Annotated in this window: 57 protein-coding genes (1 of these 57 running past the window's edge); 22 read left to right on the top strand and 35 right to left on the bottom strand. The window is 75.3% G+C overall.

The window, feature by feature from the left end:
* On the bottom strand, positions 1 to 809 hold the 5' portion of the coding sequence (locus tag ACZ6S5_RS24300; protein WP_466003962.1) for a tyrosine-protein kinase domain-containing protein. Its footprint begins 649 nt before the window's first position; only the first 809 of its 1,458 coding nucleotides appear in the window; it begins with the start codon at positions 807 to 809; the stop codon falls past the left edge of the window.
* A gap of 426 nt (positions 810 to 1,235) precedes the next feature.
* Between ACZ6S5_RS24300 and nhaA the strand changes: the two genes are divergently transcribed.
* Positions 1,236 to 2,546 (top strand): Na+/H+ antiporter NhaA, encoded by a 1,311-nt coding sequence (nhaA, locus tag ACZ6S5_RS24295; RefSeq protein ID WP_466003960.1) that lies wholly within the window; start codon positions 1,236 to 1,238, stop codon positions 2,544 to 2,546.
* A 34-nt stretch (positions 2,547 to 2,580) separates the two neighbouring features.
* Here the strand turns inward: nhaA and ACZ6S5_RS24290 are convergent, their stop codons facing one another.
* From ACZ6S5_RS24290 to ACZ6S5_RS24255, 8 genes are all read right to left on the bottom strand, one after another.
* Entirely contained in the window at positions 2,581 to 2,784 is a 204-nt protein-coding gene (locus ACZ6S5_RS24290) for a hypothetical protein (protein ID WP_466003958.1), read from the bottom strand.
* Between the two features lie 156 nt (positions 2,785 to 2,940).
* A complete protein-coding gene (locus ACZ6S5_RS24285) occupies positions 2,941 to 3,528 on the bottom strand; it encodes a TMEM165/GDT1 family protein (protein WP_466003956.1) in 588 nt (195 codons plus the stop codon).
* Positions 3,529 to 3,768: 240 nt separating this feature from the next.
* Positions 3,769 to 4,734: an L-histidine N(alpha)-methyltransferase gene (gene egtD / locus ACZ6S5_RS24280; protein ID WP_466003955.1), complete on the bottom strand. Its 966-nt coding sequence runs from the start codon at positions 4,732 to 4,734 to the stop codon at positions 3,769 to 3,771.
* Between the two features lie 31 nt (positions 4,735 to 4,765).
* On the bottom strand, positions 4,766 to 5,512 hold the full coding sequence (egtC, locus tag ACZ6S5_RS24275; protein WP_466003953.1) for an ergothioneine biosynthesis protein EgtC: 747 nt from the start codon (positions 5,510 to 5,512) through the stop codon (positions 4,766 to 4,768).
* Between the two features lie 16 nt (positions 5,513 to 5,528).
* A complete protein-coding gene (gene egtB, locus ACZ6S5_RS24270; protein WP_466003972.1) occupies positions 5,529 to 6,818 on the bottom strand; it encodes an ergothioneine biosynthesis protein EgtB in 1,290 nt (429 codons plus the stop codon).
* A 44-nt stretch (positions 6,819 to 6,862) separates the two neighbouring features.
* The gene (egtA, locus tag ACZ6S5_RS24265) at positions 6,863 to 8,098 is read right to left on the bottom strand and encodes an ergothioneine biosynthesis glutamate--cysteine ligase EgtA (RefSeq protein ID WP_466003951.1); all 1,236 of its coding nucleotides are present in this window, start codon (positions 8,096 to 8,098) and stop codon (positions 6,863 to 6,865) included.
* 167 nt (positions 8,099 to 8,265) lie between these two features.
* Positions 8,266 to 9,006 (bottom strand): hypothetical protein, encoded by a 741-nt coding sequence (locus tag ACZ6S5_RS24260; protein WP_466003950.1) that lies wholly within the window; start codon positions 9,004 to 9,006, stop codon positions 8,266 to 8,268.
* Positions 9,007 to 9,022: 16 nt separating this feature from the next.
* On the bottom strand, positions 9,023 to 9,664 hold the full coding sequence (locus tag ACZ6S5_RS24255; RefSeq protein ID WP_466003949.1) for an RNA polymerase sigma factor: 642 nt from the start codon (positions 9,662 to 9,664) through the stop codon (positions 9,023 to 9,025).
* Positions 9,665 to 10,213: 549 nt separating this feature from the next.
* Here ACZ6S5_RS24255 and ACZ6S5_RS24250 point away from each other — a divergent pair.
* The gene (locus tag ACZ6S5_RS24250) at positions 10,214 to 11,593 is read left to right on the top strand and encodes a serine/threonine-protein kinase (protein ID WP_466003948.1); all 1,380 of its coding nucleotides are present in this window, start codon (positions 10,214 to 10,216) and stop codon (positions 11,591 to 11,593) included.
* Positions 11,594 to 11,694: 101 nt separating this feature from the next.
* Here ACZ6S5_RS24250 and ACZ6S5_RS24245 read toward each other — a convergent pair whose 3' ends face one another.
* From ACZ6S5_RS24245 to ACZ6S5_RS24225, 5 genes are all read right to left on the bottom strand, one after another.
* A complete protein-coding gene (locus tag ACZ6S5_RS24245) occupies positions 11,695 to 14,178 on the bottom strand; it encodes an ABC transporter permease (RefSeq protein ID WP_466003946.1) in 2,484 nt (827 codons plus the stop codon).
* Between the two features lie 5 nt (positions 14,179 to 14,183).
* Entirely contained in the window at positions 14,184 to 14,942 is a 759-nt protein-coding gene (locus ACZ6S5_RS24240; RefSeq protein ID WP_466003944.1) for an ABC transporter ATP-binding protein, read from the bottom strand.
* A gap of 147 nt (positions 14,943 to 15,089) precedes the next feature.
* Positions 15,090 to 15,752, bottom strand: coding sequence for a response regulator (locus ACZ6S5_RS24235; protein ID WP_466003942.1), 663 nt, complete (start codon positions 15,750 to 15,752; stop codon positions 15,090 to 15,092).
* Entirely contained in the window at positions 15,749 to 16,969 is a 1,221-nt protein-coding gene (locus tag ACZ6S5_RS24230) for a sensor histidine kinase (protein ID WP_466003940.1), read from the bottom strand. Before ACZ6S5_RS24230 ends, ACZ6S5_RS24235 begins: the two co-directional genes overlap by 4 nt.
* A gap of 31 nt (positions 16,970 to 17,000) precedes the next feature.
* Positions 17,001 to 17,240: a GntR family transcriptional regulator gene (locus tag ACZ6S5_RS24225; RefSeq protein ID WP_466003939.1), complete on the bottom strand. Its 240-nt coding sequence runs from the start codon at positions 17,238 to 17,240 to the stop codon at positions 17,001 to 17,003.
* A gap of 298 nt (positions 17,241 to 17,538) precedes the next feature.
* On the opposite strand from ACZ6S5_RS24225, the gene ACZ6S5_RS24220 reads away from it, so the two are divergent.
* From ACZ6S5_RS24220 to ACZ6S5_RS24210, 3 genes are read left to right on the top strand one after another with little or no spacing between them, the layout of a single operon-like run.
* Complete coding sequence (locus ACZ6S5_RS24220; RefSeq protein WP_466003937.1) at positions 17,539 to 17,793, top strand: hypothetical protein; 255 nt, start codon at positions 17,539 to 17,541, stop codon at positions 17,791 to 17,793.
* Positions 17,790 to 18,053, top strand: coding sequence for a DivIVA domain-containing protein (locus tag ACZ6S5_RS24215; protein WP_466003936.1), 264 nt, complete (start codon positions 17,790 to 17,792; stop codon positions 18,051 to 18,053). The genes ACZ6S5_RS24220 and ACZ6S5_RS24215 overlap by 4 nt, the downstream gene beginning before the upstream one ends.
* Positions 18,041 to 18,334, top strand: a complete 294-nt coding sequence (locus ACZ6S5_RS24210) for a hypothetical protein (protein WP_466003934.1) — start codon at positions 18,041 to 18,043, stop codon at positions 18,332 to 18,334. Before ACZ6S5_RS24215 ends, ACZ6S5_RS24210 begins: the two co-directional genes overlap by 13 nt.
* 141 nt (positions 18,335 to 18,475) lie before the next feature.
* On the opposite strand, the gene ACZ6S5_RS24205 is transcribed toward ACZ6S5_RS24210, so the two are convergent.
* Both ACZ6S5_RS24205 and ACZ6S5_RS24200 read right to left on the bottom strand, forming a co-directional pair.
* Entirely contained in the window at positions 18,476 to 19,084 is a 609-nt protein-coding gene (locus ACZ6S5_RS24205) for a hypothetical protein (RefSeq protein ID WP_466003933.1), read from the bottom strand.
* Positions 19,085 to 19,153: 69 nt separating this feature from the next.
* Positions 19,154 to 19,834 carry a DUF305 domain-containing protein gene (locus ACZ6S5_RS24200; protein ID WP_466003931.1) on the bottom strand — a complete coding sequence of 227 codons (681 nt, stop codon included), beginning with the start codon at positions 19,832 to 19,834 and terminating at the stop codon, positions 19,154 to 19,156.
* Between the two features lie 138 nt (positions 19,835 to 19,972).
* Between ACZ6S5_RS24200 and ACZ6S5_RS24195 the strand changes: the two genes are divergently transcribed.
* Positions 19,973 to 21,427, top strand: coding sequence for an LVIVD repeat-containing protein (locus tag ACZ6S5_RS24195; RefSeq protein WP_466003930.1), 1,455 nt, complete (start codon positions 19,973 to 19,975; stop codon positions 21,425 to 21,427).
* A gap of 56 nt (positions 21,428 to 21,483) precedes the next feature.
* Here ACZ6S5_RS24195 and ACZ6S5_RS24190 read toward each other — a convergent pair whose 3' ends face one another.
* From ACZ6S5_RS24190 to ACZ6S5_RS24145, 10 genes are all read right to left on the bottom strand, one after another.
* Positions 21,484 to 22,479, bottom strand: coding sequence for a carcinine hydrolase/isopenicillin-N N-acyltransferase family protein (locus tag ACZ6S5_RS24190; protein WP_466003928.1), 996 nt, complete (start codon positions 22,477 to 22,479; stop codon positions 21,484 to 21,486).
* 40 nt (positions 22,480 to 22,519) lie between these two features.
* On the bottom strand, positions 22,520 to 23,452 hold the full coding sequence (locus ACZ6S5_RS24185) for a PfkB family carbohydrate kinase (protein ID WP_466003927.1): 933 nt from the start codon (positions 23,450 to 23,452) through the stop codon (positions 22,520 to 22,522).
* Positions 23,453 to 23,494: 42 nt separating this feature from the next.
* The gene (locus ACZ6S5_RS24180; protein ID WP_466003926.1) at positions 23,495 to 23,968 is read right to left on the bottom strand and encodes a DUF1203 domain-containing protein; all 474 of its coding nucleotides are present in this window, start codon (positions 23,966 to 23,968) and stop codon (positions 23,495 to 23,497) included.
* Between the two features lie 168 nt (positions 23,969 to 24,136).
* Entirely contained in the window at positions 24,137 to 24,955 is an 819-nt protein-coding gene (locus tag ACZ6S5_RS24175; RefSeq protein ID WP_466003925.1) for a MerR family transcriptional regulator, read from the bottom strand.
* A 51-nt stretch (positions 24,956 to 25,006) separates the two neighbouring features.
* The gene (locus ACZ6S5_RS24170; RefSeq protein WP_466003924.1) at positions 25,007 to 26,608 is read right to left on the bottom strand and encodes an asparagine synthetase B family protein; all 1,602 of its coding nucleotides are present in this window, start codon (positions 26,606 to 26,608) and stop codon (positions 25,007 to 25,009) included.
* 4 nt (positions 26,609 to 26,612) lie between these two features.
* Positions 26,613 to 27,578: a hypothetical protein gene (locus ACZ6S5_RS24165; protein WP_466003922.1), complete on the bottom strand. Its 966-nt coding sequence runs from the start codon at positions 27,576 to 27,578 to the stop codon at positions 26,613 to 26,615.
* 100 nt (positions 27,579 to 27,678) lie between these two features.
* A complete protein-coding gene (locus tag ACZ6S5_RS24160) occupies positions 27,679 to 28,476 on the bottom strand; it encodes an isocitrate lyase/PEP mutase family protein (protein WP_466003920.1) in 798 nt (265 codons plus the stop codon).
* Entirely contained in the window at positions 28,473 to 29,588 is a 1,116-nt protein-coding gene (locus tag ACZ6S5_RS24155) for a cytochrome P450 (RefSeq protein WP_466003918.1), read from the bottom strand. The genes ACZ6S5_RS24160 and ACZ6S5_RS24155 overlap by 4 nt, the downstream gene beginning before the upstream one ends.
* 195 nt (positions 29,589 to 29,783) lie before the next feature.
* Positions 29,784 to 30,527 (bottom strand): ArsR/SmtB family transcription factor, encoded by a 744-nt coding sequence (locus tag ACZ6S5_RS24150; RefSeq protein ID WP_466003916.1) that lies wholly within the window; start codon positions 30,525 to 30,527, stop codon positions 29,784 to 29,786.
* Positions 30,528 to 30,649: 122 nt separating this feature from the next.
* Positions 30,650 to 31,183 (bottom strand): 2'-5' RNA ligase family protein, encoded by a 534-nt coding sequence (locus ACZ6S5_RS24145; RefSeq protein ID WP_466003915.1) that lies wholly within the window; start codon positions 31,181 to 31,183, stop codon positions 30,650 to 30,652.
* Between the two features lie 57 nt (positions 31,184 to 31,240).
* Between ACZ6S5_RS24145 and ACZ6S5_RS24140 the strand changes: the two genes are divergently transcribed.
* Complete coding sequence (locus ACZ6S5_RS24140) at positions 31,241 to 31,669, top strand: nucleoside deaminase (protein ID WP_466003913.1); 429 nt, start codon at positions 31,241 to 31,243, stop codon at positions 31,667 to 31,669.
* 36 nt (positions 31,670 to 31,705) lie between these two features.
* Here ACZ6S5_RS24140 and ACZ6S5_RS24135 read toward each other — a convergent pair whose 3' ends face one another.
* Positions 31,706 to 32,311, bottom strand: coding sequence for a response regulator (locus tag ACZ6S5_RS24135; protein WP_466003911.1), 606 nt, complete (start codon positions 32,309 to 32,311; stop codon positions 31,706 to 31,708).
* On the bottom strand, positions 32,308 to 33,450 hold the full coding sequence (locus ACZ6S5_RS24130) for a sensor histidine kinase (protein ID WP_466003910.1): 1,143 nt from the start codon (positions 33,448 to 33,450) through the stop codon (positions 32,308 to 32,310). The genes ACZ6S5_RS24135 and ACZ6S5_RS24130 overlap by 4 nt, the downstream gene beginning before the upstream one ends.
* A gap of 134 nt (positions 33,451 to 33,584) precedes the next feature.
* On the opposite strand from ACZ6S5_RS24130, the gene ACZ6S5_RS24125 reads away from it, so the two are divergent.
* Together ACZ6S5_RS24125 and ACZ6S5_RS24120 are read left to right on the top strand one after the other, a co-directional pair.
* On the top strand, positions 33,585 to 34,418 hold the full coding sequence (locus ACZ6S5_RS24125) for a hypothetical protein (RefSeq protein ID WP_466003908.1): 834 nt from the start codon (positions 33,585 to 33,587) through the stop codon (positions 34,416 to 34,418).
* 249 nt (positions 34,419 to 34,667) lie between these two features.
* Positions 34,668 to 36,461, top strand: a complete 1,794-nt coding sequence (locus tag ACZ6S5_RS24120; RefSeq protein ID WP_466003907.1) for a DEAD/DEAH box helicase — start codon at positions 34,668 to 34,670, stop codon at positions 36,459 to 36,461.
* 54 nt (positions 36,462 to 36,515) lie between these two features.
* Here ACZ6S5_RS24120 and lon read toward each other — a convergent pair whose 3' ends face one another.
* Entirely contained in the window at positions 36,516 to 38,852 is a 2,337-nt protein-coding gene (gene lon / locus ACZ6S5_RS24115) for an endopeptidase La (RefSeq protein ID WP_466003905.1), read from the bottom strand.
* Between the two features lie 247 nt (positions 38,853 to 39,099).
* Here lon and ACZ6S5_RS24110 point away from each other — a divergent pair, with 247 nt between their 5' ends.
* Entirely contained in the window at positions 39,100 to 39,447 is a 348-nt protein-coding gene (locus tag ACZ6S5_RS24110) for a histone-like nucleoid-structuring protein Lsr2 (RefSeq protein WP_466003903.1), read from the top strand.
* Between the two features lie 173 nt (positions 39,448 to 39,620).
* Here ACZ6S5_RS24110 and ACZ6S5_RS24105 read toward each other — a convergent pair whose 3' ends face one another.
* On the bottom strand, positions 39,621 to 40,895 hold the full coding sequence (locus ACZ6S5_RS24105; protein WP_466003901.1) for a hypothetical protein: 1,275 nt from the start codon (positions 40,893 to 40,895) through the stop codon (positions 39,621 to 39,623).
* Between the two features lie 273 nt (positions 40,896 to 41,168).
* The gene (locus tag ACZ6S5_RS24100; protein ID WP_466003900.1) at positions 41,169 to 42,035 is read right to left on the bottom strand and encodes a hypothetical protein; all 867 of its coding nucleotides are present in this window, start codon (positions 42,033 to 42,035) and stop codon (positions 41,169 to 41,171) included.
* Positions 42,036 to 42,245: 210 nt separating this feature from the next.
* Here ACZ6S5_RS24100 and ACZ6S5_RS24095 point away from each other — a divergent pair, with 210 nt between their 5' ends.
* From ACZ6S5_RS24095 to ACZ6S5_RS24065, 7 genes are all read left to right on the top strand, one after another.
* Positions 42,246 to 43,331 carry a DICT sensory domain-containing protein gene (locus tag ACZ6S5_RS24095; RefSeq protein ID WP_466003898.1) on the top strand — a complete coding sequence of 362 codons (1,086 nt, stop codon included), beginning with the start codon at positions 42,246 to 42,248 and terminating at the stop codon, positions 43,329 to 43,331.
* A gap of 87 nt (positions 43,332 to 43,418) precedes the next feature.
* Positions 43,419 to 43,607: a hypothetical protein gene (locus ACZ6S5_RS24090; RefSeq protein WP_466003896.1), complete on the top strand. Its 189-nt coding sequence runs from the start codon at positions 43,419 to 43,421 to the stop codon at positions 43,605 to 43,607.
* Positions 43,608 to 43,621: 14 nt separating this feature from the next.
* The gene (locus tag ACZ6S5_RS24085; RefSeq protein ID WP_466003895.1) at positions 43,622 to 44,074 is read left to right on the top strand and encodes an Asp23/Gls24 family envelope stress response protein; all 453 of its coding nucleotides are present in this window, start codon (positions 43,622 to 43,624) and stop codon (positions 44,072 to 44,074) included.
* 1 nt (position 44,075) lies between these two features.
* On the top strand, positions 44,076 to 44,594 hold the full coding sequence (locus ACZ6S5_RS24080; protein WP_466003894.1) for a hypothetical protein: 519 nt from the start codon (positions 44,076 to 44,078) through the stop codon (positions 44,592 to 44,594).
* Positions 44,591 to 45,142, top strand: a complete 552-nt coding sequence (locus tag ACZ6S5_RS24075; protein ID WP_466003892.1) for a hypothetical protein — start codon at positions 44,591 to 44,593, stop codon at positions 45,140 to 45,142. Before ACZ6S5_RS24080 ends, ACZ6S5_RS24075 begins: the two co-directional genes overlap by 4 nt.
* A gap of 59 nt (positions 45,143 to 45,201) precedes the next feature.
* Positions 45,202 to 45,918, top strand: coding sequence for a helical backbone metal receptor (locus ACZ6S5_RS24070; protein ID WP_466003890.1), 717 nt, complete (start codon positions 45,202 to 45,204; stop codon positions 45,916 to 45,918).
* Positions 45,919 to 46,022: 104 nt separating this feature from the next.
* On the top strand, positions 46,023 to 46,499 hold the full coding sequence (locus ACZ6S5_RS24065) for a universal stress protein (protein ID WP_466003889.1): 477 nt from the start codon (positions 46,023 to 46,025) through the stop codon (positions 46,497 to 46,499).
* Between the two features lie 139 nt (positions 46,500 to 46,638).
* On the opposite strand, the gene ACZ6S5_RS24060 is transcribed toward ACZ6S5_RS24065, so the two are convergent.
* Positions 46,639 to 47,337, bottom strand: a complete 699-nt coding sequence (locus tag ACZ6S5_RS24060; protein ID WP_466003888.1) for a CBS domain-containing protein — start codon at positions 47,335 to 47,337, stop codon at positions 46,639 to 46,641.
* 226 nt (positions 47,338 to 47,563) lie between these two features.
* On the opposite strand from ACZ6S5_RS24060, the gene ACZ6S5_RS24055 reads away from it, so the two are divergent.
* Complete coding sequence (locus ACZ6S5_RS24055) at positions 47,564 to 48,130, top strand: DoxX family membrane protein (RefSeq protein WP_466003886.1); 567 nt, start codon at positions 47,564 to 47,566, stop codon at positions 48,128 to 48,130.
* 174 nt (positions 48,131 to 48,304) lie between these two features.
* The gene (locus ACZ6S5_RS24050; RefSeq protein WP_393177578.1) at positions 48,305 to 48,673 is read left to right on the top strand and encodes an FKBP-type peptidyl-prolyl cis-trans isomerase; all 369 of its coding nucleotides are present in this window, start codon (positions 48,305 to 48,307) and stop codon (positions 48,671 to 48,673) included.
* Between the two features lie 62 nt (positions 48,674 to 48,735).
* Here the strand turns inward: ACZ6S5_RS24050 and ACZ6S5_RS24045 are convergent, their stop codons facing one another.
* From ACZ6S5_RS24045 to ACZ6S5_RS24035, 3 genes are all read right to left on the bottom strand, one after another.
* Positions 48,736 to 49,110 (bottom strand): STAS domain-containing protein, encoded by a 375-nt coding sequence (locus tag ACZ6S5_RS24045; RefSeq protein WP_466003884.1) that lies wholly within the window; start codon positions 49,108 to 49,110, stop codon positions 48,736 to 48,738.
* A 99-nt stretch (positions 49,111 to 49,209) separates the two neighbouring features.
* On the bottom strand, positions 49,210 to 49,866 hold the full coding sequence (locus ACZ6S5_RS24040) for a response regulator (protein WP_466003883.1): 657 nt from the start codon (positions 49,864 to 49,866) through the stop codon (positions 49,210 to 49,212).
* Positions 49,863 to 51,017 carry a sensor histidine kinase gene (locus tag ACZ6S5_RS24035; protein WP_466003881.1) on the bottom strand — a complete coding sequence of 385 codons (1,155 nt, stop codon included), beginning with the start codon at positions 51,015 to 51,017 and terminating at the stop codon, positions 49,863 to 49,865. The genes ACZ6S5_RS24040 and ACZ6S5_RS24035 overlap by 4 nt, the downstream gene beginning before the upstream one ends.
* Positions 51,018 to 51,134: 117 nt before the next feature.
* Between ACZ6S5_RS24035 and ACZ6S5_RS24030 the strand changes: the two genes are divergently transcribed.
* The 3 genes from ACZ6S5_RS24030 (at position 51,135) to ACZ6S5_RS24020 (ending at position 54,145) form a co-directional block, all read left to right on the top strand.
* Positions 51,135 to 52,034 (top strand): ABC transporter ATP-binding protein, encoded by a 900-nt coding sequence (locus ACZ6S5_RS24030; RefSeq protein WP_466003880.1) that lies wholly within the window; start codon positions 51,135 to 51,137, stop codon positions 52,032 to 52,034.
* On the top strand, positions 52,031 to 53,047 hold the full coding sequence (locus ACZ6S5_RS24025) for an ABC transporter permease subunit (RefSeq protein ID WP_466003878.1): 1,017 nt from the start codon (positions 52,031 to 52,033) through the stop codon (positions 53,045 to 53,047). Before ACZ6S5_RS24030 ends, ACZ6S5_RS24025 begins: the two co-directional genes overlap by 4 nt.
* A gap of 78 nt (positions 53,048 to 53,125) precedes the next feature.
* Complete coding sequence (locus ACZ6S5_RS24020; protein ID WP_466003877.1) at positions 53,126 to 54,145, top strand: SMP-30/gluconolactonase/LRE family protein; 1,020 nt, start codon at positions 53,126 to 53,128, stop codon at positions 54,143 to 54,145.
* Positions 54,146 to 54,259 lie beyond the last annotated feature (114 nt).

Here is a 54,259-nt window from a genome sequence, read left to right as displayed (position 1 = left end):
TGCAGGGCACTGGTGACCGCGATGACGCGGGCCGGCTCGTGCACGTCGACGAAGCGCAGGTTGGTCCGTAGCTTGCGGACCGCCTCGGCCCGGGGCGAGTTCGCCGCGTCGCCGACGATCAGCGGGGCGTTCTTGGCGCCGGACTCGAACGGGATCTCGCCCAGCAGCGGGCTGCCGGTGACCCGCTGGAGCGCGGCCGCGTCCCGCATCCGCACGTCGGCCATCCCGCGCAGCACGGCCAGCGCCGCCCCGACCAGCAGGCCGAGCAGGCCGCCGAGAACCATGTTGCGCACCGGCTGCGGGGAGACCGGGCTGGAGGTGACCCGGGGGCCGCTCACCACCTCGAGCTTGATCGGTGGCGACTGGCCGCCCGTCGGCGTTTCCACCTTCTGCACCAGCTCGACGAACTTGGCCGAGAGCGTCTCGGTGGTCCTCAGCGCGCGGGCTTGGTCGGTGTCGGTGAAAGTCGCCTTGAGCAGCACGGTGCCGTTCTCGGAGCTGGTGCTGATCCGTCGCCGCACCTGGTCGGCGGTCAGCCCCTGCGGGCTCTCCGCCACCACGCTCTGCGCCAGCCGGTCGCTGGTGAGCAGGTCGGCGTAGGACTTCACTCGTTGCTGCAGGAACAGACCGCCCTGGTAGGCGTCGGTGACGCCCTGGCTCGGGGTGGTGACGAAGAAGGTGACGGAGGCCTCGTAGCGGGGCGTAGCGCGGACCGTCACCGCGGCTGCCGCGCCGAGGGCCGCCATCAGCGTCAGCAGCACGATCCACCAGCGACGCCGGACGAGATGCAGGTAGCCGTGAGCGTCCATCACGTTCCCCCTCGCGACACGCCGGTCAGCCCATTAAACTGCACGAAAGCCCCCTAAAATGCAAAAGCTCGTGTAAGGACCTGAATCACTCATCCATGACTTTAGGTGACCTGAAGAATGTAGACGATGAGACCCGGATCCAAGCCGTAAATCCTCCCATTACCGCAACGAACCGGAGGCCAACCAGGCAATCGCGAACCCGCCGCGGACGACGACGCGCGACGCGTCCCCGGGTCCCCCACCGGGCGCCACCTTCCCTGTTAACGCTGGACACGGCCACGTGGTGCGGCGGCTTCGCGGCTGCCGCGTGGTCCCCACCGCCTCACGTCGCGGTCACGCGCCCGCCTGGATAGGGTCGGAGGAGGTGTGCCGGGAAGTCTGGTCGGCGATCCTTTCGCCGACCCCTGATCCCGAGGTGGACACCGCATGACCGACCGCACCCCGCGCACCCGCCGGCCCTACCGTTTCCTGTCCCGACGGTCGTGGCCGGAGGCGCGCTTCCTGGCCGACGTGCTGCGCACGGAGACGGTCGGCGGGGGTCTGCTGCTGCTCGGCGCGGTGGTGGCGTTGCTCTGGGCCAACTCCCCCTGGCGGTCCGCCTACCGCGAGCTCGGCGACTGGGTGCCGTGGCCCGGCGGCCACGCGCTGCACCTGGACATCAGCCTCGCCGCCTGGGCGGCCGACGGCCTACTGGCGATCTTCTTCTTCGTGGTGGGCCTGGAACTCAAGCGGGAGTTCGTCGCCGGGGACCTGCGGGATCCGCGACGAGCCGCGCTGCCGGTGGTGGCCGCGATGGGCGGCATGCTGCTGCCCGCCCTCTGCTACGTCGCGGTGGTGCTCTCCGCCGGCGGGGAAGGGCTGCGCGGCTGGGCGATCCCCACCGCCACGGACATCGCCTTCGCCCTCGCCGTGCTCGCCGTGGTCAGCTCCCACCTGCCGCAGGGCATGCGCGCGTTCCTGCTCACCCTCGCGGTGGTGGACGACCTCTTCGCGATCATCATCATCGCGGTCTTCTACACCGCCGACTTCCACCCGCTGCCGCTGCTCACGGCGCTCCTGCCGATCGCCGCGTTCGCGCTGCTGGTGCAGCGGCGGCGGACCTGGTGGTGGGCGTTGCTCCCGCTCGCCGGGCTGGCCTGGGCGCTGGTGCACGCCTCCGGGGTGCACGCCACAGTCGCCGGGGTGCTGCTCGGCTTCACCGTGCCGGTGCTGTCGTCCCGCACCGGCCGACCGGGGCTGGCGGAGCGGCTGGAGCACCGGTGGCGGCCCGTCTCCGCCGGCCTGGCGGTGCCGGTCTTCGCGTTCTTCGCCGCCGGCGTGTCGCTGGTCGACGTGGACCTGGGCGGCGTGCTCACCGATCCGGTGGTGATCGGAGTGGCCGCCGGGCTGGTGCTCGGCAAGACCATCGGGGTGTTCGGGTCGACGTTCCTGCTCGCCCGGTTCACCCGGGCCGAGCTGGACGAAGAGATCACCTGGGCCGACCTGTTCGGGCTGGCGCTGCTGGCCGGAATCGGGTTCACCGTGTCGCTGCTGATCGGTGAGCTGGCCTTCGGGCCCGGCAGCGCCGAGGACGAGCGGGTGAAGGCGGCCGTCCTGCTCGGCTCGCTGATCGCCGCCGCCCTGGCGTCGACGGTGCTGCTCCGGCGCAACCGGGTCTACCGGCGGATCTCGGCCCGGGAGAGCCGGGACAGCGACGGCGACGGCGTGCCGGACGTCTACCAGGAGGAGACCGCGTAAGCGGCACCACCCGCCCGGCACCCCGCGCCGCGGGTCAGCGCCGGCGTCGCGCGCGCTCCTCCTCGGTCCCGTCGGTCTCCTCCTCCACCGCGTCGGCGTACGGGTCGAGAAGGTCGTCGCCCGGGACCGCGACCGCCTCGGCCCGGTCCTGCTCGTCGGAGCGCCCGCCGGGCGGCGGCTCGGGGGCGGTGCCCTCCCCGGCGAAACCGTACTCGTTGGGCTCGTCGTGCCTGCTCATGCGCGGGACCTCCCGGTCGTCCTGGTTGGCTCTCGGCGCTCGCGCCGGAACGCGGGCACGGGTGTTCATACCCAGCGACGCCGGCCACGATCATCGGGAGCCGGGATTCCGCCGTCACGACCGGCGCGCGGTCGCGACGGCGGCACCCCCGCTGCCTCAGGCCAGCTCGTTGACCGCCTCGAGGATCAGCCAGAGACCGGAGATGGCGAAGAGGATCGCGGCGCCGTACCGGATGGCCTTCTCCGGCAGGTGCCGGCCGAGCATCCGGCCGACCATGATGGCGAGCGCGTCGGCGGCCACCATGCCGAGGGTGGAGCCCAGCCAGGTGCCGAACCAGCCGTACTTGGTGGCCAGGGTGATGGTGGCGAGCATGGTCTTGTCGCCCAGCTCGGCGAGAAAGAAGGCGACGCCGACCGCGACCACGGCCGACTTGCTGGTCTTCTCGGCCTTGCGCCGCTCCTCCTCGGTGAGCTTGTCCCCGCGCAGCGTCCAGGCGCCGAAGCCGAGGAACGCCACGCCGGCGATGAGCGAGATCCAGCCGGTGGGCAGCGCCGCGTGCAGGCCGTACCCGATCGCCACCGAGGCCAGGTGCACGACCGCGGTCGCGACGGTGATGCCGATGAGCACCGGCAGGGGCCTGAATCGCGTGGCGAACGTGAGCGCCATGAGCTGGGACTTGTCGCCCAGCTCGGCGACGAAGATGACGCCGAAGCTGATCACCAGCGCGACGAGGAAACCGTCCATGTGAACCTTCCCGATCAAGCCGGGAGGAGGTACGGGGGCGCCCTCGACCCGGCTGCGACAGCCAGAGTCGAAGGTCTCGCCCGCCCCGGGGACCGGGGCCGCGTGGCCGGACGCGGAACACGTCAGTATGTCGACCACGACATTGGGGGCTACTCCCCTTCGCACCGCCCAGCCTAGCCGACCACGACCGGCCCCGCCGCCGCGGGTGGACAGCCTCACCCGCGGCGGACCGCCCGAGGCTCAGTCGGCCCGGGCGAGGCTGACCCCGAACAGCCCGTCCGGGTCGGTCCAGAACGCCTGCCGGCTGAACCCGGCACCGGCCAGCTCCGCCGCGATCCCCTCCGGGCGGAACTTCGCCGAGACCTCCGTCCGCAGCTCCTCGCCGGCGGCGAAGTCGACGTCCAGGTCGAGCACGCGCACCCGGGTCGGGTGCTCGGCCCGCAGCCGCATCTCGATCCACTCGTGCTCGGGGTCCCAGGCCGCCACGTGGGTGAACGCCTCCGGGTCGAAGTTCGCCCCCAGTTCCCGGTTGATCACCCGGAGCACGTTGCGGTTGAAGTCGGCCGTCACCCCGGCGGCGTCATCGTATGCGGGCACGATCACCTTCGGATCCTTGACCAGGTCGGTGCCGATCAGCAGCCAGTCCCCCGCCTCCAGGGCGGCGCGCATCGCGGTGAGGAACTCGGCCCGTTCCACCGGGAGCAGGTTGCCGATGGTGCCGCCGAGGAACACCACCAACCGCCGGCCGCCGGTGGGCAGCCGGTCGAGCTGCCGGGTGAAGTCGCCGACGATGCCACGGACCCGCAGCCCGGGGTACTCGGCGGCGATCTGCTCGGTGGACTGGCGCAGGGCGCTGACCGAGACGTCCAGCGGCACGAAGGTGCCCAGGTCGCCGTGGCGGGTGAAGGCGTCCAGCAGCAACCGGGTCTTCTCCGACGAGCCCGAGCCCAGCTCGATCAACGTCTTCGCGCCGGTCAGCTCGGCGACGTCGTCGGCGTGCGCGGCCAGCGCCGCCCGCTCGGCGCGGGTCGGGTAGTACTCCGGCAGCCGGGTGATCTCCTCGAAGAGTTCGCTGCCCCGGGCGTCGTAGAACCACTTCGGCGGCAGCCACTTCGGCGTCGCGGTCAGTCCGATCCGTACGTCCTCGCGCAGGCCGCGCTCGAGGTCCTGCTCCTCCAGGTAGATCTCCAGAGGCTCCGCGCTCATGTCGTGTCCCTTCCTGTCCTACCTGCGGGTTTCAGACGGCCGTCAGCTCCCGGGTGTCCCACCCGGTGGCGGTGGCCACCACCAGTCGCCCGTCCGGCACGGCCTGCCAGCCGGGGTCGTCGTCGAGGGGCTCGGAGGTCAGCAGCACCGAGTCGGGGGTACGGCGTGCGGACAGGGCATGGCCGGCGACGCTGGCGACCACCGTGGCGCCGTCGGTGAGCAGCAGGTTCAGCCGCGAACCGGGGGCGACCGCGGTGACGGCGGCGACGGTCTCCGCGATCGCGGCGGCGGGCTCCGCCCCGGCCCGGAGCCGGTGCCGCACGAGCGCCCAGAGCAGCGCGGCGTCGGTCGGCGCGTCCAGCGTGAGCAGGTCGCGTACCGGCAGCTCGGCGGCGAGCGGCACCACCGCGTCCGGCCAGCCCCGGACCACGCCGTTGTGGCTGAACAGCCAGCGCCCCTCGGCGAACGGGGCGGCGGCGGTCTCCTGCACCGGCATGCCGGCCGTGGCGGAACGGACCGCCGCGAGCACCGCGCCGGCCACGGTGACCGCCGCCAGCTCCGGCAGCGTGGTGTCGCTCCACATCGGGTGCGCGCGCCGGTAGCGCACCGGATCCCCCGCGCCCGGGTACCAGCCGACGCCGAAACCGTCGGCGTTGATGGTGCCGCCGCCGCGCATGTCGCGCGGCGCCCAGGACTGCCGCAGCAGGCCGTACGGCGGGTCGTACAGCAGGCTGCGCAGGCTGACCGGCGGCCCCAGGTACGCCAGGTGTCGACACATCAGACGGTGCGCCCCGTCACGCGTGCGCCTCCTCGGGCCGGGCGTCGCGGGCGCAGCGGAAGCCGCTGAAGATCTGCCGCCGGATCGGGTAGTCCCAGTTGCGGAAGGTGCCCCGGCAGGCGGACCGGTCGGTGCCGAACGAGCCGCCGCGCAGCACCCGGTGGTCGTCGCCGAAGAAGACCTCCGAGTATTCCCGGTAGGGGAAGGCGACGAAGCCGGGGTGGCCGCGGAAGGTGGTCGAGGTCCATTCCCAGACGTCCCCGATGAGCTGGTGCACGCCGAGCGGCGAGGCACCGGCCGGGTACGCGCCCACCGGCGCCGGCCACAGGTGCCGCTGGTCCAGGTTGGCGTGCGCGACGGCCGGGTCCTCGTCACCCCACGGATAGCGGCGGGAGCGGCCGGTCGCCGGGTCCCAGCGGGCCGCCTTCTCCCACTCCGCCTCGGTGGGCAGCCGCTTGCCCGCCCACGCCGCGTACGCCTCCGCCTCGTACCAGCAGACGTGCACCACCGGCTCGTCGTCGCGGACCGGGGACCAGCGGCCGAAGCGGCGGTACGCCCAGCCGTCGCCGTCCCGGCGCCAGTGCATCGGCGCGGTCAGCTCCGCCTCGACCCGGTGCCGCCAGCCCGCCTCGCTCCACCAGCGCGGCTCGTCGTACCCGCCGTCGGCGATGAAGGCGCGGTACTGCCCGTTGCTGACCGGCGCCGCGTCGATGACGTACGCCGGCAGGTCGACGGTGTGCGCCGGCCGCTCGTTGTCCAGGGCCCAGGGGTCGGTGGAGGTGCCCATGGTGAACGGCCCGGCCGGCACCAGCACCTCGCCGCCGACCCGTGCCCGCGGCTCGGGCGGCGGCGGCGCGTCCAGCACCGGCGCCCCGGCGCGCAGCTGGTGGGTGGCGAGCATGGTCTCGTCGTGCTGCTGCTCGTGCTGCACGATCATGCCGAAGGCGAAGCCGTCCTCGACGAGCCTCCGGTCGTCGAACCGGATGCCGTCGAGCAGGTCGTAGACCTTGTCCCGCACGGTCCGCACGTAGGCGCGGGCCTCGGCCGGAGGCAGCAGGGGCAGCGCTGGGCGGTCCCGGCGGGGCTGCTTGAACGCGTCGTACAGGTCGTCGATGTCGCGACGGACCGGCTCGCGGCCGCCGACGTCGCGGACCAGCCAGAGCTCCTCCTGGTTGCCCACGTGCGCCAGGTCCCAGACCAGGGGGGACATCAGGACGGAGTGCTGCCGCATCAGGTCGTCGTCGTCCACCGCGTCGGTCAGCAGCGCGGTCCGGGCCCGGGTGCGGTCCAACTCCGCGGCGATCATGCCGCGCAGGCGCTCGCTCCCGGTCCCCGGCCGCTCGGTCGTCGTCACCGGTGTCTCCTCTCCGCGGCGGCGCGGCGCCGCCGGATTCCTCGGCTCGTCTCGTCGTGCAGCCCCGCGGGCAGGTTCAGCCGGGGCAGGGCCGCCAGGGCCAGGTCGAACAGGGACACCGCGGCGGCGGCCAGCGCCGGGTCGCCCAGACCGTGGCGCGCCGCGGGGTACCACTGGTCGGCGACCGGCGTGGCGGCCGCCAGGGCCGCGCGGGTGGTGGCCGGGTCGGCGAAGAGCGCGGCCAGCACCGCGAGCGGCAGCGTCCACTCCCGGCCGGGCTGGGTGTCCAGATAGCGGATCTCCAGGTAGCCGCGCGGGCGGACCGGCGGGAAGAGCGTGCTGACGTGGTACTCCAGGTCCTCGGTGGTCGGTGGGCGGGGCAGCGCGCCGGCCAGCCAGTCGGCGAAGGTGACGCCGGGCGGCGGGGTCCAGTCGGGACCGTCGCCGCGCACGCAGAGCAGCGGCGCGGCGAGCGCGTACCGGGTCCAGGCGGTGACCGGGTCGTGGTCCGCGCGATCGGGTGACCAGACCGGCCGGGTCCGCGCCGGGTCGATGGCCAGCCAGGCCGCCATCCGGGCGGAGGCCCATCCGGTCCGCCGGCCGGCGTGCCGGTCGGCGGTGGCGAACGCGGCCAGCAGCGGCGGCCCGACGGCGTGCGCGGTCGCCCACCGCTCGGCCAGCCGCTCGGGCTCGCCCGCGTCCAGGCACACTTGGAGACCCGCGGTGCTGTACATCATGGCGCGACCGGCCGGCCCGCGCCGGTCGAAGACGCAGCGCATGGCCTGGTAGCGCGGGGTCTCGACGACCGGGCGCGGAGCCCGCCAGGGGTCCATTCCGGTGCTGCCCAGCACGAGGCCGGCGGCGTCCAGTACGGCGCTCAGCTCGGCGATGTCGGCGGTGGTGGCCTGGATCAGCGCGGCGATCGACGGTCGCGGCGCGGAGGAGATTTCCACCTGCCCGCCCGGCTCCACGGTCACGGCGCCGCCGTGCCGGAGCCCTTCGGCGGGGCTCGTCGGGTCGATGGTGACGGGGCTGTGTCGCCCCAGGGCCCGGCGCAGTCGCTCGCGGTCGACCGGGCGGGTCGGGTCCGCGGCGTCGTGCACCGTCCATTCCAGCTCGACGCCGGTCAGGGCGGGCGGGCCGGTCTTGAAGCAGATCCTGGCGATGTGCCCGGCGGCCGCGGCCTCGTCCCGCAGGGCGGTGGTCCGGTCCAGCTCGGGTGACATCACCAAGAGACGGCTCCTCTCCCCGGGGTGGCGACGGCTCTGTCGCCCCGGACGCCGGCACCGTCGCCGGCGGGCGTCCGCAGTCCCACCATCTTCTGTCTAGCAGACGGAATCCGCGCGCCCAGGGAGATGAATTTTTGTCCGAAATCTGGTTGCGGCCGCTTGGCGGCGACTCAGCCGGCGGTGCTCGGCCGGCCAGTGGGACGGGCCGGGGAGGGCGGGATCCCGGCGTCCGGCGACCGGGTGGCCCGGACGCTGGGCGAGGTCTTCGGGCCCTGGTCCGGGACGAGCCCGGCGCAGTATCGGTCGACCTGCCCGGCCCCGCCCGCCGCCGCGACAAGGTCGGCGAAGGCCGGCGACTCCAGCGCCCTGGTCCGCTGGTCGGCCGGCTTCGCCAGGTACGCCCGGCACAGGCCGGTGAGCTGCTCGATGGTGGGCGGGCGGCCCGGTCCAGCGGTGCGCCCGGGGGTCGGCGAGGCGGCGGGACCGGAGCTGCCGGGGCCTGGGTACTGCGACGGCGAACCGGTGTCGCCCGCGCCGGTGCTGCCCGCCGTGCTCGGGGCGGGCGGCGGCGCCGGCTGGTCCGGCCGGTCGAGGCTCACCGCGGCGAACGCGACTCCGGCGGTGGCGGTGGCGGCGAGGCCGGCCGCCCAGGCCACCGCGCCGACGCGGAACCGGCGTCGGCGGGGCGCGGGGACCGACGCCGGCACGGGGTTCGTCCGGGCGACCCGGAACGCCGCGAGGGCCCGTTCCTCGCCGGCCAGCTCACCCGGGTCGGCCGGGGCGGCGGCAGCGGCGAGCAGGTGTGCCAGCGGGTCGGCCCCCGGCTGCGGGGGACGTCCGGCGCGGGCCGCGTCGAGCAGCCGCTCGGACTCCGCCCGATCGGCGGGTCCGTCAGACCGGCGAAAAGTCATCCAGGGTCCCCTCACGTCATCCGTCCGCCGGTTCGGCCGTCGGCGCGTTCGGCGCCTGCCGTCCCCGGCCGGTACGCGGGCGGGGCGGGGCACCTCCCCCGGCCACGCCCGGTGACTGTCCAAGGTCGGAGCGTTCCAGCAGCGCGGCGAGGCGGCGCAGGCCGCGGTGCGCGGCGGTGCGGACGGCGCCCGCCCGCCGGCCGAGCACGCGTCCGGCGGTCTCGGCGTCCAGGCCGATCACGGCGCGCAGCAGCACCGCCTCGGCCTCCCGGGGCGGCAGGGTGGCGATCAGCGCCAGCGCGGACTCGGTGCCGATCGTCTCGCCGGCCCGCTCGGCGGTGTCGGCGTCGCCGGCCAGCTCGCTGAGTGCCTGCACCGGCACCGGCAGGGACGGCCGCCGGCGCTGCCGGCGGAGATGGTCCATGGCCCGGTTGCGGGCGATGGTGACGGTCCAGGCGCGGAACTCCCCGCCGGTGAAGCTGGGCAGGTCGCGGGAGATCTGCAGCCAGGCCTCCGAGGCGACGTCCTCGGCGTCCGCGCCCACCAGCGCGGTGAGGTAGCGCAGCAGACCCGGTTGGAGGCTGCGATAGAGGAACCGAAAGGCCGCCTCGTCGCCCGCCTGCGCCGCGGCCACCGCCTCGCTCAGCTCACCGGTCATGAACCTGCCGTTCCCGCCGTGCCAACTCTCCGGACCGGCGCCCGCCGGTCGCGTCACCGACGTCCCGCAGGTCCGGTGTCCGGACCTCCACCCGCACCATCAGCCCCCCGCTGACCTGATCGGCGACCGCCGCCGAGGCGGGCGCGCGTGGACATGTGCCGCTTTGGTACGGCCGTCGGCGGACATACCGTACCGGCGTCATGGGGCGGCCCAGAGCCGGGCCAACGCTAGGAGCGGACAGACGGGCCGACAAGCCACCATCCGTCGGGAAAAGAGTGAGAAATGTCTACGGGCCCCGACGGCGGGTCGGTGTAACAAGGACCACTCCGTGCACGCTGCCAGGTGTCAGTTGCCTCACGACAACTGTCCGCAAGTCGGAGATACGAAGCCACGAACGCATTTCCTGTCCGAATGTACCCGTCTCGTCACCCTCGGCCACTAGCCGTCCAGCCGGCTGGCCGTTCGGCGGATCGGCACCGGGCCGCCCGCCGGCCGCGACGGTAGAGATCGCGGGAAATACTCCGCGCCCCCTCTGGGTACGGTATTGAGGTGTTGTCTTCGGAGGTCGTGCTCAGCGGTCGGTACCGCCTGGATGACCGTGTCGCCACCGGCGGCATGGGGGACGTCTGGCGTGCCACGGACCTGGTGCTGGGCCGTCAGGTCGCGGCGAAGGTCCTGCTTCCCGCGCTGGTGTCCGACCCCGACTTCATCGCCCGCTTCCGCGCCGAGGCGCGGATCATGGCGTCGCTGCGCAACCCGGGCATCGTGCAGGTCTTCGACTGCGGCGAGGACGAGCTGCCCGACGGCAGCCGGGCCGACTACCTGGTCATGGAGTTCGTCGAGGGCGAGCCGCTGTCCCGGCGGATCGAGGCGGCCGGCCACCTCGAGGTCGCCGAGACCATGTCGATCGTGGCGCAGGTGGCGCAGGCTCTGCACGCGGCGCACAACCGGGGCATCGTGCACCGGGACGTCAAGCCGAGCAACCTGCTGGTGCAGGACGACGGCACCGTTGTCCTGGTCGACTTCGGGGTGGCCCGCTCGACCAACGTGACCAGCATCACCAGCACGAACGCGGTGCCCGGCACCGCCCTCTACATGGCCCCCGAGCAGGCCGCCGGCCGGCCGGTCTCCGGCGCCACCGACATCTACGCGCTCGGCGCGGTCGCCTACTGCTGCCTCACCGGCACCCCGCCGTTCACCGGCGACAGCCCACTCCAGGTGGCCGTCCGGCACCTGGACGACGAGCCGCCGGAGCTGCCGGCGGAGATCCCGCCGTCGGTCCGCGACCTGGTCGCCCGGGCACTGGCCAAGGACCCGGTCGACCGCTTCCCCTCGGGCGCGGCGATGGCCGAGGCGGCCCGGGCGGCGATCGGCGAGTCGCCGACCGCGATGGTGCCGGTGGCGCTGCGCGGCGCGGCCGGCCCGGCCAACACCCGGGACGACCTGACCGCAGCGGTCCCGCCGGCCGCCGCGGCGCGGGCCGGGCGGCGCGGCCGGCGCGGGACGCTCCTCGGTGCGCTGGCCGCGGTCCTGGTGGCGCTGGCCGCCCTCGGCGCGGCGCTGGGCGCCGCGAAGAACGCGGGCGAACCCCCGGCCACCACCATCCAGCCGACGTCTCCCGCCGTCGCCCCCAGCATCGGGGAGGTGTCGTCCACGACCGAGGCGCCGCCGACCGACTCGCGCGGCCGACCCAACCGGCCGCCCGCGTCGACGAAGCCGTCCGCGTCGGCCTCGGCGACGCCCAGCGCCTCGCAGAGCCCCTCGGCCGAGCCGAGCCAGTCGGAGCTGCCGTCGCCCGCGCCCAGCGCGCCGGCCACGGCCCCGACCACCACGGCCCCGCCCACGGAAACGACGCCGCCGACCGCCACCACGACGACCACCGACCCGGCCGGCGGCGGTGGCGGCCAGCCGCCGGCCGGCACGGGCTGAGTCCCCTCCGGGCAGCCCGCAACCGCCGCCAGGGCCCGGCCGTCGAGCGACTCTGACCGGACGCCCCGGCCCCACCCGGTCGTGGGGCCGGAGCGCCGGCGTCACTCGGCGCCGAGCGACTCGACGATCGGCCGGGCCAGGGCCCGGCGGGCGGGCAGCACGGAGGCGGCCAGCGCCGCCAGCACGGCCACCCCGAGGATCAGGGCAATCCGGTTCCACGGCAGCACCAACACGTACGCCCCGCCGACCCGGGCCACCACGGCCATGGCGCTGGCGCTGACCGCGATGCCGAGCGCGACCCCGAGCACCGCGCCGACCAGCGCGACGAGCACCGCCTCGACGGCCAGGGCGGCCCGCAGGCCACCCCGGGTCAGTCCCACCGCCCGCAGCACGGCGTTCTCCCGGGTGCGCTCCACCACCGACAGGGTGAGGGTGTTGGCCACCCCGACCAGGGCGATGACCACCGCCAGGCCGAGCAGCGCGGTGACGAAGCCGAGCACCATGTCCACGGTGCCGGTCAGCATCCGCTTGTACGCCGCCTGGTCCATCAGGTTGACCGTCGGGTAGTCGGCGAGCACCCGGGTGATGGCCGCCTTGGCGGCGGCGGGCGCCACTCCCGGCGCGGGGTCCACCTCGGCGAGGTAACCGCGGGTGCCCGGGAAGAGCGCCCCGAAGTCGGCGTCGACCATGTCCACCACGTACCCGGCCGGGACCTGACTGCCGGCCAGCGGCGCGTCCTCGGCCCGCACCACGGCGGCGATCCGGAACGGCCGGCCGGCGAGCGTGACCGTCTGCCCGGCGTGCCAACCGCGGGCCTGGGCCAGCGGGCGGTGCACCAGCACCTCGCCCGGGCCGAGCCGGCCCGGATCGCCCGCGTCGACGCCGGTCAGCGTCCGCCGGGCCAGGGCCGGGTGCGCGGCGCGTACCTGCACGCCGTCGACCACCCGGTGGCGCTGCTCGTGCACCACGCCGAGTTCTGGGCGGGCGGCCAGCGCGCCGGTCAGCGAGGCGGGCAGGTCCCCGCCGATGCCGGTCACCACGAAGTCCACCCCCACCTCGGCGTCGACCGCCTGCTCGATGCCCCGCTTGGCACTGGCCGCGCCCACCACGAACGCGGACACCAGCCCGATCCCGATCACCAGGGCGGTGGCGGTCGCGGCGATCCGGCGCGGGTTGCGTACCGCGTTCGCGACCGCCAGCCCGGCGGTCACGCCCAGCAGCGGGCGGGCCGGCCGGCCGAGCAGCCGCACCAGCGCCGGCATCAGCAGCGGTCCGAACAGGACGATGCCGAAGAAGGCCAGGATCCCGCCGAGCGCGACCAGCGACACCTGTCCGGCCACTCCCGCGCCGACCAGCGCGGCCGTTCCCGCCGCGAGGACCAGCCCGCCGGCGGCGAGCCGCAGCCGACCGGCCCGCCGCGCCGGGTGCACGGCGGCGTCGGTCAGCGCCGCCACCGGCGCGACCCGGGTGCCCTGCCAGCAGGGCAGCGCCGCGGCGCCGACCGTCATCAGGGTGCCGAGCAGCAGGCAGAGCAGGACGGTCCGCACGCCGATCGCGGGCGTGCCGCCCGCCGGCCCGCCCCGGGCGGCCAGCAGGGCGGACAGGCCGACGGCCAGCCCCACTCCGGCCAGTACACCGGCCGCCGAGGCGGTCAGGCCGGTCACCGCCGCCTCCAGCAGCGTGGCCCGGAACACCTGACCACGGGTCGCGCCGACCAGCCGCAGCAGGGCGGTGCGCCGGGTGCGCTGGGCCAGCACGATGGCGAAGGTGTTGGCGATGACGAACCCGGAGACCACCACGGCCACCACCGCGAAGGCCAGCAGGAAGTTGGTGAACTGCCGCAGGTCGCGGACGGCGTCCTTGACCGCTTCGTCGAGGATCTGCCGCCGGTCCTTGACGGTGACGCCGGTGCCGAGCGCGGCGCGGACCCGCTCGACCAACGCGGCCCGGTCCACCCCGGGCGCGGCGGCGACGAGGATCCGGTCGTAGCCGCGCTGGCCGGTGACGGTCAGCGCGTCGGGCCCGGCCAGCCCGATGTACGGGCCGCCGACGTCGCGCGACGTGCCCGCCACGTCGACGGTGCCGACCAGGGTGTACGGCCGCGCCGCGCCGGTGGCGCCACCGACCCGGACCGGGGACCCCAGGTGGAACCGCTGGGCGGCGACGGTGGCCTCGTCGAGGACCACCTCCCCCGGCCCGGCCGGCAGCCGCCCGGCCACCACCCGGTACGACTGCACGCCCGGGTCGCCGGGGATCGCGGCGAGTACGGCGTACCCGAGCACCGGCCGGCCGTCCGCCCCGGTCACCCCGCCCGAGCCGACCAGCTCGCCGCCGGCGGCGGCCACCCCGTCGACGGCCCGTACCCGGTCCAGCAGGGCCGGTGGCAGCGGCTTGTCGTCACCGCCGTAGACGGCGAGGTCGGTGTGCCGGTCGAAGACACCGGCCTTGGCGTACGCGCCGGCGCGCATGCCGTCGGCGAACATCAGGGTCCCCGCCACGAAGGCCACCCCGAGGACGATCGCCAGCGTGGACGGGAGCAGGCGCAGCCCGTCGGCGCGCAGCTGGCGCAGGGTCAGGCGGAACATGCCGGTCACCGCCCCACCGGCTGCGGCTCGAGGCGGGCGAGCGCGTCGAGGACCTGGGCGGCGCTCGGCGCGTGCAGCTCGTCGACCAGCCGGCCGTCGGCGAGGAAGACCACCCGGTCGGCGTGGCCGGCGGCCACCGGGTCGTGGGTCACCATGACCACGGTCTGGCCGAGCGTGTCGACCGCATCGCGCAGCAGCCGCAGCACCTCCGCCCCGGACCGGCTGTCCAGGTTGCCGGTCGGCTCGTCGGCGAAGATCACCCAGGGTCGGGTGATCAGCGCCCGGGCCACCGCGACCCGTTGCTGCTGGCCGCCGGAGAGCTCGGCGGGCCGGTGCCGGAGCCGGTCGGTCAGGCCGACCGCGGCGACCACCTGCCGCAGCCAGTCCGGGTCGGGTCGCCGGCCGGCGATGGCCAGCGGCAGCACGATGTTCTCCTCGGCGGTGAGGGTGGGCAGCAGGTTGAACTTCTGGAAGACGAAGCCGATCCGGTCCCGGCGCAGCCGGGTCAGCCGGCGGTCGTCGAGCCGGGCGAGGTCGGCGTCACCGATCCGCACCGACCCGGAGGAGGGCCGGTCGAGTCCGGCGAGGCAGTGCAGCAGGGTCGACTTGCCCGAGCCGGACGGACCCATGACGGCGGTGAACCGGCCGGCGGCCAGGTCCAGGTCGACGCCGTCGAGGGCGACCACCCGGTGGTGGCCGGAGTCGTACTCCTTGCGCAGGTGGCGGGTGGTGACGGCGACGCCGGCGGTCGGGGTTGCGGACACGGGGTCCTCCTGTCGGACACGGTCGAGATTCGTCTCCGACGCTATGTGCGACAGCCCCTTGGCGATCTCCACCTGCGCGCTCGACCGCGGTACGCCCCGGGTCGCCCCCGACCGGGTGGACCCGTACGACCCAGGTCGTACGCGGGCTCACCCGCCCGGGGTGACCAGCCCGCTCTCGTAGGCCAGCACCACGGCCTGGACCCGGTCGCGGAGCTGCAACTTGGCCAGGATCCGGCCGACGTGGGTCTTCACCGTGGCCTCCGCGACGTGCACCCGGGCGGCGATCTCGGCGTTGGACAGCCCCTGCGCGACCAGCAGCAGCACCTCCCGCTCCCGCTCGGTGAGCTGGGCGAGCCGCGGGTCCTCGGCGGGGCCGGGGCCGAGCTGACCGGCGAACCGGTCGAGCAGCCGCCGGGTGATCGACGGGGCCACCACCGAGTCGCCCTCGGCGACCACCCGGATCGCGGCGAGCAGTTCCTCCGGCGGCACGTTCTTCAGCAGGAAGCCGCTTGCCCCGGCGCGCAGCGCGGCGAACGCGTCCGCCTCGGTGTCGAAGGTGGTGAGCACCAGCACCCGGGGCCGGCCGGGCGGGCGGGCGCAGATCCGGCGGGTCGCCTCCACCCCGTCCATCGTGGGCATCCGCAGGTCCATCACCACCACGTCGGCCTCGACCCGGTCCAGCACGCGCAGCGCGTCGGCGCCGTCGATCGCCTCGCCGACCACCGCCAGGTCGGGCTGGGAGTCGAGCACCATGCGGAAGCCGGCGCGGACCAGCGCCTGGTCGTCGACGATCACCACGCGGACGGTCATGCTCGCTCCTCGCTCTCCGGCACAGCGGGTGCCGACGGTAGCGGCAGGCGTGCCTCCACCCGCCATCCCCCGCCCAGGGTGGGACCGGCGGCGAGGCTGCCCTCGTACACCCCGACCCGCTCGCGCATGCCGACCAGGCCGTGCCCGCCGGACGGCGCCGGGCGGACCACCGGCCGGCCGCGCCCGTCGTCGGCGGCCCGCACCACGACGGCGGCCGGGGACCAGTCGAGGCTCAGCTCGACGGACGCGCCCACCCCGGCGTGCTTGAGCGCGTTGGTCAGCGACTCCTGCACCACCCGGTAGACGGTCAGCTCCAGACCCGGTGGCAGCGGCCTCGGCTCGCCGGTGGCCGCGCAGGTGACCGCCAGGCCGGCGGCGCGGAAGCGGTCCAACAGGTCGGGCAGTTCGACCAGCGCCGGCCGGCGGTGTGCCGGCTCGGCCGTCGCGCCCGGCGCGGCCACCGGCTCCGGCCGGCTCGGTTCCCGGAGTACGCCGACCAGCCGACGCATCTCCTCCAGCGCCTGCCGCCCGGTGTCCGCCACCACCTTGGCCGCCTCCCGGGCGGTGTCCGGATCGCGGTCGACGGTGAACCGGACCCCGTCGGCCTGCACGATCATCACGGCCATGCTGTGCGCGACCACGTCGTGCAGCTCGCGGGCGATCCGGGTGCGCTCCTCGGCCACCGCGGCCCGGGCCTCGGCCTCCCGCTCCCGTTCCAGCGTGGCGGCCCGCTCCTCCAGGCTCAGCACGTACAGCCGGCGGGTACGCACGTTCAGCCCGACCAGCCAGACCGCCGCAGTGACCGTTCCGAACCAGAGCGCGCTCGCCCACCAGGCGGCCGGCCCGCGCACCTGGAGGGCGGCCAGCACCACCCCGACGGCCGCGACGATCCCGGCGGCGATCCCGTCCGGGAGCCGGTCGGCGTACTTGACCACGCTGTAGAGGGCGATCAGCACGGCGACGTCGTAGCCGAGCGGCCCCCAGTGGGCGAGCACCTGCGTCAGGGCGAGCACGCCGACCACGGCCGCCACCGCCGACGGGTGGGTCCGCCGGAACAGCAGGGCCACCGCCATCGCGAACCCGACCAGGGTGGCCGGCCAGCCGCCGGGCTGCGCCACGACCCCGAGGACGGCGAAGAGCGCCACGAACCCGGAGACGGCGACGTCGAAGGCGACGCTGCGCACCGGACGGCCGAAGATCACGCGATCCACGGTCACCCAGCGTACGGGCAGTTCGACGCGTCGATGCCTACCGAGCTTGGTCGGCGACGAAGACGCCGAGGCCCTGGTGACCGTAGAGCTCGCCGGTCTCGATGAGAATCGTGATCGCCTGCCGGACGGTGGACTGGCTGCCCACCTCGTACAGATCGGCGAGCGCCTTGGTGGAGGGCAGCTTGTGGCCGGGTGGCCATTCGCCGGACGCGATCCGTCCCCTGATGTCGGCGATGATCCGCCGATAGTGCGGCTCGAACTTCCGTGGTGCGGGCATGCGAAGTACTCCCAGCTAGGCGCACCCATCTGATCACGCCACCGGGAGGACTTCAAGAGCAACGTTGACTTTACCAGTATTACCGGTAAAGTTTGCCGCGAGGAGAGCCCAGCTAGGCACTGCGCACCTTCTCTCGGAGCGGCCGGCGGTCCCGACCGCCCGCTGCTCCGACCTCAGTCAGTTCAGATTCAGCACGGACAGGCCCGGGGCGGGTGCCGGGCTCCGGTCGGCTCGGGCGCGCGGTCGCGCCGGTCGACCCCGCCCGCCTCGGTGCCGCTCCCACCGACCAGGGAGGGTCATGGACTCGATCGACGCCGTCCTCGGCGAGCTTCCCCAGCCACCACGCGTGACCGCCGAGGACGTCGGCTTCGCGGTGACCGCGATCGTCGTGCACGCCGCCGAGCAGTGGCCGGACGGCCCTCGCTGCCGCAACGACCGTGCTCCGCACCCCTGCCGGTTGCACCGCTGGGGCCGGCGGGTCCTCGACCGGCGCGGCCTCACCGACCGGCAGGTCGCCGTCCTGGTCGCGGAACGGACGGCGCCCCGCGAATGATCTACGTCGCCGGCGAGCGCCTGCACGCCCACCACCTTCGCACCGCCGTCTTCGACCACCGCCGGCGCGGCTACGACCCCGGGCAGGTCGATGCGCTGCTCCGACGCGCGGCCGACGAACTCGACCGGCTGCGCCGCGAGCTGACCACCACCACGACCGAGGCGGAACGCATCCGGCAGGCGCTACGCCAGTGGCAGTCCCGGCACACCCGGTGCCACGACGGTCCTCCGCCGGCCCAGAACAACCGGTGGCAGCCGTGAGCGCGCCCCGGTGGATCATCCACCTGCCCACCACCCTGACCCGGCTCGACGACGCCGCCGCCCTGGCCGTGGCGTTACGGGACTCGCTGCGGCACGTCCCCGCGATCGACTTCGGTGAGACCACACTCAGCGAGGAGGACCGCCAGTTCGTGCGTACCCGGGTCTGGTGCGACGCCCGACTGCCCGATCACGCCCGCTGTCCCCTGCCGGCCGACCACGACGGCCCCTGCGGCCCGGCGTCGGGCAGCCGAGCCCACTCGAACAATCCGGTCGAGACATGACGCCGCTGCTGGACTTCTTGCCCTACCCATCCGCGCCGCCACACCCTCGTCCGCGACGTGGGCGCGTGCCGACGATCAGGCGTGAGAACGTACGTGGCCCGTGCGGCCATCCGGTCTTATGGACTTGGCAGACGCATGCCCTCAGGCCACAGTGGTGGTCTGGTCGGGGGCCGGCGGCAGCGGGAAATCGATCTTTACGGGCGTTCCGCCTGGAGGCGAAAAGCGAAGCGTCAGGAGACGCGCCTCGCGGGGCGGGGCCGGCAGGAACGACCAGTGGGCTTCCCATTCGGTCCCGCTTCCGCCGGCTCGTCCCGAGGCGAGGCGGTAGGGGGTACCGATGTCGTCGGACACCTGAGGCGCCAGCCGGGTGAGCGACTCCGCGGGCCACGGGGGCGGCGGCGACTCGCGATCGGCCCGCTGCTCCCACTCTTCGTACCGAGCCGTGTAGTCGGCCAGCGCGGCCTGACGCGCTGGGCCTTGCTCGGCGTCGAGCGTCACCTCGATGTGGTTGGCCACCGCGACCTGCACAAGCTGTGCGCGTGTCCCGGCGACCTCACCCACCACCACCGGGGGGTGAAGCGGCAACCGAATTCGTGGGACCTGGCGCACGGTCAGCAGGTAGACGTGATCAGGATCGTGGTAGTCCAGGTGGAAGACCCCGTCGCCAAGCCGTTCGGCGTGCCTCGAAGGCGGTTGCTCCAGCGAGTGCCGCACCAGCAGCGAGTTGATCACGTCCTCGAGGTCCGTCATGCTCGACACCTAACCACCGCGCCAGAAGGGCGAGACGTCACCGCGCCGGGCGTCTGTCGGCTCGGCCGGTCAGGACGCGATCAGCTCGCGCATGCGGGTGATCTCGACGGACTGCTCGGTGGCGACCGAGTTGGCGAACTCCTGCATGCTCTGGTCCACCCCCACCTTGAGCAGGTCGGTGGCCATCGCCACGGCGCCGTCGTGGTGCTCGGTCATCATCCGTACGAAGAGGCGGTCGAACTCGGCGCCGTGGGCGGCGGCGAGCTGCCGCATCGCCTCCGGGGACTGCATCCCGCGCATGGCGCCGTGGTCGTGGCCGGGGACCTCGGCGGGCAACCCCCGGGCGGTGAGCCACGCCCGCAGTACGCCGATCTCGGGTTGCTGAGCGGCCCGGATCCGGTCGGCGACCGCGCGCACCCGAGGGTCGGCGGCCCGGTCCGGGGCGAGCGCGGCCATCTCCAGCGCCTGCTGGTGGTGCGGGATCATCATCCGGACGAACCAGACGTCGGGGCTGTTGTACCGGGGCGGCGCGGCGTCCCGCACCTCCTGTGCCGGGCGGGTCACCGCCGGCTCTCCCGGTCGACCGGGCACGATGACCGGCGGCCCGTCCGCCGTGGGCGACGGACTCGACGCGGCGGCCGGGACGGCCGGCGGGCGGTCGGGACGGGGCCACAGCGTCACGCCCAGCGCGACGAGCACCAGGGCCACGACTGTTACGGCGATCAGTGTCCGTCCACGTCGGCCGGTCATGCGGCACCCCCTCCGATCGAGGTGACAGCGATCCTAACCAGGAACAAAGGACACTCGATGTGACCCGGATCACATTGATACTCGTCGGTCACCGGTAAGGTGTCGACAATCGTCATCCCCTTTCGAAGGGTGTCGCCGATGATCAGAATCCGCGTGTCCAGGTCCCGTCGCCTCCAGATCGGCGCCCTCGCCGCCACCGGTCTCCTCCTCGCCAGCGTCGCCGCGCCAGTCAGCGCGCAGGCAACCCCACGGCTCGCCGCCGAACCGGCCACCGTGGACAGCACCACCGCCGGGCTCGGCGTCGATGAGATCTCCAGCAGTCCCAACCTCCGTCAGATCGCCAACCTGCCGAAGCAGGGGCCGTTCGACACCGAGAACGCCCTGAACAGCGACCTCGCATTCCAGGGGCCGTTCGCCTACGCCGGCAACTACAACGGCTTCACCATCTACAACATCGCCAACCCGGCCGCGCCGAAGGTCATGTCGCAGGTGCTCTGCCCGGGTTCCCAGAACGACATCACCGTCTACGGTGACCTGCTCTTCCTCTCCACCGACTCCTCGCGCACCGACGACTCCTGCAGCAGCGTCGCGCAGTCGGCGACCGTCAAGGCGTCCTGGGAGGGCATCAAGGTCTTCGACATCAGCGACAAGGCCAACCCGCGCTACATCAAGGCCGTCGAGACGGACTGCGGCTCGCACACGCACACCCTGGTGCCGGCCAAGGACGGCCTCTCCGTCTACCTGTACGTCTCCTCGTACAGCCCGTCGGCGGCCTTCCCGGACTGCCAGCCGCCGCACGACTCGATCTCCATCGTCAAGGTGCCGCTGGAGACGCCCACCGACGCGGCGGTGGTGGCCACGCCGAACCTCTTCCCAGACGGTGGGTACGCCGGCCGCCCGGGTGGCTCGGCGACCACCGGCTGCCACGACATCACCGCCTACCCGCAGAAGGACCTGGCCGCCGGCGCCTGCATGGGCGACGGCATCCTGATGGACATCTCCGACCGGGAGGCGCCCCGGGTGATCAACCAGGTCCGGGACACGACCAACTTCGCCTTCTGGCACTCGGCCACCTTCAACAACACCGGCACCAAGGTCGTGTTCACCGACGAGCTGGGTGGCGGCGGCGGGGCGACCTGCAACACCACCGTCGGGCCGAACCGCGGCGCGGACGCCATCTACGACATCACCGGCGCCGGTGACGCGCGGACGATGGTGTTCCGCAGCTACTACAAGATCCCCCGGGTGAATGCCGACACCGAGAACTGCGTGGCCCACAACGGCTCGCTGATCCCGGTGCCCGGACGCGACATCATGGTCCAGGCCTGGTACCAGGGCGGGATCTCGGTCTGGGACTTCACCGACTCGGCCAACCCGAAGGAGATCGGCTACTGGGAGCGGGGTCCGCTCTCCGACACCCGCCTGATCGTCGGTGGGGCCTGGTCGTCGTACTACTACAACGGGCACATCTACTCGAATGACATCCAGAAGGGCCTGGACGTGGTGCAGATCGACCCGGCGTCCATCCCGGGCGCCCAGACGAGGCACTTCACCCGGCTCAACGTGCAGACCCAACCCGACTACCGGGACTGACGTCCCACCGTCCGCGGGCCCGGCCACCGCATCCGCGGGGCCGGGCCCGTCGGCGGTCAGCTCATCGGCAGCCGGTAGCTACGCTCCCCGCCGCCGGTGGCCGGCACCAGCCGGACCTCGCCGGTGCGCAGGCCGTAGACCACCGACCAGCGGGTGTGGCCCTGGCGTACCGCGCCGAGCAGGCGCAGCGCAGCCGGGGCGTCCAGCACGCCACCGGCGGCGTCCAGCGCCTCGGCCAGCACCCCGTACCGGTGGTCCCGGCGCAGGTCCGGCTCGGCCACCCCGACGGCCGGCACGTTGGTCAGCGCCTGCCAGGGGCCGCGCCGCCTGTCGGCGCGCATGACCCCGTCGACGAACTCCACCACGGCCGAGGCGCCGGTGGCGTCGGCGAGCAGGTAGTGCAGCGGCGGCCCACCGTCGAAGTCCAGGTTGTACCGCTCGAACACGGCGATCGCCTCGTCCACAGTGGCCGCCGCGTCGAGCACCAGCCGCAGGATGCGCACCGAGCCCACGGTCGGGCGGCCCGGCACCGGGCGGGCGGTCGCCCCGTCGTCGGCCGCCAACCCGACGGCCAGACCGCGCTCGTTCATCCCGTCGAACGGCAGCAGCGGCGCGTTGAGCAGCCGACGGTCCCCGGTCGGGTCGGCGCCGACCCCGAGGTAGGAGATGTCCACCAGGGAGACCGAGGCGTACCCGTCCGGCGGGTCGGCCCGCAGCACCAGCGCCGGGTTGGGATCCCAGTCGAAGTTGCGGGCGAACAGCGGCCGGGTCCGGTCGCCGAGCGCGGCGAAGAGCGAGCAGCCGAACGGGCTCGCCCCGGGCGTGCCGGCGATACCGGCCGTCGGGTCGTAGTCCCCGACGTAGGTCATCTCGTACAGCGGCAGGTCGTCGACCTTGCGGAGGCTGGCCAGGGTCCGCTCGACCTGGCCGGCGTCCTGGCGGGAGGCGGTCGGCGTGCCGGCCGCCGGCGGCGCCGCCCCCCGCCGGCTCTCGGCGCAGCCGGCGGTGACCAGCAGCAGGGCGAGACCGGTGGCGAGCAGCATCCTCCGCATGCCGCGACGCTAGAAGAGGCAGCGACGGTTGTCCATCGGGTCAGCGCTCGGGAATCCGGGTCAGCTGCGCGTCGATCGCCTCGGCGCTCAGCGCGGGCCGGCCGCCCGGATGGCCCACGGTCACGCCGGCCGCCGCCACCGCGTACCGGGCGATCACCGGGTACGGCTCGCCGCGCAGCAGGCCGGCGGCGAGCGCCGCGACGAGGGCGTCCCCAGCGCCGGTGCTGTCCACGACGGGCGTGTCGGACAGCGGCACGAACAGCTCCCCGCCCGGCCAGACGAACGCGTTGCCCTCCCCCGCCACCTCGACGGCGACCAGCGACGGGCCCCGCGCGCGCAGCTCCCGGCCGGCCCACAGGGCCGCCTCCGCGTCCTCGGGCGGCGCGCCCACGATCAGGCCGGCCTCCCGCGCGTCCGCGCGGAGCACGTCGGCCAGGGCGAGCAGCTCCGCCGCGTCGGCCGGGTCGTCCGGCGCGCCGTCCAGCACCACCAGCCGGTCGGCGGTACGGCCGCAACGGGCCGCCACGAGCGCGGCCGGCAGCGGCTGCTGGAGCTGGACGACCACCGCGCGGGCGGCCCGCAGCACCGGCTCGGCGTCCGCCACGTCCGCCTCGGTCAGCAGCGTTGCCGGGGGGATGTCCTCCAGGTAGCGCCAGCGCGCCCCGGCGTCCACCACGTCGATGATCAGCGCGCTGGGCGTGTCCGGCCGGCGCAGCACCGGGGCCACCTCGACGCCGTCGCTGCGGGCCCGCCCCAGCAGCCGGTCGCCGACCTCGTCCTCCCCCACCACGCCGAGCAGCCCGACCCGGGCGCCGAGCTGGGCCAGCCCGACCGCCTGGTTGGCGCCCTTGCCGCCGAGAAGTTCCCGCCGGCAGCGCACCGGGACGGTCGCGGACGGACCGGGAACCTCGTCGACCAGCAGCACGATGTCCCGGGCCACCTGCCCCACGACGATCGCGTCCAGTCCCGCCATGCCGGGCTGATACCCGGGCCGCCGCCGGTCACGCCCGGCGGCTCACCCCCGCACGACGGCGAACATGTAGCAGCCGTACACCACGTTGCGGCTGTGCAGGCGGTCCACCTCCGGGTCGGCGAGCAGGTCGGCGACGACCGCCTCCGGGTCGCGGCCGTCGTGCAGCCGGCCGCCGACGATCCGGCCCCGCCGGTCGTACGCCCGCAGCACCTGGGGCCGCCCCCGCCAGTCGGCCGGGTACCCGGTCGCCTCCGCCGGGCCGGGGCAGTCGGCGTCGTGCGCGAAGATCGGCCCGAGCTCCCGGTACGGCCCGTCGGCCAGCGGTGGGGCGTACCCGAAGAGCAGCAGCGGCTCGCCCGCGCGGGCGTCGCGGAGGCAGCAGCGCAGCGGCTCGCCGCCCTCGGCGGTGGCCCGTTCGACCGGCCGCCCGCCCGCGTCGAGGCCGGTACGCCGCACCTCGGCGAGCGTCTCGACCGGAAGCGGCTGGATCAGGTACCCGGTACGCGTCGTCGTCATGCCCACCAGCCTGGGCCGGGCCGGCGGCGGATGCTGGCGGTGATCGGACCTGGCGTCTCCGGCCGGCGTCGCCTGTCCGACATTGCGGTTGAGGCGGGACGAAGCGGGTAAGCGGTGCGCACGGAGACGGGACCGGCTGCCCGCCACCCTCGGGCAGCCCGTCCCCGATCAGCGTCGGGTGACCGGGATCTGCAGTTCGGTCACGCCCTCCTCCGGCTTGTCCTGGCAGTAGTCGAGGTAGACCTCGCGGGCGTACCCCTCGGCCCGCCAGCCGTTCTCCTCGATCCACCGGGCGAGCACCGCCATGCTGGCCTCGACCTCGTCCATGGAGCCGTGGTGCACGACCGTCGCGGCGGTGGGCAGGGCCGGCAGGTCGACGACGGCGAAGTCCCCGGCGGCCGACGGGCCGACGGTCGCCCCGGCGTGCACGACCACCGCCTCGCCGTCGCCCTCCGGCTCGTACCAGGCGATCGCCGGGCCCGTCGGGTGGACGCCGGCCTCGTCGAGCCGGCGGAACAGCTCCGGGTAGAGCGGCTGGATCACCGGGCCGATGTCCGGCGTCTCGTAACTGCGAGCCATCGCGGTCAGTTCCGCGATCCGCACCGCGGGGATCTCCTTGAGTACGACGTCCTTCGTGGTCATCCGACCCTCCGTCTCGAGCATCCGGAGTCTCGCCTCGATCCCGGCCAGCCGGGCGGTGTCCGTGGCGACCTGCGCCGCGAGCTGGGCGCGGCGCAGCCGCAGCATGCCGCGCAGCTCGGCGGCGTCGAGCCGGTCGTCGAGGACGGACCGGACCTGGTCCAGGGTGAGCCCCAGGTCCTTCAGGGCGATCACCCGGTTGAGCCGGCCCAGTTGCTCCGCCCGGTAGTAGCGGTAGCCGGTGTGCGGGTCCACGGCGGCCGGGCGCAGCAGCCCGATGCCGTCGTAGTGCCGCAGCATCCGGACCGACACCCGGCCGAGCGCGGCGAATTCTCCGATGGTGAACATGGTCCCCTCACGCTCGTCCCTGACACGGTGTCAGAGTCAAGCGTGGGCGGCTCAGCGGACCGTCGTACGCCGGGTGGCGCGCGGGCCGACCAGCCGGCGGACCACCGGCGCGGCGTTCCACCGCGCCGCGCCGACCAAATCCCGGGCGTGCTCCAGCACCGTGTAGTCCGGCCGGGCCAGGCCGTCGGCGATCGCCCGGTCCAGGTCGTTGCCGCAGCGGCTGAGCACGCTGTCGAAGTCGCGGCGGACCGGTTCCAGCAGGTGGTAGCCGAAGGAGCGGTGCAGCCGTGCGAAGAGCGGCTTGTAGAGCCGGGCCCGCTCGTGCAGCCCGGAGGAGTACGACATCGGGTTCTTCGGCCGCCGGCGGACGTAGTCCGGGAGCAGGTCGGCGAAGGCCCGGCGGACGATCCACTTCTCCTGGCCGTCGCGGAGCTTGAGGTCGAGCGGCAGCCGCATCGCCAGCTCCACCACGTTCAGGTCGAGGAAGGGCACCCGCGCCTCCACGCCGTGGCCCAGGCTGGCCCGGTCCACCCGCTGCAACTCGGTCCGGCACAGGTTGCGGACCCGGTGGAGGAAGAGCCGCCGGGACCGCTCGGGGCCGACCTGGTGGTACATCGGATAGCCGCCGAACAGCTCGTCGGAGCCGTCCCCGGTGAGCACCACCTTGACGCCCAGCTCGCGCAGCCGGCGGAAGATCGGCACGGTGACCACCGCGTTGATGATGTCGCCGTACTCGGTCAGCTCGGAGATCCGGATCGCCTCCCGGACGTCGGCCAGCCGGATGTCACGCGGACGCAGCTCGACCACCTCGTGCGGCACGCCGAGGTCGGCGGCGAGCCGCCGGGCGTACGCGACGTCCGGGCTGTCCGGCACGCCGACGGTGACCGCCACGCAGTCCGGGTGCAGCTGCCGGGCGTGCAGCAGCGCGAGCGAGCTGTCCAGGCCGCCGGAGAGCACCACCCCGACGGTCAGGTCGGTGTCCAGCCGGACCCGGATGCTGTCGGTGAGCGCCGCCCGGACGAGCACGGCGGCCTCGTCCGGGTCGTCGATCAGCGGCGCGCCGGCACCGAGGTCGACCAGGTCCACGTGCGGGCGCAGCCGGACCCGCCCGTCCGGCTCGGCCCAGCCGTGGTGCCCGGGCGGCACCTCACCGATCGGCGCGTTGTGCGCGACCAGCGCCTTGACCTCCGAGGCCAGGTGCAGGCAGCCCGGTCCACGGGACCAGTAGAGCGGCTTCACGCCGAGCGGGTCGCGGGCCAGGTACGCACGGCCGGTGGCCCGTTCCACCACGACGAAGGCGTACTCGCCGCGCAGCCGGCGCACCGCCTCCTCGCCCCAGTGCCGGAACGCGGCCAGCACCACCTCCGTGTCGCTCGCGCTGCGGAAGGCGTACCCGAGCCGGGTCAGCTCGTCGCGCAGCTCGTGGTGGTTGAAGACCTCGCCGTTGTAGCAGAGCACGTGCCGTTCGTCCGGCGACACCCAGGGCTGCACGGCCCGTTCCCGGTCCACGATCCGCAGCCGGCGCACGCCGGTGAGCAGGCCGCTCTCCTGCCGGGTCTCGGTCACCTCACCCCGCGGGGCGAGGACGGCGAGCATTCGGCGGAAGGTGGCCGGATCGGCCTCCGGGCCGATGCTCAGCGCGATCCCGCACATCCGCTCAGACCCCCATCTCGACCTCGTACGCCCGCCGGAACCGGCGGCGGGCGGCAGGCGCGAGACAGAGGTGCCAGGCCTGACCCTCGTCGACCACGTTGAGCTCGCCGGCCTCCTGCCGCGCCAACAGCAGGTCGGCGAGGGTGTCCTGGACCCCGAAGCGGCGGAACCAGGCCATCTCCACGTCGGCCGCCCAGCCGAGGCAGTGCCCGCTGGGCACCATGGCCGCGTACCCGAGGCGGCGCAGCCGGTACTGGTGCTCGGCGCTGCGGGCCAGGCTGGTGACCCAGAGCGGCGGGGTGCCCGGCCGGGTGGCCCGGGCGAACTCGCGGCCGATGTCGTTGAGCAGGGCCACCACCTCGCGCCGGGTCCGGCGGAACATCAGGCCGGCGGTGCGCGGGGTGGCGGCGGGCAGCAGCCGCCGCCGGACCGCCCGCAGGCCCCGGCCGACCAGCGTGCCGGGCTGCTCCTGGTAGCGGAAGGCGAGCAGTCCCCGGCGGCGCAGCCATTCCAGGTCGACCAGTTCGGTGCTGGTGTTGACCTGGCCGTCGGTCAGGAAGACCGGGTCGTCCCCCCACCACATCACGTCGACCCGGGAGAGCAGGTAGATCCGGACCAGCGCGGTGAGGTCGTGCGCGGAGCTGCGGGCGTTGGGCTGGTAGCGGGCCATCTCCAGCAGCAGGGTCTCCCGGGCGCCGACGAGTCCCTGCGGGGTGGCCTCGAGGACCGTGGCGATGGCCGGCTCCCGCAGCCGCTGGTCCAGCAGCACCTGCCGGGCGGTGGCGGACGGGGCGTCCGCGAGGGCGCCCACCTCGATCAGCAGCTCCGCCACCGCCGCCCGGTAGGCGGCCAGGTCCGGCGGGTGCGGGGCGGACCGGCGGGTGGTGGTCGACGGCCGCCGGTGGGCCGGAGCGGTGGACGCGACCGCGGGCCCGGGCTGCGGGCCGGGGCTTCGGCTGGGCACTCGCATGGTCGGGTCCCCTCTCCGGGCAGGACACGGCGTGATCAAACCTGAACCACACCGTAATTACCTGCAGGGGGAGAACCCCGAACAATCTTCCTATCTCCCTCTAAGGAGCATCTTTGGGTACGGAAAGCGCCTGCACCCAGCCGTACGTCGGCGCCTCGGGCAGGCCGGCGTCCCGTCCCGCGCGGACCGCGTCGGCCAGGTGCACCGCCGCCCCGAGGGCGGCCCGGAACAGCAGCGAGCCGGTGCTGACCCGGGCCACGCCGAGGCGCCCCAGCGCCGCCAGATCCGGCCCACCGGGCCGGTACAGCACGTTCAGCGGCAGGCCGGCCCCGACGGCGAGCCGGCCGACCAGATCGTCCGGCGCGCCGGGCAAGAAGCAGCCGTCGGCGCCGGCCTCCCGCCAGACGCGCACCCGACGCAGCGCCTCGTCCAGTGGCTCCGGCACACCCAGCCACCAGGCGTCGGTACGGGCGTTCACGAAGAGCCCCGGCACGGCCGCCTTCACCGCGGCGACCTTGGCGGCGGCCAACTCCACCGGGGCGAGGGTGCCGTCCGGGCGGCCGTCCTCCAGGTTCACCCCCACGACGCCGAGCGCGGCCAGTTCGGCGACGTAGTCGGCCACCGCCGCCGGGTCGTCGCTGAAGCCGTCCTCGATGTCCACGGTGAGCAGCACCGGCAGCTCGCGCAGCCGCCGGGCGAGGTCGAGGTTGTCCGCCCGGGTGACGCCGGCCGCGTCCGGCTTGCCCCCGGCCGCCGCCACGCCGAGGCTGGTGGTGCCGATCGCCGGATGGCCCCGGGCCGCCAGGGCGGCGGCGGAGGCGTGGTCCCAGGCGTTCGGCAGCAGCAGCGGGCTGCCCGGCCGGTGCAGGTCGCGGAAGGCGGCGGCGCGGTCGGTCATCGGACGGTCACCTCGACACTGGTCGGGATCCGCAGGGTGGGCTGCGGCTCGTAAGGGACGGGCTGTTCGGTCGCGGCGCAGCGGCGGCGCAACACGTCAACCACCCCGGCCGCCAGGGCCAGGGCGTGCCGCTCCCCCGGGCAGCCCCGGGGCCCGGCGCCGAAGGTGAGCACCCCGCCGGGGCGGTCGGGTCGGAAGCGGTCCGGCTCGGCGTGGCGGGCCGGATCCCGGTTGGCCGCGTCGAACCGCAGCAGCAACGGGGCGTCCGGGCCGATCTCCCGACCGCCGACGCGCAGCGCCGCGGTGGTGACCCGGCGGGTGGCCCGGACCGGTGGGTCGAGCCGCAGCACCTCGGCCAGCAGTTCCCCGGTCGGCACCGTCGCGCCGAGGCCGTACCGGACGGCCGCCCCGATCAGGCCGGCGGTGGCGTCGCAGGCCTGCACCAGCAGCCCGATCCGATTCGCGGCGACCTCGGGCGCGGCCGCCGGGGTCAGGGCCAGCAGCGCGGCCACCGCCCGGTCCGCGCGCGCCACCGCCGCCGGGCCGGCGCCCGGGTGGTAGGCGGCGGCCACCGCCGGCACCGCCGCCCCGGCCGCCGCGGGATCGGCCAGGCCGAGCCGCGCCGCCAGCACCTCCAGGGGTACGCGCCGAGCCAGCCCCGCCATCACGTCGAACCGGCCCGGCGCACGGCCGGCCAGCACGTCGACCCCGATCGGCATGTGCTCGGCGTCCCGGCGGTCGGCGCCGGCCGGCCGCGACGCCCCCGCGTCGCGCAGCTCCCCGCTCGGCCGGGCGGCTGCCTCGAGCGTCTCCTCGGTCAGCCGGGCCGCCGCCTCGCGCAGCTCATCCGGGTCGAGGTCGGCCAGGGCGGCGACCCCGATCGCCCGACGGCCGGGGTGCCGGTCCGGCGCGCTGAACCGGCTGACCGTCCCGCGCAGCCAGGCCAGGGTGCCGGGCGGTCCGCCGGGCGCGACGGGCACCACGCACCGGGGGTCGGTCAGCACCGCCACCACGTCGGCGTACCGGGTGACCACCCAGCCGTTCTCGGCATCGTGCACGGGTTCCCCGCAGGCCGGTGTGCCGGGCGGCGCGGGTATGACGGGCCAGCTCATCGCCCGACCGTAGGCGGCGTTTCCTTCGGCGCGGACCGAACCGTCCCGCCGCATCGGCGGTGGCGGCCGGGGCCGTCGCGTCACTGGGTCGGCGAGGTGGCGGCATCGGCCCGGCCGCGTCCCGGGTCGGCGAGGTGGCGGCATCAGACCTGCCCCAAGACCGTCAGGTCGCCGGCGTGGCGTCGGTCGAGCAGGTCAGGCGCGGGCGGGGCCGGTGTCGGGGGACGGGCGTTCGAGGTCGGCCTCGGGCAGGCCGAGGGCGGCGGCGAGGGCGGGGCGGCCAGCCGGGGTGAGGCGGAGCGCCCGGCCGGTGCCGCGTACGGTCCAGCCCAGGTCGAGGAAGCGATCGCAGAGCGCCGCGCCCAGCGCCCCGGCCAGGTGCGGGCGGCGCTCGGTCCAGTCCAGGCAGTCGCGTACCAGCGGTCGGCGGGACGCGCGCAGCGGCTCGACCGGTACGCCCAGCTCCGCCAGCCAGGTCACCCCGGCCGGGGTGACGGCGAGCCCGCCGGCGCGGTCCAGCACCTTCCGGTCGAGCAGGGCGTCGTGCAGCAGCACGCCGAGCCGGCCGGCGAGGTGGTCGTAGCAGGTCCGGGCGTACGCCAGGGCGGCGCCGGCCGACGCGGCGCGCAACGTGCGCGGTGGGGTCGGCGGGGTGGGCGCGTGCCCGGCCAGGTCCTCGATCAGCTGGGCCACGGCCGGGCCGGCCAGGCGGACGTACCGGTGCCGGCCCTGCCGCTCCTCGACCAGCAGGCCGCCCTGGACGAGCCGGGTGAGATGGTCGCTCGCGGTCGACGCCGCCACCCCGGCGGCCCGCGCCAGCTCGCCCGCCGTCCAGGCCCGCCCGTCGAGCAGGGCCAGGCAGAAGCTGGCCCGGGTGCGGTCGGCGAGCAGCGCGGCGAGCGCGGCCATCCCGCGGCCGTCGGTGCTGGTCGTGGTCATCCGCCCATGCTGACACGGCGACGGTTCGGCGCCGACCGACCGGTCCCGGGTGATGGCGGGCCGACCTGAGGCGCCGGCGGGCTGACCGGCGCCGCACGCCGCCATCGAACGACCTTGGCCGGTCAGGCGCCCGGGTGCGGACAGACCGGCGCCAGCTCGTGGACGATCCGGGTCTCACTGTCGTAGCTGCGCGCGGCGACGAACTCCCCGCTCGGCCGGTCGAGGCCGGCCAGCGCGCGGGCCCGGCGGCGGTCGCCGTCGCGGAACCGCAGCGCCAGGCTCAGGTGCGGGATCCACCGGCCCGGCGCGTGCCACGGGTGCTGCCCGTCGGCGTCGGCGAGCACGTCCCACACCGCGCCGTGCAGGGCGAGCAGCTGCGGCGCGGGGCGGATCAGCCAGACCAGCGGGGCGCTGCCGTCGAGCACCGCCACCCGGTCCAGCCGGGCCGGCAGCGGCAGCGCGGCGTCACAGAGGTCGGCGAGGCGCTGCTCGGCGCCGGGCGGGAACTCCTCGACCGACGCGAGGGTCAGGTGCGGCCGGTTGGTGGGGTGGGTGTTGCGCGCCAGGCTGGGCAGGCCGGCGGCGGCCAGCCGGACCCAGGCCGCGCGTACCGCCTCCTCCAGCTCCGGGGAACAGAGCAGCTCGACCGTCCGCACGCCGCCAGGCTAGTCGTCGGCGGTGTGCCGCGACGTCCCGTGGGGAATGCGCACCGGATGAGCGTGCTGACCGAGACCGACGAACGCCACCTGCGCCGGGCCGTCGCGCTGGCCACCGCCGCCCGGGACGCCGGGGACGGCCCGTTCGGTTCACTGCTGGTCGACGCCGACGGGCGGGTGCTGGCCGAGGAGGTCAACACGGAGCGGACCGACGACGACATCGCGGCCCATCCGGAGCTGAAGCTGGCCCGGTGGGCCGCCCGGAACCTCGCCCCGGACGCGGCGGCGGTCGCCACCATGTACACCAGCTGCCAGCCCTGCGGCATGTGCGCCACCGCGATCGACCGCTCCGGCCTGGGCCGGGTGGTGTACGCGCTCAGCGCCGAGCAGCTGGCGCGGCTGCGCCCGATGCCCCCGTACGCCCCGGTGGCGTACGCCGGGCCGGCGCTGCTCGCCGAGGCCCGGATCCCGGTCGAGCCGGCCTGAGCCGGCCCGGGAGGGGGGCCACCCGTGCGGCGCCGGTCAGAGCCAGCCGGCCTCGCGGGCCAGGCGGACCGCCTCGGCCCGGTCCGCGGCGCCGAGCTTCTGTACGCAGGCGGCGAGATGGTTGCGCACGGTCCCGGCCGCCAGGTGGGTACGCCGGGCGATCACCGCGACCGGGGTGCCGTACTCGGCCAGCCGCAGGGTCTCCAGCTCGCGCGGGGTCAGCGGGCACTCGGGCAGGGTCAGCGCGTCGGCGGCGAGCGCCGGGTCGACGTACCGGGCGCCGGCGTGCACGCGGCGGATCACGTCGGCGAGCGCGCCGCCGGGCGCCCCCTTGGGCAGGAACCCGCGGGCGCCGGCGGCCAGCGCCGGGCGCAGGTGGGCGGGACGGCCGTGGCCGGTCAGGATCACCACGGCACAGTCGGGCAGGACGCGGGCCAGCTCGGCGGCGACCTGGATCCCGCCGGGTGGCGGCATCTCCAGGTCCAGCACCGCGACGTCCGGCCGGTGGGCCAGCGCGGCGGTCATCGCGACGCGACCGTCGGCGGCGTGCGCGACGACCTCGATGTCGGCCTCCAGGTCGAGCAGGGCCGCGAGGGCGAGCCGGATCAGCTCCTCGTCGTCGGCGAGCAGTACCCGGATCACGACGCCACCGGCAGGGTCGCCACCAGCGTGAACACGCCGTCGTCGGCGTGCGCGCGTACGGTGCCGCCGGCCGGCGCGAGCCGGTCGGCCAGCCCACGCAGGCCACCGCTGTGCGGGTCCGGGCCGCCGTCGCGGACGCCGTCGTTGCGGACGGTCATGGTCACCAGGTCGTCCTCCCGGGTGATCTCGATCCGGCACCATTCGGCCCGGCTGTGCCGCAGCACGTTGGTGCCCGCCTCGCGCAGCACCACCGCCAGGTCGGCGGCGACCGTCTCGGGCAGCGCACCGCCGGGCGGCACCACCGTGCACCGCACCCCGCTGGAGCGCAGCACCTCGCCCACGGCCGCCGCCTGTTCGGCGAGGTCGACGGTCCGGTAGCCGTGCACCGCCTCGCGTACCCGCTGCAGGGCGGATCCGGCGAGCCGCCGCACCTCGTCGGCCTCCCGGCCGGCGCGGGTGGCGTCGACCGGCGCGAGCCGGGCGGCCAGCTCCGCCTTCAGCGCGATCACGGTGAGGTCGTGGCCGAGCAGGTCGTGCACATCCCGGGCGAAGCGCAGCCGTTCCTCGGCGGCGGCCAGCCGGGCCCGGGCGGCCTGACCCTGACGGGCCTCGACGAGCAGGTCCCAGAACCAGACCTGCGCCCAACTGATCGCGGCCACCCCGAGGCCGACGCCGCCGGCGATGAGCAGGCTGTCTCGGACCGGCAGGGCCGCCCATCGGGCCACCGCGACCGCGACGGCGAGCACCACGACCGTCCCGGCCAGGGCGATCGGCGGCCGGAACAGCAGCGGGAGGATCCCCACCAGGGAGGCGCCCAACCAGGCCCAGGTCGGCCAGGCGCCGGCGGCGACCGGCCCGACCAGCGGCACGCTCAGCACGGCGGCCAGGGCCAGGGCGACGTACCCCCGTCGCCGCCGGTCGTCGGCGAGCCACGGGGTGACCGCGGCGTGGACGACGGCCGCCTGGGCGGCGACGAACGCCAGCAGCCCGACCGCGCCGAGGCCCCACCGCACCGGATCCGGCTCCCGGGCCAGCCCGACGCCCGGCAGCAGCAGGGTGGCGCCCAGATTGGTGGCCAACGACGCCAGGGTGAGCCGGCGCGCCCCACGCAGCCGGCGGTCCGCTGCCTCGACCGTCATGCCCGCCGATCCTATTGGCGGCGGCCAACCGGTTCACCCCTGCGGAACGTCACGGTCGCACCGTGCGCGGCGCACGGATTTACCGTGACGGGCGCGCCTGTCCCTCGGACGGCCGGTCCGGGCAGGGTCGGGACATGACGGAGACGACGGTACGCGTACCCCGAGGATCGGACCGCGCCGGCCGCCGGCTGGCGCGGCACCTCGCGGAGATGGTCGTGGCGATGGTGGCGGGCATGGTGCTGCTCGAACCGCTGTGGCGGGTGGGCGCGGCAGCGCTGGGCGGCGCGGGCGCGCTCGCCCGACCGGATGTGGCGGCGCTGGTGATGGCGACGAACATGTCCGTCGGCATGGTGGTGTGGATGTGGCACCGGGGCCACGGGCGGGTCGCCACCGCCGAGATGGTCGCCGCCATGTACGTCCCGTTCCTGCTGTTCCTCCCGCCCTGGTGGGCCGGGCTGGTCGGCGACGACGCGCTGCTGCTCGGCGGCCACCTGCTGATGCTGCCGGCGATGGTGCTGGTGGCGCTGCGGCACCGGCACGAGCATCCCGTCCCGCCGGCCCGGCATCCGGTCGTCGCGGCGGTGGCGCGCCGGTGGCCGACCGGGCTCGCGTTGCTGATGACGGTCGACCTCTGGCTCGACCCGACCGTGGTCTCCCCGTGGACGCTGCTGGTGCTGCCGGCCGGCTACCTGCTGATCGGCACCTGGCGGCGGCAGTGGCGGGACCGCCGGGCGCTGGCCGTGCAGCTCGCCGGGCTGGTCGGCTGGGTCGGACTGGCGGTGGCCGCCCTGGTCGGTCCGGCCGGCCTCGCCGGCTGGCTGGTGGCCGTCGGCTGGCTCGGGCACGCCGCCTGGGACGCGGTGCACCACCGCACGGGCCGGGTGGTGCCGCGCGGATACGCGGAGTGGTGCGCGGTGCTCGACGCCACGGTGGGGATCACCGTCGCGCTGGCCCTCCTCGCCGGCTGATCCCCCGGCCCGCCGGCCGGTCCCACGCCGCACTCCGGTGCGGATCGCAACGGGGGAGGATCGGCCGGCGGGACGGGTCAGCGCCAGAGCTCGGCCACCGCGTCGGCGTGCGCCGCGCCCACCGCCCGGCCGGCGCCCGGGTGGCCGGGGACGTGACCGGCGCCACGGCACGGGGGCGGGGACGTGTCCGGGCCGACGGTTGCGCCGGTCGCCGCGCCGGGCCGGGGGCGGTGATGAAAGGCTTGGCGCATGAGTTCCGGAGCAACACCGACCGACCCCGCCGCCGCCGTCGACGCCGACGAGGCTCCCGCCTTCGCCGACCTCGGGTTGCGCGCCGAACTGCTGGGCGCGCTCGCCGCGCTCGGCTACGAGGAGCCGACCCCGATCCAGCGCGAGGCGATCCCGACGCTGCTCGCCGGCAAGGACCTGCTCGGGCAGGCGGCGACGGGTACCGGCAAGACGGCCGCGTTCGCCCTGCCGCTGCTGCAGCGGATGCCCGACGGGCGGACCGGGGGCGATCCGGTGTCGCTGGTGCTGGTGCCCACCCGGGAGCTGGCGGTCCAGGTCTCCGAGGCGTTCCACCGGTACGGCAAGGACCTGGGCGCCCGGGTCCTGCCGATCTACGGCGGCCAGCCGATCGGCCGCCAGCTGCGCGCCCTCGACCTGGGCGTGGACGTGGTGGTGGCGACGCCGGGCCGGGCGCTGGACCACATCGCCCGGGGCACCCTGCGGCTGGGCTCGCTGGCCACCGTGGTGCTCGACGAGGCGGACGAGATGCTCGACATGGGCTTCGCCGAGGACATCGAGGCGATCCTGGAGCACGCCCCGGCCGAGCGGCAGACGGTGCTCTTCTCCGCCACCATGCCGGCGCGGATCGACGGGCTGGCCCGGCAGCACCTGACCGACCCGGTCCGCATCCAGATCGAGCGCGAGCAGCCGGTGGCCGGTGAGGCGCCCCGGGTGCGGCAGAGCGCGTACATCGTGGCGCGGGCGCACAAGCCGGCGGCGCTGGGCCGGGTGCTGGACGTGGAGTCGCCCACCGCGGCGATCGTCTTCTGCCGCAGCCGGGAGGAGGTGGACCGGCTCACCGAGACGATGAACGGCCGGGGCTACCGGGCCGAGGCGCTGCACGGCGGGATGAGCCAGGAGCAGCGGGACCGGGTCATGGGCCGGCTCCGGGCGGGCACCGCGGACCTGCTGGTGGCCACCGACGTGGCGGCGCGTGGCCTGGACGTCGAGCAGCTCACCCACGTGGTCAACTACGACGTCCCGTCGGCCCCGGAGTCGTACGTGCACCGGATCGGCCGGGTGGGCCGGGCCGGCCGGGAGGGCGTGGCGATCACCCTCGCCGAGCCGCGTGAGCATCGGATGCTCAAGACCATCGAGCGGGTCACCGGCCAGCGGATCGCCATCGACAAGATCCCCACGGTGGCGGACCTGCGGACCCGGCGGCTGGAGCTGACCCAGGCGGCGCTGCGGGAGTCGCTGCTGGAGGACGACCTGGAGCCGTTCCGGGTGATCGTGGAGTCGCTGTCGGACGAGTTCGACATGATGGAGGTCGCGCTCGCCGCGGTGAAGCTGGCCCACGAGGCGACCCTGCCCGGCACCGCGGACGAGGAGGAGGAGATCCCGCAGGTCGCGGTCCGCCCGTCCCGCGAGCCCCGGCCGGGGTACGAGCGGCGTGGGGGCGGCCGCCCCCGCCCCGGCGGCACCGCACAGGTTTTCATCGGGCTGGGCCGGCGCGCCGGGGTCCGCCCGCAGGACCTGGTCGGGGCGATCACCGGGGAGACCCGGGTCAGCGGCCGGGACATCGGCTCGATCGAGATCGCCGACCGGTTCTCCCTGGTGGAGGTGCCGTACGAGGTCGCCGACGAGGTGATCCAGGGGCTGCGGGGCAGCACCATCAAGGGCCGCAAGGCGACCGTACGCCGGGATCGGGACGGTGACGGCGGCGGCGAGCGCCGCTTCGACGGCGACCGGCGGGAGCGCCGCGGCCGGGAGGGCGACGGCGGCGAGCGGCGGGAGCGCCGGGACCGCTGGTGAGCAGGGCCGAGGCCCCCGATCCTGGTGGATCGGGGGCCTCGGGCTGTCGGGTGGTCAGGCCGCGGCGAGCGGCTGGCCGCCGAGCGTCCCCGCGTCGACGTCGGCGGGGCGCAGCGCCAGGGCGAGCACGTCCGCGACGTCGGCGAGGGTGTGGATGGTCAGCGCCTCGCGCACCTCGGTCGGCAGGTCGTCGAGGTCCGGCTCGTTGCGCTTCGGGATGATCACCTCGGTGAGGCCGGCCCGGTGGGCGGCGAGCAGCTTCTGCTTCACGCCACCGATGGGCAGCACCCGGCCGGAGAGGGTCACCTCGCCGGTCATCCCGAACTCGGGGCGGACCGGCCGGCCGGTCACCAGCGACGCCAGCGCGGTGACCATGGTGATGCCGGCGCTGGGTCCGTCCTTGGGCACCGCGCCCGCCGGGAAGTGCACGTGGATCCGCCGCCCGGCCAGGGCGTTCGGGTCCAGCCCGAGCCGCCGCCCGTTGGAGCGCAGGTACGACAGGGCGATGTGCGCGGACTCCTTCATCACGTCGCCGAGCTGGCCGGTGAGGGTCAGCCCCGGTTCGCCGTCCATGCTGGTCGCCTCGATGAAGAGCACGTCGCCGCCGGCCCCGGTGACCGCCAGTCCGGTGGCCACGCCGGGCACCGCCGTCCGCTCCGCCGACTCCGGGGTGAACTTCGGCCGGCCCAGGTAGCGGGCCAGGTTGCCGGTGTCGACCCGGATCGGCGCCGGGTCGGACGCCAGCGTGACGGCGACCTTGCGCAGGATCTTGGCCAGGGCCCGTTCGAGCTGCCGGACGCCCGCCTCCCGGGTGTACTCGCCGGCGATCAGCGCCAGCGCCTCGTCGGCGACGGTCACCTCCTCGGCGGTCAGCCCCGCCCGCTCCCGCTGCCGGGGCAGCAGGTGGTCCCGGGCGATGGCCACCTTCTCGTCCTCCGTGTAGCCGTCCAGGGTGACCAGCTCCATCCGGTCCAGCAGCGGGCCGGGGATGGTCTCCACCACGTTGGCGGTGGCCAGGAAGAGCACGTCGGACAGGTCGAGGTCGACCTCGAGGTAGTGGTCGCGGAAGGTGTGGTTCTGCGCCGGGTCGAGCACCTCCAGCAGGGCTGCCGCCGGGTCGCCGGCGTAGCCGACGGCCAGCTTGTCGACCTCGTCGAGGAGCACCACCGGGTTCATCGAGCCGGCCTCGCGCAGGGCGCGGACGATCCGGCCGGGCAGCGCGCCGACGTAGGTGCGCCGGTGGCCGCGGATCTCCGCCTCGTCCCGGACGCCGCCGAGGGACACCCGGACGAAGTTGCGGCCGAGCGCCCGGGCGATCGACTCGCCGAGGCTGGTCTTGCCGACCCCGGGCGGGCCGGCGAGGGCGAGCACCGCACCGGAGCCGCGCCCGCCGACCACGCCGAGGTTGCGCTCGGCGCGCCGGTTGCGCACCGCGAGGTACTCCAGGATGCGGTCCTTCACGTCGGCCAGGCCGGCGTGGTCGGCGTCGAGCACCGCGCGGGCCGCGGCCAGGTCGGTGTTGTCCTCGGTACGCGTGTTCCACGGCATCTCGAGGACGGTGTCGAGCCAGGTACGGATCCAGCCCGCCTCCGGGGAGGCGTCGCTGGCCCGCTCCAGCTTGCCGACCTCGCGCAGCGCCGCCTCGCGGACCTTCTCGGGCAGGTCGGCGGACTCGACCCGGGAACGGTAGTCGGCGGAGCCGTCCGGCTCGTCCTCGCCGAGTTCCTTACGGATCGCGGCGAGCTGCTGGCGCAGCAGGAACTCCCGCTGGGACTTCTCCAGCCCCTCGCGGACGTCGCTGTTGATCTGCTCGGTGACCTCCTGCTCGGCCAGGTGGTCCTTCACCCAGCCGACCAGCAGCTCCAGCCGGGCGGTGACGTCCGGGGCGGCGAGCAGCTCGGTCTTCTGCGCCAGGCTGAGCCAGGGCGCGTAGCCGGCCGCGTCGGCCAGCTCGGAGAGGTCGGTCATCCGCTCCATGGCGTCGATGACCTGCCAGGCACCGCGCTGCTGGAGGACCGAGGTCATCAGCGCGCGGTACTCGCGGGCGAGTTCCCGGGCCTTCCCGGCCGGGGCGGGTTCGTCGAGTTCGGTCGCCTCGACCCAGAGCGCGGCGCCCGGTCCGGGCACGCCGGAGCCGATGCGGGCACGGGCGAGGCCGCGGATGACGGCGGCCGGCTCGCCGCTGGGCAGCCGGCCCACCTTCTCGATGGTGGCGATCACGCCGACGGAGCCGTACTCGCCGTCGATGCGGGGCACGGCGAGGAGGGTCTTGTCGCCGCTGGCGCGGGCCGCGTCGACCGCGGCCTGGGTGGTCGGGTCGAGGGTCACCGGGATGACCATGCCGGGCAGCAGGACTGCGTCGGTCAGGGGAAGTACCGGAAGAGTTGCCATCGAACACCTGCTATCACGTTGGGTTGAGCGTGACAGGCTCAAGTAACAAAGCGTGCCCCTTGTTCCGCATTGTGACCCACGCCACTCCCCCGCTCCGGCCGCCGACCGCCGGCGGCGCCCGGACACGCCATTCCGCAGGCCAGATTTGCCGACTCACCGAATGGCGAACGGCGGGTATTGTTGCGAATTTGCCGCGCGATACGTCAAACTCTTAGCCACACCCCGCCCGACACAGGGAGTAATGGCGATGGCAAGGAAAGTAATCACCGTTCTGACCGACGACCTGGACGGCGGAAAGGCCGACCGGACCGTCGAGTTCAGCCTGGACGGCGTGGCGTACACGATCGACGTCTCCGACGAGAACGCGGGCGTTCTGCGCAAGGCCCTGGACCCGTACATCAGCGCTGGCAGGCGGATCGGGCGCGGGCCGGTGGAGACCGGGCGCGCCGCCCGCCGGACGACCCGGCCGGCCACCTCGGGAATGGACCGCGAGCAGAACCGCGCCATCCGGGAATGGGCCGCCAAGAACGGCTTCGAGATTTCCGAGCGGGGCCGCATCCCCGTGTCGGTGGTGGAGGCGTACAAGAACCGCTGAACCCTCCCGGCTCACCGTCGGGCATCCCGGGGTCACGCTGAGAAATCGGCGTGGCCCCGGTCGGCTTTTCCCGGGGTCCACAATTTTCGCCACGAGCGGCCGCCGGTACCCGCACAGGGTGACGGCCGGGGTCGCCCGGGTACGCCCCGGACGGCCCCGGCCGTCGCGGTCGGTCAGTTGACCCGGATCCGCACCACGTCGAAGGCCGGGGTCTGGTTGGCCCGCTCCATCATCGGGATGCGGTGCGAGCCGTCGCCCGCCCAGACCGCGCACTGCGCGACGCCCGACTGCGGCAGGCCGGGAATCTGGATCAGCACGTCGTCCGGCTGGGCGTTCCCCTTGCCGTCCTCGGTCGCCACGAAGAACGCCGGCACGTCCTGGGGATTCGGCGGCTGGCGGAGGCTGTTCAGCATCCGGCACGCGGTGTGGAAGTGGCCCCGCACCAGGCCCTGGTCGTTGAGCAGCGAACTCTCCAGGTAGTAGCCGCCCTGGCCGGCCGCGAGGAAGCGGTCCCGGACCAGGTTCCGGGTGGTGACCCGGAGGGTGAACGGCTGGTTCCGCCGGACCTGGTTGGGGAACTGGGTGATGAGCAGGGACGGATTGTTCGCCGCCGCGCCGACCTCACCGAACGCGGTGCTCACGCACCGGTTGCCGGCCTGGAAACCGTCGTGCGGCTGCAACCGGCTGTTGTTGCAGTCCTTGGCGAGCACGCCCAGCCCGTTGCCGTTGTTCCCGCCATTGTTGCCGCCGTTCTGACCACCGTTGTTGTTCCCGCCGTTCTGACCACCGTTCTGGCCGCCGCTGTCGTTGCCACCATTCTGGCCGCCGTTCTGCGGATTGTCGGCCAGCGCGCACTGGGCGAGCTGGTCGAGTCCCTGCGGCCGTTGCGCGACCCGGCCGATCGCGGTGGCGATCCGGTTCAGCGTCGCGGTCCGCTTGTCGGCCAGCGGCTGAAGAATCGCGTTGTTGACGAAGTCCTGGCCGCTACGGCCGCCGTCGGCGGCGAGCCGCCGGTTGGCCTCGGCGATCTGGGCGTCCAACAGGGCGAGGTTGCGGTCCACCTCGTCGCGTGCCTGATCGGGCACCTGCGGCAGCCGGCTCTTCACGTCCGGGCAGGCCACCACGGGCGCGGCGGCGCCGGCGCCGCCGCCCCGGGTCTGCTGGCACTCGGCGGCCGACAGCTGCCCGTCACCCCAGTGGTTGCGCACCCAGCGGCCGTTCTGCCAGGTCCGGGTGGTGCTGCCCTGGCCACTCGGCGCGGTCGCGCCCGGGCTCGCCGCGGTGCACGCCGCCGAGGCGGTACGGAGGTTCGTCCGCCGGTCCTGGGCGGACGAGATCTGGGTGACGGCGACGATTCCGCCGAAGACCGCGAGCGTGCCGACCACGGCCAGCAGCCGCTTGCTCCGCGCGTTACCGGATGACCGGCGCGCCCGTGTGGACCTGCGCATCGAATTGCTCTCCTTCTCGATCCGGTAGTTGACTCGTGACCCCGGCGGACCGACGGAATTCGGGGTGAGGAGCACTGCGACGTTCCGGTTGCACGTCGATGACCGACGATGCCCTTTCCGCACCGTCGCCCCGCCTTGCGGTGCGGCGGGGAAGACCTGCGTCCATTCCCGCTTAGGTACGGAGCGGTCGCGGGGAAGGTTCAACCGTGATCGGGAGAATTCGCGGAGCGGTGCCCGCGGGTTCCGGGCGGCCGGTCCCGGCGACGCGCCGGATCAGTCGGCGCAGAGGTGGTCGAAGGCGAAGCCGCCGTCGAGTTCGTCCCGGCGGGCGGCCAGCCGGCGGATCTGCTCGCGCAGCTCGTCCCGGTCGACCAGCGACGGCTCGGCCCCCTCGCGGTCACGCAGCCGCTCCCCCACGGCCACCGTGGCCAGGTCCTCGGCGAGCCGGCCCGACGCCACCCCGAGGGAGAGCCGCTGCGCGAAGAGCTGGACCCGCTCGACCAGGCACCGGCCGGGCCGCACCTCGACCCAGCACCAGCCCTCGGCCGGTCCGTCGGTCCAGCTGACGTGCAGGCCGCGGACGATCGGGTCGGCGAGGCGCCGCTCGACGTACGCCTCGACGGCACCGGTCCGGGTCAGCGCCCCGAGATCGTTCACCGGCCCGCGCCGGCCGTCCGGGAGCCGGCCGACGATGTCCCGGAAGCCGACCGCGTACCCGCTCTCCGGTCCACTGCCGGCGGCGTACGCGCGGGCGTCGAGGACGTACTCGACGAGCCGGCGGGCGTGGTCGGCGCCGCGCAGCGTGGCCGACTCGACCCGCAGCACCGGCAGGCCGACCGCGACACACACCGTGGCGGTCATCCGCTCGGCCCGGCGGGCCGGGGAGCCGGGCGCCGCCGGCGGGGCGAACGCCACGGCGAAGACCGGCCGGCCGGTGTCGGCCGCGCACACCACCTGGTCGAAGCCCTCCCGGATGGCGGTGCTCCACTGGTTGCCGGTGACCCCCGGCGGCCGGCCCTGGACCAGCTCGCTGAGCCGGCGTGACGGGTGGACGACCTGCCCGGCCCGGGTGAACGGCGGCGTGCCACCGGCCGCGATCGGACGCAGCCAGGAGGCCGCCACGCTGCCGGTGCTCGTCATCGTCGCCAGATCCATCCGTCGGTCGCCAGACCGGCCCGAGTGTAGGGCGTCGACCAACCGCGAGGTGGAGTTGGGCTACCGGCTGCGCCGGCCGGCCTGGGGCGCCGGGTACGCCACCGAGGGGTGACCCGGGACGAGTGGGCCGCGCGCCGCTGACCCGGCACCCGTCGACCGGTGCGCCCGACGGCGGACACCTCTAGGCTCGGCCGGGTGCACAGCGGACGGACCCCGGAGCGGTTGACCAAGCGCAGTCTCGTCGCCGTCTCCCACGCCATCGAACGGGCCGCGCTGGCCACGGCCGAGGACGGGCCGCTGGTGGTGCTGGCCCTCTTCCAGCGGCTGCCGTACTTCACCCGGGAACGCGCGGTCTACGGGCGGATCGCCGCCCGGGCCGCGGTGACCGTGGTCGGCATGGCCGGCCCGACCCCGGCGGAGCTGCCGCCCGGCGGGTACGGGGTGGTGCTGGACGAGGCCGAGGAGCTGGCCCGGGAGTGGACCGTGGTGGCGCTGACCCCGCGCTTCGGCGCGACGCTGGTGGCGTACGACCGGGCTGAGGTGGCGCCGGCGGCGACGCTGGAGTCGGGCCGGCTCTTCGACGGGCACTGGGGCTTCCGCCGGGACGAGGCCCTGCACGAGGTGATCCGGCTGCGCGAACGGCTGGCCGGGCGGCTGCCCGCGCCGGCCCGGGCCGGGCTGGACGAGGCGATCGCCCGGGTCCGCGACCTCCCGGCGGGTCCGGGTGAGGCCCGCGCCGAGGCGGCGATCCGGATGCTGGCGGCACGGGGCGAGCGGGCGTACCGGCCGGAGCCGACGGAGGGGTCGGCGGGGCTGCTCGACGAGCCGGGGCTGCGCCGGTGGACCGGCGTGGACGGGGTGACCGCCTCCGGCACCCTCCCGGTGGCTCTGGTCGGCGTACGGGTCGACGAGCCGCCGGGCGCGCCGGAGCGGTTCGGCCGGCGCAGCGCGGCCCGGGAGGGCCAGGCGGTCCTCGGGGCGGTCACCGCCGTGCTGCGCCCGGTGGACCGGGCGGTACGCCTGGCCGACAACGAGTTCCTGCTGATCCTGCCGGCGCTGGACGAGCGCGCGGCGGTGGCCGTGGCGGGGCGGCTGCACGAGGCCGTGGCGGCGCTGGCCCGGTCGTACCCGTTCGTCGCCTTCGCCGTGCACGCGGCGGTTGCCGTGACGACCCGCCGACCGCTGCCCGTGGCCGAGGTGCGGCACGCCGTGGAGTGGGCCGTCCGGGAGGGCGTGCCGGTGGCTACCCTGGCCCCGGAGCACGCCACCACCGCCCGCTGAACCACGGATGACGCCCGGGCCAGGACTGAGCCGCGTGGAAACGGGTACGCCAGGCCCGGTCGGTCGCCGTGCGGAGCGGAGGTGGGCATGACGCGGCAGCAATTCGGGTTTCTGGCCGGGTTTCTCCTGGTCGCGGTCTGGGCGCTCGGTGGGGCCGGCGCCGCGGTGGCCGCCACGCTGGCCGGGCTGGTCGGCTGGCTGCTCGTCCGGGCCGTCGACGGCGACGTCACCGTGCCCGGCCTGGCCGACCGGGTGAGCGCCGACCGGCGCCGTTGAACGGGGACGCCACGATGACCGGCACCCTGCCCCGGCGCGGCACCACCCCGCCGTCCGGCGACCGCGCGTCGCGGGGCACCCGGCCACCCCGTGCCACGGCCGGGCCGAAGGCCGGCGCGCCACAGGCCACCGCGCCGCAGACCGCCGCGCCCCGCAGCGCGGTCGCGCCGGCGCCCCTTCGCGCCGAGGAGGCGGTCGCCCGCCTCGCCGAGGACGCGGCGCGGCGTACCCCGGGGGTCTCGGCGCCGGCGGCCACCGCCCGGGTCGACGGCGCCGCCGCCCGCGTCGACCTCGCCGTGGTCGTCGACCACGGCGTCCACCTGCCGACGGCCGCCGAGGGGGTACGCCGCCGCGTCGCCGCCGGGATCGAGGCGCACACCGGCCGCACCGTCGACGCCGTCACAGTCACCGTGGTGCGCCTGCGGCTCCCCGGCGAGACGCCGGCCGGCGACCGGTCCGGAGGCTGACGTGCGTACGGCCAACCGGGTCGCCACCCTGCTGCTGGCCGCCGCCCTGCTCGGCGGCGGGGCGCTGGTCGCCGTCGCGGGGCTGCTCGCCGCCCTGGGCCGGCCCGGGCCCCTGCCGCCCGACTGGCCCGCCGCGCTGGCCACCACCCGCTGGCGGGACGCCCCGGTCCGCGCCGTCGCCGCCGCCGTCACCCTGCTCGGCCTGGTGGTGCTCGCCGCCGAGGTGCGCCGGTGGCGCCCGGTCCGGCTGCGGCTGGCCGAGGACGACGGCTGGCACCTGCACCGCCGCTCGGTGGAGCGGCGGCTGGCCCGGGCGGCCCGCTCGGTGCCGAGCGTCCGGCGGGCCCGGGTGCGCGTCCGCCGACGCGGGGACGTCTGGCGGCCCCGGGTGACCGCCACCGGCGACCCGGCGGCCCGCGCCGACGTCGAGTTCGCGCTCCGCCGGGAACTCGACCGGCTGGCCGCACCGCACCGGCACCGGATCGAGGTCCGGCTCGTACCGGCCCGGCGGGCGACGTGAGCAACGCCGCGCACCGGCTGCTCTGGACGGTCGTCGCCCTGCTCCTGGTGGCGGCGGGCGGGACCGCGCTCGCCGTCGGCACCGGGCGGCTGCCTGGCGGCGACAGCCCACTGCTCGGCGCCGGCCCGCTCGCCTGGTGGCGGGCCGGTACGCCGTGGAGCCCCCTGGCCGTGGCGGTCGGCGGGGCGCTGTTGGCCCTGCTCGGGCAGCGACTGCTCGTCGCCGGGCTGCGGGTGCCGGGCCGGCTCGCCGGCACCCTGACGCAGCCCGGGAACGAGGGTGCGCGCACCCGGGTGGCCGGCGGGGTGCTGACCGACGCGCTGGAACGGGATCTGCTGCGGTCCCCCGGGACCCGCCGGGCCCGGGTGGTGCTCACCGGGCCGGTGACCCGACCGGACGTCTGGGTGGAGCTGCGCCTGGCTCCGTACGCCGAGGTGGCCGCCGCCCGCGACCAGGTCGACGCCGCGGTGCGGCGGTTCGCGGCGACGGTCGGCTGCCGGCCCGCGCACCTGGACGTGACGGCGTTGCTGGACGAGCCCGGACGGTGACCGCCGACACCGGAGCCGATACGCGACCATGGGCGGGACCCCCGAGGAAGGGAGCCCCCGTGCGCGTGGTGTCGCTGGTGCCGTCGTTGACCGAGGCGGTGGCGCTGACCCGGCCCGAGGTGCTGGTCGGCGCCACCGACTGGTGCACCCACCCGGCGGGGCTGGACGTCGCCCGGGTCGGCGGGAGCAAGTACCCGGACCTGGACCGGGTGCTCGCCCTCCGGCCCGACCTGGTGCTGCTCAACGAGGAGGAGAACCGGCGGGAGGACGCCGACGCCCTGCACGCCGCCGGCGTGCCGGTGCGGGTCACCTTTCCGCGTACCGTCCCGGAGGCGTTGACCCAGCTCGGCGAGCTGGTCGCCGCGCTCGGCGGGGCCGGCGAGCCGGAGTGGCTACGGGCCGCCCGGCGGGCCTGGGACGCGCTGCCCGCGCCGACGGCGCCCCGGGCGGCGGTGGTGCCGGTGTGGCGGCGGCCCTGGGTGGTGCTCGGCCGGGACACCTTCGCCGGTGACGTGCTGCGCCGGCTGGGCGTGACCAACCAGTGGGCGGACGACGCGGAGCGCTATCCCCGCCCGGGCCTGGCGGAGCTGCGGGGGCGGCGGCCGGAGCTGGTGGTGCTGCCGGACGAGCCGTACCGGTTCACCGCCGAGGACGGGCCGGAGGCGTTCCCCGGCGTACCGGCCGCGCTGGTCTCGGGCCGGCACCTGACCTGGTACGGCCCCTCTCTCGCCGAGGCGCCGACGCTGCTCGCCACCCAGCTCGCCCAGCCGCTCTGAGCCGCGGAAACGGGGCGAACGGCCCCGCTGCGCCGGGCCCTTCGCGCCTGCCCGGCGCCGCCGCCCCCGGGGTGGACTGCGAGCAGGAGGAGAGGAGTGCAGCCATGGAGAGCAATCGGCTGATCGTGGTGGGCGTCGACGGCTCCGACGGCGGGCGGCGCGCGCTGGACTGGGCGGTCGACGAGGCGGTGGCCCGCGGCGGCGCGGTGCAGGCCGTGGTGGCCTGGCGGTGGGACCGGATCGAGGTCGGTCCGATGACGAACGCGACCCCGCCGGACGACGAGCGGCAGCGCGCGGTGACCCTGCTCGACGACGAGATCCGGGGGCTGGTCCTGCGCAAGGGGGCGGCCTGCCCGGTGGCCGGGGAGGTGGTGGAGGGTCCGGCCGCGGACGTGCTCACCGCCGCCGCCCGCACGGCCGACCTGCTGGTGCTGGGCAGCCACGGCAACAGCCGGCTGCGGCACACCGTGCTCGGGTCGGTCAGCGAGGAGTGCGTCCGCAAGGCGAGCTGCCCGGTGGTGGTCGTGCCGGTGCCGGCCACGACGACGCATACCTCCACCGAGCCGGCGCTGCGGGCCTGACCGGACGCCGACGACGGCCGCCCCGGTGCGGGGCGGCCGTGCCATGTCCGCCTGCCCCGCCTTGCGGTTCGGCACCGCCCGGCCGGCCCGGGCACGTGCGTGGGCCCCGCCGGGACGGCGGGGCCCACGGGTGGGGCGGTCAGGCGACCGGGGTGGCGTGCACCGGGTCCAGCTCCATCAGGGTGGTGTCGTCCACGTCGTACCCGACGGCGTTGTGCACCTGCACCACCCCGGCGACCTGGGCGGCGAGCCGGCCCGCCAGCTCGACGGCGCTGCGCCGGTCCAGCCGCCCGTCCAGGGTGACCTCGCCGTCGCGCACCTGGACGGTGACCAGGCCGTCCCGGACGGCGAGCACCTTGCGCAGCACCTGCCGCACCACGTCCTCGCGGATCTCCGCGTCGGTGCGCAGGTGCACCCGGAGCAGGTCGCCGCGGGTCACGATGCCGACCAGGCGGCCCAGGTCGTCCAGCACCGGCAGCCGCTTGACCACCTCACGGTCCATCAGCCGCGCCGCCGCCGGCAGCGACGCCTGCGGCGTCGTGGTGACCGCCGGGGCGGTCATCAGGTCCCCGGCCACCAGCGCGCCCGCCTTCTCCCGCGCGGTACGCCGGCGCCGCCCCTCGAAGACCCGCCGCTCGTCGGGGTGGCCGGCCCGCTCCACCTTGTGCAGCAGGTCCGCCTCGGAGACCACCCCCAGCACCCGGTCGAAGGAGTCCACCACCGGCACGGCGCTGATGCCCCGCCGGATCAGCACGTCGACGATCTGCCGGTACGGGGTCTCCTCCCCCACCGTCGCGACGTCCCTGGTCATCACGTCGCCCACCTGCCACGTCCTCATCACGACCTCCTCGACCCGGTCTTCCACTCGCGACGGTAGGCGCGTTGGGCGCCCCTGGTCAGAGGCGGTCGACCGGCCGTGGAAGGTCCTCCGGACCGGGCCGGAAGGGGTCCAAGGTCCCGGTCCGGAGCGGCCCGGTCGGCCCTGCCCGCGCCGGCGCCTGAGAGGTGGAATGAAGGTGCCACCGGAAAGCGCGGTGCGAGGCACAAGAAGGGACGTGGAGACCATGACCGCGACAGTCGAGCGGATCACCGCCAACACCAGGATTCCGGCGGCCGAGACCACCCGGGACGTCGAGACCACCCGGCAGAAGGCCACCCGGTACGTCTTCGCCGGACTCCGGATCGCGCTGGCCTGGACCTTCCTCTGGGCGTTCCTGGACAAGATGTTCGGCCTGGGGCACGAGACCGCGGCGAAGAACGCCTGGATCAACGGCGGCAGCCCCACCAAGGGCTTCCTGGCCTTCGGTGCGGCCGGCCCGTTCAAGGGGTTCTACAACGGAATCGCCGGCGCGGCGTGGGCGGACTGGCTGTTCATGCTCGGCCTCCTCGCCATCGGCGTGGCCCTGCTGCTCGGCATCGGCACCCGGATCGCCGCGGTCGCCGGCGGGATCCTGATGGTCATGATGTGGACGGTCGTGCTGCCCCCCGAGAACAACCCGTTCATGGACGACCACCTCATCTACGCGGGCCTGCTGGCCGCGCTGGCCCTGGTCGGCGCCGGCAACACCCTCGGCCTCGGCAAGGTCTGGGCGAAGCTGCCCATCGTCCAGCGGCTGCCCTGGCTGAAGTGAAGTCACCGACGGCAGTACCCACCGGGCGGGCGTCACCGAGAGGGGGCGCCCGCCACTTTCCGTGCCCTCACCGGTCCCCGCCGCCACGCCGCGGCGGGGACCATCGCGTATCGGCCGGTCACGATCGGGCAGGATCGACGGTGACCGCACCGTCAGCACCGAGGAGACCCGTTCATGGAGAAGCCCGAGGTTGGCCCGATCGAGGGCGCGCCGCCCGCCGATCTCGTCATCGAGGACATCACGGTCGGCGAGGGCCCGGAGGCCCGCCCCGGCCAGCTGGCCAGCGTGCACTACGTCGGCGTGGCCCACTCGACCGGCCGCGAGTTCGACGCGTCGTGGAACCGGGGTGAGACGTTCGAATTCCCGCTGGGCGGCGGCCAGGTCATCGCCGGCTGGGACCAGGGCGTGGTCGGCATGAAGGTGGGCGGCCGGCGTCGGCTGACCATCCCGCCGCACCTGGGCTACGGCGCCCGGGGAGCCGGTGGCGTCATCAAGCCGAACGAGACGCTGGTCTTCGTGGTGGACCTGCTCGGCGTCCGCTGAGCCGGCCGACCCGCCCAGGGCCGTCGGCGGTCACGCCGGTGGCCCTGGGCGGGTCGGGCCGGTCAGGCCGGAACCAGCTCGCGGACGGCCGCCCGCTCCCAGCCGGCGGGCGCCGAACCGGCCACCACCCGGACCACCCGGTGCAGGCCGGTGACCCGCAGCACCCGGGCCACCACCGGATCGGGATCGACCAGCACCAGCTCGCCGCCCCGGGCCCGCACCCGCAGGTGCGCGGCGGCCAGGGCGCGCACCCCGGCCGCGGAGAGCACCCGGACGCCGGACAGGTCCACCCGCAGCACCGGACGCGCCGGGGCGGCCCAGAGCGCCGCCCGGAACGACCCCACGGTGGCGATGTCGATCTCGCCGACCGCCCGGACGTCGACCACGTGGTCGGCCACCTCGATCTGCACGTGGAACCGGTCGCTGCGCTGCCCCATGCCAGCAACCTATCCGTCGGGACCGACAGTTCCGGCCGGCCGGCGCCGGGATCCGGGAAGGTCCCGGGTGGCGACCCCGAACGCCCTCCGGGGGAACCCTCAGGTGTCGGCCACGACGTGGCTCTCCCAGGCCCAGGCGGCGATCTCCACCCGGTTGCGGGCGCCCAGTTTCCGCTGGATCCCGGCGACATGGCTCTTCACGGTGCTCAGCGAGATGAACAGTTCCGCCGCGATCTCCTGGTTGGTCCGGCCCCGCGCGATCGCCCGCACCACTTCGATCTCCCGGTTCGACAGCGGCGGGCGGAACCGGCCGTCGGCCGGCGGCGCGGGCGGGTGGAGGTGCCGCAGCAGCCGCAGGGTCAGCGAGGGGGAGACCAGGGCGTCGCCGTTGTCGGCGGCCCGCACCGCCTCGACGAGCAGCGCCGGACCGGCGTCCTTGAGGATGAACCCGACCGCGCCGCCGCGCAGCGCGCCGTAGACGTACTCGTCGAGGTCGAAGGTGGTCACCACGACGACGCGCAGCGGGTCGGCCACCCCCGGTCCGGCCAGCGCGCGGGTGACCTGAAGCCCGTCGAGCCGGGGCATCCGGATGTCGACCAGGCAGACGTCGGGGCGGAGCCGTCGGGCCTGCTCCACCGCGTCGACCCCGTCGACGGCCTCGGCCACCACCTCGATGTCGGATTGGTCCTCCAGGATCATCCGCAGGCCACCGCGGACCATCGCCTGGTCGTCGGCGAGCAGCACCCGGATGGTCATCGACGCTCCCCGGTGGACCCGGGCAGGACGGCCGTGACCGACCAGCCGCCGTCGGGGCGGGGGCCGGCGGCGAGCGTTCCGCCCAGGGCCTCGACGCGCTCCCGCATCCCGACCAGCCCGTATCCGTGCCGGCGGGGGTGCCGGGCCGGGGGTGCCGGGCCGTCGTCGACGACCTCGACGACCGCCGTGCCGGCCTCTCCGGTCACCGTGACCGCCACCGTGCCGGCGTCCGGGGCGTGCCGGGCCACGTTGGTCAGCGCCTCGCGGACCACCCGGTACACGGTGGCCGTCACCTCGGGCGGCCAGCCCGGGTCGTGGTCCGGCGCGCGCAGCCGTACCGCCACGCCCTGCCCGGTGAAGCGGTCGACCAGGTCGGCGAGCCGCTCGGGGCCGGCCGAGGCGGGGGCCGCGTCGGCGCTGTCCCGCAGGATGCCGACGAGGCGGCGCATCGCCGCGAGCGCGTCGGAGCCGGCCGCCTCGATGCCGGCCAGGGACTCCCGGGCCCGCTCCGGGCGACGCCCACCGACCAGTTGCGCGGCCTGGGCCTGCACGACGATGCCGGTGATGTGGTGGGCGACCACGTCGTGCAGCTCCCGGGCCAGTTCCAGGCGCTCGTCCCGGCGTACCCGCTCGGCGGCGGCCCGGCGGCGGGCGTCCACCAGCCGCAACCCGCCGCCGACCCCGACGGCGAGCAGCCAGGCCAGCGCGTTCCACCAGGTCAGTGCGGCCGCACCGGTCCGGGGCCAGGACCCCGCGCCGCTGATCGCGGAGACCGCCGCGGCCACCACCACGGCCATTCCGCCGACGGCGACCGCGGCGGCTGGGCGGACCGGCAGCGCCCCGACCGCCGAGGCGACCAGCACCGCCAGCGGCAGGGCGGTGGCCGGGCCGGGCTCGTGCGGCAGCCCGGCCACGTCGGCGACGAGGACGGCGACCGCGGCGACCACCAGGCCCGCGACCGCCGTCCACCCCCGATGCCGCCGCCGGACCAGGGCGAGCAGGGTGACCACCACGCCGACCGCGCAGCCGAACACCCAGTACGCGCCGCCCCAGCTGCCCGCCACGGCGGCCGACTGGACGACGATCGCGGCGGCGCAGCCGAGCCCCAGCCCGACCTCGGCCGCCGCGGTCCACCGGTCCGGATCTTTCATGCCACCCAGGCTAGGCACTCGCGTCCGGGCCCGAACCGGTCGAAAGTACGGTCGCGGCGGGCGGGAACCGTGCCGTGGACCGATGGCCGGGCCGGCCGGTCGGCGAACGCTCGGGGTATGACCGACGAGAACTCCCCTCCGGTGCTGCACGCCGAGGGCCTGACCAAGCGGTACGGCCGGCGCGTCGCGCTGTCCCACTGCGACCTGCGGATCCCGCGCGGCCGGGTGATCGGCCTGGTCGGGCCGAACGGCGCCGGCAAGTCCACCCTGCTCCAGCTCGCCTGCGGGCTGATCACCCCCACCGAGGGCAGCCTGCGGGTGCTCGGCGCCCGGCCCGCCGCCGACGCCGCTCACCTGGCCCGGGTCGGCTACGTCGCCCAGGACACCCCGGTATACGCGTCCCTGACCGTCGCGGACCACCTGCGGATGGGTGGCTGGCTCAATCCGTCCTGGGACCGGGCCCTCGCGGAGCGGCGGATCGCCCAGGTGGGCCTGAACCCGTCGCAGCGGGCCGGCCGGCTCTCCGGCGGGCAGCGCGCCCAGCTCGCCCTGACCGTCGCCGCCGCGAAGCGGCCCGACCTGCTGATCCTCGACGAGCCGGCCGCCGCGCTGGACCCGCTCGCCCGGGACGGGTTCCTGCACCACCTGATGGGCCTCGTCGACGAGCTGGGCGTCAGCGCGCTGCTCTCCTCGCACCTGCTCGGGGACGTGGCCCGGGTCTGCGACCACCTGGTGGTGCTGGCCGGCGGCCGGGTGCAGCTCGCCGGGGACGTCCCCGACCTGCTGTCCCGCCACCACCGGCTGACCGCCCCGCACGGTGCCCTGGACCGGCTCCCGGCCGGCGTGACGCCGGTTCGGCGGGAGTCGGCCGACGGGTACGACCGGGTGGTGGTCCGCACCGGGGGCGGGGCGTCGGCGCCGCCCGGCACGGCGGAGCCGGTGGGGTTGGAGGAGCTGGTGCTGGCGTACCTGAGCCGGGCGGCCGGCGACCCGACCGGTCCGGAGGTGGCGCGGTGATCCGGTTGACCTGGCGGCAGTTCCGCGCCCCGGCGCTCACCGGCCTCGCCGGACTGGCACTGCTCGCCGCCTACCTGATCCACCTGGGGCGGGCCGTCCGGCACGACCACGCCACCTACCTGTCCCGATGCCGGGCCGGCGCGGACTGCGCCGGGGCCCTGGCCCAGTTCCTCGGCGACCACCAGAACACCCTGCTGTACGTGGCCGGGCTACTCGCCCTGGTGCCGGCCGTGCTCGGCATGTTCTGGGGCGCGCCGCTGGTCGCCCGGGAGCTGGAGACCGGCACCCACCGGCTGGTGTGGAACCAGAGCGTCACCCGGACCCGCTGGTTCGCGGTCAAGCTGCTGGTGGTGGGGGCGGTCGCGGCCGCCGTCACCGGCCTGGCCAGCCTTCTGCTCACCTGGGCGGCCGGGCCGGTGGACCGGCTCGCCGGGGACCGGTTCAGCACCATCGTGTTCGGCGCCCGGAACATCGCGCCGATCGGGTACGCGGCCTTCGCGGTCGCCCTCGGCACGGTGCTCGGGCTGCTGGTCCGCCGGACGCTGCCGGCGATGGCGCTGACCGCCCTCGTGTTCACGGTGGTCCAGTTCGTCATGCCGAACCTGGTCCGCCCGCACCTGATGCCACCGGTCACGGTCTCCCGTCCGATGACGGCCGAGGCGATCAACGAGGCGCGCGGGCTGGGCAGCATCACCGGCGCCCCGGTGGTCAAGGGGCTGTCCGTGCCCGACGCCTGGGTCAGCGACGTCAGCGAGCTGCGCACCGCGGACGGCCGGCCGCTGGCGGCGGACCGCTTCGACCGCTGCTTCCTCGACCCGCCGCGCACCGGGGCCACCGGCACCTTCGGCGACACGGCGGTCTGCCTGGGGCGGCTCGACCTGCACGTGGAGCTGTCCTACCAGCCGAACCGGCGCTACTGGACGTTCCAGTGGCTCGAACTCGGCAGCTACCTGGCGCTCACCGGGCTGCTGGCCGGCTTCGGCCACTGGCGGATCCGGCGCCGGGTCGGCTGACCGCCGGCGGGGGGCGGCCCTCGGCGACACGCCGCCGGGGGCTGCCCGGCCGGGGCATCGGCGAGGAAGAATGACCCGATGGTCGTTCCCCGCCCACGCCCGCCCCTGCTGATCCGGCCGGTCCGCGAGCCGGCCACCGTGCCGCCGCCGCTGGACGGGCCGTGGGCCCCGTCCGACGTCCGGCTCGACCGGGCCGAGCTGCTGCCGCTGCCCGACGGCGCGCACGGGCCGGAGGACGTGCTGATCCACCCGGACGGCCGGGCGATCAGCGGCGACGAGGACGGCCGGCTCTGGTGGTGGCCGGCGGACGCCCCGGCCGGCACCCGCCCGACGCTGCTCGCCGAGACCGGCGGCCGGCCGCTCGGCGTCGAATTCGATCCGGTCGACGGCGGGCTCGTGGTCTGCGACGCGTACCGGGGGCTGCTGCGGGTCACGCCCGACGGGACGGTGCACGAGCTGACCGGCACGGCGCCGCCGGTGCACCTGGCCGACAACGCCACGGTGGCCCGGGACGGCACGATCTACTTCACCGACAGCTCGGACCGGTTCCCGCTCTCGCACTGGAAGCGGGACCTGCTGGAGCACCGCCCCAACGGGCGGGTCCTGGCGTACGACCGGCGCACCGGGCGGACCGACGTGGTGGCGGACGGGCTCTACTTCCCCAACGGGGTGGCGCTGACCCCGGACGAGTCGGCGCTGATGCTGGTGGAGACGGCCACCCACCGGCTGTTGCGGGTCGACCTGCCGGACGGCCGGTCCACCGTGCTGACCGACCTGCCGGCGTATCCGGACAACGTCTCCGCGGTGGGCGACGGGACCTACTGGATCGCCCTGCCCAGCCCCCGGCTGCCGATCATGGAGAAGCTGCTGCCGCATCCCCGGGTACGCCAGCTCGTCGCCCTGCTGCCGGGCGCCGTGCAGCCACAACCGCGTCGGTACGGACTGGTCGCGCTGGTCGACGGCACCGGGCGGGTGCTGCGCACGCTGCACGGGCCGAGCGGGGCGTACCCGATGATCACCGGCGTGCGGCAGCACGGCGGGCAGCTCTGGCTGGGCAGCCTGACCGCGACCGGCGTGGCCCGGGTCGACCTGACCTGACGGCCACGGGGGGGGGGGGGGGGGGGGGGGGGGGGGGGGGGGGGGGGGGGGGGTCTTGGGGGGGGGGGGGGGGGGGGGGGGAGGAGGGGGGGGGGGGGGGGGGAAAAAAAGGGG

It is taken from the genome of Micromonospora sp. NPDC051924, from assembly GCF_055586005.1.
This window is presented reverse-complemented; position numbering and strand designations above follow the sequence as displayed.

Bases quoted from the DNA above. Each gene is read 5' to 3' on its own strand.
- nhaA (WP_466003960.1), top strand. From the start codon at position 1,236: ATGACCGACCGCACCCCGCGCACCCGCCGGCCCTACCGTTTCCTGTCC.
- ACZ6S5_RS24290 (WP_466003958.1), bottom strand. From the start codon at position 2,784: ATGAGCAGGCACGACGAGCCCAACGAGTACGGTTTCGCCGGGGAGGGC.
- ACZ6S5_RS24285 (WP_466003956.1), bottom strand. From the start codon at position 3,528: ATGGACGGTTTCCTCGTCGCGCTGGTGATCAGCTTCGGCGTCATCTTC.
- egtD (WP_466003955.1), bottom strand. From the start codon at position 4,734: ATGAGCGCGGAGCCTCTGGAGATCTACCTGGAGGAGCAGGACCTCGAG.
- egtC (WP_466003953.1), bottom strand. From the start codon at position 5,512: ATGTGTCGACACCTGGCGTACCTGGGGCCGCCGGTCAGCCTGCGCAGC.
- egtB (WP_466003972.1), bottom strand. From the start codon at position 6,818: ATGATCGCCGCGGAGTTGGACCGCACCCGGGCCCGGACCGCGCTGCTG.
- ACZ6S5_RS24260 (WP_466003950.1), bottom strand. From the start codon at position 9,006: ATGACTTTTCGCCGGTCTGACGGACCCGCCGATCGGGCGGAGTCCGAG.
- ACZ6S5_RS24255 (WP_466003949.1), bottom strand. From the start codon at position 9,664: ATGACCGGTGAGCTGAGCGAGGCGGTGGCCGCGGCGCAGGCGGGCGAC.
- ACZ6S5_RS24245 (WP_466003946.1), bottom strand. From the start codon at position 14,178: ATGTTCCGCCTGACCCTGCGCCAGCTGCGCGCCGACGGGCTGCGCCTG.
- ACZ6S5_RS24235 (WP_466003942.1), bottom strand. From the start codon at position 15,752: ATGACCGTCCGCGTGGTGATCGTCGACGACCAGGCGCTGGTCCGCGCC.
- ACZ6S5_RS24225 (WP_466003939.1), bottom strand. From the start codon at position 17,240: ATGCCCGCACCACGGAAGTTCGAGCCGCACTATCGGCGGATCATCGCC.
- ACZ6S5_RS24220 (WP_466003937.1), top strand. From the start codon at position 17,539: ATGGACTCGATCGACGCCGTCCTCGGCGAGCTTCCCCAGCCACCACGC.
- ACZ6S5_RS24215 (WP_466003936.1), top strand. From the start codon at position 17,790: ATGATCTACGTCGCCGGCGAGCGCCTGCACGCCCACCACCTTCGCACC.
- ACZ6S5_RS24205 (WP_466003933.1), bottom strand. From the start codon at position 19,084: ATGACGGACCTCGAGGACGTGATCAACTCGCTGCTGGTGCGGCACTCG.
- ACZ6S5_RS24200 (WP_466003931.1), bottom strand. From the start codon at position 19,834: ATGACCGGCCGACGTGGACGGACACTGATCGCCGTAACAGTCGTGGCC.
- ACZ6S5_RS24195 (WP_466003930.1), top strand. From the start codon at position 19,973: ATGATCAGAATCCGCGTGTCCAGGTCCCGTCGCCTCCAGATCGGCGCC.
- ACZ6S5_RS24190 (WP_466003928.1), bottom strand. From the start codon at position 22,479: ATGCGGAGGATGCTGCTCGCCACCGGTCTCGCCCTGCTGCTGGTCACC.
- ACZ6S5_RS24185 (WP_466003927.1), bottom strand. From the start codon at position 23,452: ATGGCGGGACTGGACGCGATCGTCGTGGGGCAGGTGGCCCGGGACATC.
- ACZ6S5_RS24180 (WP_466003926.1), bottom strand. From the start codon at position 23,968: ATGACGACGACGCGTACCGGGTACCTGATCCAGCCGCTTCCGGTCGAG.
- ACZ6S5_RS24175 (WP_466003925.1), bottom strand. From the start codon at position 24,955: ATGTTCACCATCGGAGAATTCGCCGCGCTCGGCCGGGTGTCGGTCCGG.
- ACZ6S5_RS24170 (WP_466003924.1), bottom strand. From the start codon at position 26,608: ATGTGCGGGATCGCGCTGAGCATCGGCCCGGAGGCCGATCCGGCCACC.
- ACZ6S5_RS24165 (WP_466003922.1), bottom strand. From the start codon at position 27,578: ATGCGAGTGCCCAGCCGAAGCCCCGGCCCGCAGCCCGGGCCCGCGGTC.
- ACZ6S5_RS24160 (WP_466003920.1), bottom strand. From the start codon at position 28,476: ATGACCGACCGCGCCGCCGCCTTCCGCGACCTGCACCGGCCGGGCAGC.
- ACZ6S5_RS24155 (WP_466003918.1), bottom strand. From the start codon at position 29,588: ATGAGCTGGCCCGTCATACCCGCGCCGCCCGGCACACCGGCCTGCGGG.
- ACZ6S5_RS24150 (WP_466003916.1), bottom strand. From the start codon at position 30,527: ATGACCACGACCAGCACCGACGGCCGCGGGATGGCCGCGCTCGCCGCG.
- ACZ6S5_RS24140 (WP_466003913.1), top strand. From the start codon at position 31,241: ATGAGCGTGCTGACCGAGACCGACGAACGCCACCTGCGCCGGGCCGTC.
- ACZ6S5_RS24130 (WP_466003910.1), bottom strand. From the start codon at position 33,450: ATGACGGTCGAGGCAGCGGACCGCCGGCTGCGTGGGGCGCGCCGGCTC.
- ACZ6S5_RS24125 (WP_466003908.1), top strand. From the start codon at position 33,585: ATGACGGAGACGACGGTACGCGTACCCCGAGGATCGGACCGCGCCGGC.
- ACZ6S5_RS24120 (WP_466003907.1), top strand. From the start codon at position 34,668: ATGAGTTCCGGAGCAACACCGACCGACCCCGCCGCCGCCGTCGACGCC.
- lon (WP_466003905.1), bottom strand. From the start codon at position 38,852: ATGGCAACTCTTCCGGTACTTCCCCTGACCGACGCAGTCCTGCTGCCC.
- ACZ6S5_RS24110 (WP_466003903.1), top strand. From the start codon at position 39,100: ATGGCAAGGAAAGTAATCACCGTTCTGACCGACGACCTGGACGGCGGA.
- ACZ6S5_RS24105 (WP_466003901.1), bottom strand. From the start codon at position 40,895: ATGCGCAGGTCCACACGGGCGCGCCGGTCATCCGGTAACGCGCGGAGC.
- ACZ6S5_RS24100 (WP_466003900.1), bottom strand. From the start codon at position 42,035: ATGACGAGCACCGGCAGCGTGGCGGCCTCCTGGCTGCGTCCGATCGCG.
- ACZ6S5_RS24090 (WP_466003896.1), top strand. From the start codon at position 43,419: ATGACGCGGCAGCAATTCGGGTTTCTGGCCGGGTTTCTCCTGGTCGCG.
- ACZ6S5_RS24085 (WP_466003895.1), top strand. From the start codon at position 43,622: ATGACCGGCACCCTGCCCCGGCGCGGCACCACCCCGCCGTCCGGCGAC.
- ACZ6S5_RS24065 (WP_466003889.1), top strand. From the start codon at position 46,023: ATGGAGAGCAATCGGCTGATCGTGGTGGGCGTCGACGGCTCCGACGGC.
- ACZ6S5_RS24060 (WP_466003888.1), bottom strand. From the start codon at position 47,337: ATGAGGACGTGGCAGGTGGGCGACGTGATGACCAGGGACGTCGCGACG.
- ACZ6S5_RS24055 (WP_466003886.1), top strand. From the start codon at position 47,564: ATGACCGCGACAGTCGAGCGGATCACCGCCAACACCAGGATTCCGGCG.
- ACZ6S5_RS24050 (WP_393177578.1), top strand. From the start codon at position 48,305: ATGGAGAAGCCCGAGGTTGGCCCGATCGAGGGCGCGCCGCCCGCCGAT.
- ACZ6S5_RS24045 (WP_466003884.1), bottom strand. From the start codon at position 49,110: ATGGGGCAGCGCAGCGACCGGTTCCACGTGCAGATCGAGGTGGCCGAC.
- ACZ6S5_RS24040 (WP_466003883.1), bottom strand. From the start codon at position 49,866: ATGACCATCCGGGTGCTGCTCGCCGACGACCAGGCGATGGTCCGCGGT.
- ACZ6S5_RS24035 (WP_466003881.1), bottom strand. From the start codon at position 51,017: ATGAAAGATCCGGACCGGTGGACCGCGGCGGCCGAGGTCGGGCTGGGG.
- ACZ6S5_RS24030 (WP_466003880.1), top strand. From the start codon at position 51,135: ATGACCGACGAGAACTCCCCTCCGGTGCTGCACGCCGAGGGCCTGACC.
- ACZ6S5_RS24020 (WP_466003877.1), top strand. From the start codon at position 53,126: ATGGTCGTTCCCCGCCCACGCCCGCCCCTGCTGATCCGGCCGGTCCGC.